56 protein-coding genes, 1 tRNA gene and 3 pseudogenes (1 of these 60 only partly in view) are annotated in these 54,333 nt (G+C 66.4%); 34 read left to right on the forward strand and 26 right to left on the reverse strand.

What is annotated here, in order from left to right:
• Positions 1 to 519: pseudogene (locus ACT6UX_RS19260) on the forward strand (type I restriction endonuclease subunit R); the annotation flags it as partial.
• Entirely contained in the window at positions 519 to 1,244 is a 726-nt protein-coding gene (locus tag ACT6UX_RS19265; RefSeq protein ID WP_444776768.1) for a M48 family metallopeptidase, read from the forward strand. The pseudogene ACT6UX_RS19260 and the gene ACT6UX_RS19265, both read left to right, overlap by 1 nt.
• A 417-nt stretch (positions 1,245 to 1,661) precedes the next feature.
• Here the strand turns inward: ACT6UX_RS19265 and ACT6UX_RS19270 are convergent, their stop codons facing one another.
• Positions 1,662 to 2,528 carry a TauD/TfdA dioxygenase family protein gene (locus ACT6UX_RS19270; RefSeq protein WP_444776769.1) on the reverse strand — a complete coding sequence of 289 codons (867 nt, stop codon included), beginning with the start codon at positions 2,526 to 2,528 and terminating at the stop codon, positions 1,662 to 1,664.
• 232 nt (positions 2,529 to 2,760) lie between these two features.
• Here ACT6UX_RS19270 and ACT6UX_RS19275 point away from each other — a divergent pair, with 232 nt between their 5' ends.
• From ACT6UX_RS19275 to ACT6UX_RS19290, 4 genes are read left to right on the forward strand one after another with little or no spacing between them, the layout of a single operon-like run.
• Positions 2,761 to 3,555: a hypothetical protein gene (locus tag ACT6UX_RS19275; RefSeq protein WP_444776770.1), complete on the forward strand. Its 795-nt coding sequence runs from the start codon at positions 2,761 to 2,763 to the stop codon at positions 3,553 to 3,555.
• A 28-nt stretch (positions 3,556 to 3,583) separates the two neighbouring features.
• Positions 3,584 to 4,729, forward strand: a complete 1,146-nt coding sequence (locus ACT6UX_RS19280; protein WP_444776771.1) for a GNAT family N-acetyltransferase — start codon at positions 3,584 to 3,586, stop codon at positions 4,727 to 4,729.
• Positions 4,726 to 5,781, forward strand: a complete 1,056-nt coding sequence (locus ACT6UX_RS19285; protein ID WP_444776772.1) for a glycosyltransferase — start codon at positions 4,726 to 4,728, stop codon at positions 5,779 to 5,781. Before ACT6UX_RS19280 ends, ACT6UX_RS19285 begins: the two co-directional genes overlap by 4 nt.
• Complete coding sequence (locus tag ACT6UX_RS19290) at positions 5,781 to 6,788, forward strand: hypothetical protein (RefSeq protein WP_444776773.1); 1,008 nt, start codon at positions 5,781 to 5,783, stop codon at positions 6,786 to 6,788. Before ACT6UX_RS19285 ends, ACT6UX_RS19290 begins: the two co-directional genes overlap by 1 nt.
• A 31-nt stretch (positions 6,789 to 6,819) precedes the next feature.
• On the opposite strand, the gene ACT6UX_RS19295 is transcribed toward ACT6UX_RS19290, so the two are convergent.
• A complete protein-coding gene (locus ACT6UX_RS19295; RefSeq protein ID WP_444776774.1) occupies positions 6,820 to 7,422 on the reverse strand; it encodes an NUDIX domain-containing protein in 603 nt (200 codons plus the stop codon).
• Between the two features lie 135 nt (positions 7,423 to 7,557).
• Here ACT6UX_RS19295 and ACT6UX_RS19300 point away from each other — a divergent pair, with 135 nt between their 5' ends.
• Together ACT6UX_RS19300 and ACT6UX_RS19305 are read left to right on the forward strand one after the other, a co-directional pair.
• Positions 7,558 to 8,055 carry a DUF2059 domain-containing protein gene (locus tag ACT6UX_RS19300; protein WP_444776775.1) on the forward strand — a complete coding sequence of 166 codons (498 nt, stop codon included), beginning with the start codon at positions 7,558 to 7,560 and terminating at the stop codon, positions 8,053 to 8,055.
• A 178-nt stretch (positions 8,056 to 8,233) separates the two neighbouring features.
• Positions 8,234 to 10,138 (forward strand): ABC transporter substrate-binding protein, encoded by a 1,905-nt coding sequence (locus tag ACT6UX_RS19305; RefSeq protein WP_444776776.1) that lies wholly within the window; start codon positions 8,234 to 8,236, stop codon positions 10,136 to 10,138.
• 67 nt (positions 10,139 to 10,205) lie between these two features.
• Here the strand turns inward: ACT6UX_RS19305 and ACT6UX_RS19310 are convergent, their stop codons facing one another.
• From ACT6UX_RS19310 to ACT6UX_RS19330, 5 genes are all read right to left on the reverse strand, one after another.
• Entirely contained in the window at positions 10,206 to 10,571 is a 366-nt protein-coding gene (locus tag ACT6UX_RS19310) for a hypothetical protein (protein WP_444776777.1), read from the reverse strand.
• 101 nt (positions 10,572 to 10,672) lie between these two features.
• Positions 10,673 to 10,894 (reverse strand): hypothetical protein, encoded by a 222-nt coding sequence (locus tag ACT6UX_RS19315; RefSeq protein WP_444776778.1) that lies wholly within the window; start codon positions 10,892 to 10,894, stop codon positions 10,673 to 10,675.
• A 23-nt stretch (positions 10,895 to 10,917) separates the two neighbouring features.
• Positions 10,918 to 11,190: a hypothetical protein gene (locus ACT6UX_RS19320; RefSeq protein WP_444776779.1), complete on the reverse strand. Its 273-nt coding sequence runs from the start codon at positions 11,188 to 11,190 to the stop codon at positions 10,918 to 10,920.
• Between the two features lie 39 nt (positions 11,191 to 11,229).
• On the reverse strand, positions 11,230 to 11,490 hold the full coding sequence (locus tag ACT6UX_RS19325) for a hypothetical protein (RefSeq protein ID WP_444776780.1): 261 nt from the start codon (positions 11,488 to 11,490) through the stop codon (positions 11,230 to 11,232).
• Between the two features lie 161 nt (positions 11,491 to 11,651).
• Positions 11,652 to 13,586 (reverse strand): TRAP transporter permease, encoded by a 1,935-nt coding sequence (locus ACT6UX_RS19330; RefSeq protein ID WP_444776781.1) that lies wholly within the window; start codon positions 13,584 to 13,586, stop codon positions 11,652 to 11,654.
• 129 nt (positions 13,587 to 13,715) lie between these two features.
• Between ACT6UX_RS19330 and ACT6UX_RS19335 the strand changes: the two genes are divergently transcribed.
• Together ACT6UX_RS19335 and ACT6UX_RS19340 are read left to right on the forward strand one after the other, a co-directional pair.
• Complete coding sequence (locus ACT6UX_RS19335) at positions 13,716 to 14,849, forward strand: TAXI family TRAP transporter solute-binding subunit (RefSeq protein WP_444776782.1); 1,134 nt, start codon at positions 13,716 to 13,718, stop codon at positions 14,847 to 14,849.
• Between the two features lie 147 nt (positions 14,850 to 14,996).
• Positions 14,997 to 15,701, forward strand: a complete 705-nt coding sequence (locus ACT6UX_RS19340) for a formylglycine-generating enzyme family protein (protein ID WP_444776783.1) — start codon at positions 14,997 to 14,999, stop codon at positions 15,699 to 15,701.
• A 173-nt stretch (positions 15,702 to 15,874) separates the two neighbouring features.
• On the opposite strand, the gene ACT6UX_RS19345 is transcribed toward ACT6UX_RS19340, so the two are convergent.
• On the reverse strand, positions 15,875 to 16,249 hold the full coding sequence (locus ACT6UX_RS19345) for a hypothetical protein (RefSeq protein ID WP_444776784.1): 375 nt from the start codon (positions 16,247 to 16,249) through the stop codon (positions 15,875 to 15,877).
• Between ACT6UX_RS19345 and ACT6UX_RS19350 the strand changes: the two genes are divergently transcribed.
• Positions 16,239 to 16,904: a hypothetical protein gene (locus ACT6UX_RS19350; protein WP_444776785.1), complete on the forward strand. Its 666-nt coding sequence runs from the start codon at positions 16,239 to 16,241 to the stop codon at positions 16,902 to 16,904. The genes ACT6UX_RS19345 and ACT6UX_RS19350 overlap by 11 nt on opposite strands.
• 5 nt (positions 16,905 to 16,909) lie before the next feature.
• Entirely contained in the window at positions 16,910 to 17,143 is a 234-nt protein-coding gene (locus ACT6UX_RS19355) for a helix-turn-helix domain-containing protein (protein ID WP_444776786.1), read from the forward strand.
• A gap of 244 nt (positions 17,144 to 17,387) precedes the next feature.
• Here ACT6UX_RS19355 and ACT6UX_RS19360 read toward each other — a convergent pair.
• Positions 17,388 to 18,178: pseudogene (locus ACT6UX_RS19360) on the reverse strand (NAD(P)H-dependent oxidoreductase).
• A gap of 95 nt (positions 18,179 to 18,273) precedes the next feature.
• Here ACT6UX_RS19360 and ACT6UX_RS19365 point away from each other — a divergent pair.
• Positions 18,274 to 19,257, forward strand: a complete 984-nt coding sequence (locus ACT6UX_RS19365) for a LysR family transcriptional regulator (RefSeq protein ID WP_444776787.1) — start codon at positions 18,274 to 18,276, stop codon at positions 19,255 to 19,257.
• Between the two features lie 13 nt (positions 19,258 to 19,270).
• Here ACT6UX_RS19365 and ACT6UX_RS19370 read toward each other — a convergent pair.
• Positions 19,271 to 19,360: transfer RNA gene (locus ACT6UX_RS19370), tRNA-Ser, on the reverse strand.
• Between the two features lie 330 nt (positions 19,361 to 19,690).
• On the opposite strand from ACT6UX_RS19370, the pseudogene rplU reads away from it, so the two are divergent.
• The 13 genes and pseudogenes from rplU to ACT6UX_RS19435 all read left to right on the forward strand — a co-directional run.
• Positions 19,691 to 19,984: pseudogene (gene rplU, locus ACT6UX_RS19375) on the forward strand (50S ribosomal protein L21); the annotation flags it as partial.
• A gap of 28 nt (positions 19,985 to 20,012) precedes the next feature.
• Positions 20,013 to 20,285 carry a 50S ribosomal protein L27 gene (gene rpmA, locus ACT6UX_RS19380; RefSeq protein WP_444776788.1) on the forward strand — a complete coding sequence of 91 codons (273 nt, stop codon included), beginning with the start codon at positions 20,013 to 20,015 and terminating at the stop codon, positions 20,283 to 20,285.
• A 74-nt stretch (positions 20,286 to 20,359) separates the two neighbouring features.
• Positions 20,360 to 21,385, forward strand: a complete 1,026-nt coding sequence (gene obgE / locus ACT6UX_RS19385) for a GTPase ObgE (protein ID WP_444776789.1) — start codon at positions 20,360 to 20,362, stop codon at positions 21,383 to 21,385.
• Entirely contained in the window at positions 21,382 to 22,497 is a 1,116-nt protein-coding gene (gene proB, locus ACT6UX_RS19390) for a glutamate 5-kinase (RefSeq protein WP_444776790.1), read from the forward strand. Before obgE ends, proB begins: the two co-directional genes overlap by 4 nt.
• 16 nt (positions 22,498 to 22,513) lie before the next feature.
• A complete protein-coding gene (locus ACT6UX_RS19395; RefSeq protein WP_444776791.1) occupies positions 22,514 to 23,797 on the forward strand; it encodes a glutamate-5-semialdehyde dehydrogenase in 1,284 nt (427 codons plus the stop codon).
• Positions 23,798 to 23,807: 10 nt separating this feature from the next.
• Positions 23,808 to 24,383, forward strand: a complete 576-nt coding sequence (locus ACT6UX_RS19400) for a nicotinate-nucleotide adenylyltransferase (RefSeq protein ID WP_444776792.1) — start codon at positions 23,808 to 23,810, stop codon at positions 24,381 to 24,383.
• Positions 24,384 to 24,631: 248 nt separating this feature from the next.
• Positions 24,632 to 25,027, forward strand: a complete 396-nt coding sequence (gene rsfS / locus ACT6UX_RS19405; protein ID WP_444776793.1) for a ribosome silencing factor — start codon at positions 24,632 to 24,634, stop codon at positions 25,025 to 25,027.
• Between the two features lie 197 nt (positions 25,028 to 25,224).
• Positions 25,225 to 25,683 carry a 23S rRNA (pseudouridine(1915)-N(3))-methyltransferase RlmH gene (gene rlmH / locus ACT6UX_RS19410; RefSeq protein WP_444776794.1) on the forward strand — a complete coding sequence of 153 codons (459 nt, stop codon included), beginning with the start codon at positions 25,225 to 25,227 and terminating at the stop codon, positions 25,681 to 25,683.
• 123 nt (positions 25,684 to 25,806) lie between these two features.
• The gene (locus ACT6UX_RS19415; RefSeq protein ID WP_444776795.1) at positions 25,807 to 26,334 is read left to right on the forward strand and encodes a hypothetical protein; all 528 of its coding nucleotides are present in this window, start codon (positions 25,807 to 25,809) and stop codon (positions 26,332 to 26,334) included.
• Positions 26,334 to 27,926 carry a 2,3-bisphosphoglycerate-independent phosphoglycerate mutase gene (gpmI, locus tag ACT6UX_RS19420; protein WP_444776796.1) on the forward strand — a complete coding sequence of 531 codons (1,593 nt, stop codon included), beginning with the start codon at positions 26,334 to 26,336 and terminating at the stop codon, positions 27,924 to 27,926. The genes ACT6UX_RS19415 and gpmI overlap by 1 nt, the downstream gene beginning before the upstream one ends.
• Positions 27,927 to 28,056: 130 nt before the next feature.
• Positions 28,057 to 29,457, forward strand: coding sequence for a S41 family peptidase (locus ACT6UX_RS19425; protein ID WP_444776797.1), 1,401 nt, complete (start codon positions 28,057 to 28,059; stop codon positions 29,455 to 29,457).
• Positions 29,458 to 29,484: 27 nt separating this feature from the next.
• On the forward strand, positions 29,485 to 30,639 hold the full coding sequence (locus tag ACT6UX_RS19430) for a divergent polysaccharide deacetylase family protein (RefSeq protein WP_444776900.1): 1,155 nt from the start codon (positions 29,485 to 29,487) through the stop codon (positions 30,637 to 30,639).
• A gap of 23 nt (positions 30,640 to 30,662) precedes the next feature.
• Positions 30,663 to 31,130 carry an RNA pyrophosphohydrolase gene (locus ACT6UX_RS19435; protein WP_444776798.1) on the forward strand — a complete coding sequence of 156 codons (468 nt, stop codon included), beginning with the start codon at positions 30,663 to 30,665 and terminating at the stop codon, positions 31,128 to 31,130.
• A 46-nt stretch (positions 31,131 to 31,176) separates the two neighbouring features.
• Here ACT6UX_RS19435 and ACT6UX_RS19440 read toward each other — a convergent pair whose 3' ends face one another.
• From ACT6UX_RS19440 to ACT6UX_RS19470, 7 genes are all read right to left on the reverse strand, one after another.
• Positions 31,177 to 31,995: a ferritin-like domain-containing protein gene (locus ACT6UX_RS19440; protein ID WP_444776799.1), complete on the reverse strand. Its 819-nt coding sequence runs from the start codon at positions 31,993 to 31,995 to the stop codon at positions 31,177 to 31,179.
• 113 nt (positions 31,996 to 32,108) lie between these two features.
• Positions 32,109 to 32,522: an ATP synthase F1 subunit epsilon gene (atpC, locus tag ACT6UX_RS19445; protein ID WP_444776800.1), complete on the reverse strand. Its 414-nt coding sequence runs from the start codon at positions 32,520 to 32,522 to the stop codon at positions 32,109 to 32,111.
• A 4-nt stretch (positions 32,523 to 32,526) separates the two neighbouring features.
• Complete coding sequence (gene atpD, locus ACT6UX_RS19450) at positions 32,527 to 33,951, reverse strand: F0F1 ATP synthase subunit beta (protein WP_324504425.1); 1,425 nt, start codon at positions 33,949 to 33,951, stop codon at positions 32,527 to 32,529.
• A 36-nt stretch (positions 33,952 to 33,987) separates the two neighbouring features.
• Positions 33,988 to 34,872, reverse strand: coding sequence for a F0F1 ATP synthase subunit gamma (locus ACT6UX_RS19455; protein WP_444776801.1), 885 nt, complete (start codon positions 34,870 to 34,872; stop codon positions 33,988 to 33,990).
• Between the two features lie 17 nt (positions 34,873 to 34,889).
• Complete coding sequence (gene atpA / locus ACT6UX_RS19460) at positions 34,890 to 36,416, reverse strand: F0F1 ATP synthase subunit alpha (RefSeq protein WP_444776802.1); 1,527 nt, start codon at positions 36,414 to 36,416, stop codon at positions 34,890 to 34,892.
• Positions 36,416 to 36,970 (reverse strand): F0F1 ATP synthase subunit delta, encoded by a 555-nt coding sequence (locus tag ACT6UX_RS19465; protein ID WP_444776803.1) that lies wholly within the window; start codon positions 36,968 to 36,970, stop codon positions 36,416 to 36,418. The genes atpA and ACT6UX_RS19465 overlap by 1 nt, the downstream gene beginning before the upstream one ends.
• 188 nt (positions 36,971 to 37,158) lie before the next feature.
• A complete protein-coding gene (locus ACT6UX_RS19470) occupies positions 37,159 to 39,330 on the reverse strand; it encodes a primosomal protein N' (protein ID WP_444776804.1) in 2,172 nt (723 codons plus the stop codon).
• A gap of 109 nt (positions 39,331 to 39,439) precedes the next feature.
• On the opposite strand from ACT6UX_RS19470, the gene fsa reads away from it, so the two are divergent.
• The 4 genes from fsa to ACT6UX_RS19490 are packed head-to-tail and all read left to right on the forward strand — an operon-like array spanning position 39,440 to position 42,490.
• On the forward strand, positions 39,440 to 40,096 hold the full coding sequence (gene fsa, locus ACT6UX_RS19475) for a fructose-6-phosphate aldolase (RefSeq protein WP_444776805.1): 657 nt from the start codon (positions 39,440 to 39,442) through the stop codon (positions 40,094 to 40,096).
• Between the two features lie 15 nt (positions 40,097 to 40,111).
• Positions 40,112 to 40,843 carry a DUF484 family protein gene (locus tag ACT6UX_RS19480; RefSeq protein WP_444776806.1) on the forward strand — a complete coding sequence of 244 codons (732 nt, stop codon included), beginning with the start codon at positions 40,112 to 40,114 and terminating at the stop codon, positions 40,841 to 40,843.
• A gap of 7 nt (positions 40,844 to 40,850) precedes the next feature.
• Positions 40,851 to 41,783: a tyrosine recombinase XerC gene (locus tag ACT6UX_RS19485; RefSeq protein WP_444776807.1), complete on the forward strand. Its 933-nt coding sequence runs from the start codon at positions 40,851 to 40,853 to the stop codon at positions 41,781 to 41,783.
• 2 nt (positions 41,784 to 41,785) lie between these two features.
• Positions 41,786 to 42,490: an aspartate/glutamate racemase family protein gene (locus tag ACT6UX_RS19490; protein ID WP_444776808.1), complete on the forward strand. Its 705-nt coding sequence runs from the start codon at positions 41,786 to 41,788 to the stop codon at positions 42,488 to 42,490.
• Here ACT6UX_RS19490 and ACT6UX_RS19495 read toward each other — a convergent pair.
• From ACT6UX_RS19495 to ACT6UX_RS19515, 5 genes are all read right to left on the reverse strand, one after another.
• The gene (locus ACT6UX_RS19495) at positions 42,468 to 42,884 is read right to left on the reverse strand and encodes a GNAT family N-acetyltransferase (protein WP_444776809.1); all 417 of its coding nucleotides are present in this window, start codon (positions 42,882 to 42,884) and stop codon (positions 42,468 to 42,470) included. The two genes, ACT6UX_RS19490 and ACT6UX_RS19495, sit on opposite strands and share 23 nt — an antisense overlap.
• Positions 42,885 to 42,914: 30 nt before the next feature.
• A complete protein-coding gene (locus tag ACT6UX_RS19500) occupies positions 42,915 to 44,498 on the reverse strand; it encodes a B12-binding domain-containing radical SAM protein (protein ID WP_444776901.1) in 1,584 nt (527 codons plus the stop codon).
• Between the two features lie 193 nt (positions 44,499 to 44,691).
• Positions 44,692 to 45,186, reverse strand: a complete 495-nt coding sequence (locus tag ACT6UX_RS19505) for a dihydrofolate reductase family protein (RefSeq protein ID WP_444776810.1) — start codon at positions 45,184 to 45,186, stop codon at positions 44,692 to 44,694.
• A 65-nt stretch (positions 45,187 to 45,251) separates the two neighbouring features.
• Positions 45,252 to 46,505: a carbohydrate porin gene (locus tag ACT6UX_RS19510; protein ID WP_444776811.1), complete on the reverse strand. Its 1,254-nt coding sequence runs from the start codon at positions 46,503 to 46,505 to the stop codon at positions 45,252 to 45,254.
• Between the two features lie 21 nt (positions 46,506 to 46,526).
• Positions 46,527 to 47,363, reverse strand: coding sequence for a dienelactone hydrolase family protein (locus ACT6UX_RS19515; RefSeq protein ID WP_444776812.1), 837 nt, complete (start codon positions 47,361 to 47,363; stop codon positions 46,527 to 46,529).
• Positions 47,364 to 47,410: 47 nt separating this feature from the next.
• Here ACT6UX_RS19515 and ACT6UX_RS19520 point away from each other — a divergent pair, with 47 nt between their 5' ends.
• Positions 47,411 to 48,091 carry a site-2 protease family protein gene (locus ACT6UX_RS19520; protein ID WP_444776813.1) on the forward strand — a complete coding sequence of 227 codons (681 nt, stop codon included), beginning with the start codon at positions 47,411 to 47,413 and terminating at the stop codon, positions 48,089 to 48,091.
• A gap of 10 nt (positions 48,092 to 48,101) precedes the next feature.
• On the opposite strand, the gene ACT6UX_RS19525 is transcribed toward ACT6UX_RS19520, so the two are convergent.
• Positions 48,102 to 49,859 carry a cation:proton antiporter domain-containing protein gene (locus ACT6UX_RS19525; protein WP_444776814.1) on the reverse strand — a complete coding sequence of 586 codons (1,758 nt, stop codon included), beginning with the start codon at positions 49,857 to 49,859 and terminating at the stop codon, positions 48,102 to 48,104.
• Between the two features lie 188 nt (positions 49,860 to 50,047).
• Between ACT6UX_RS19525 and ACT6UX_RS19530 the strand changes: the two genes are divergently transcribed.
• From ACT6UX_RS19530 to ACT6UX_RS19540, 3 genes are all read left to right on the forward strand, one after another.
• Positions 50,048 to 50,434, forward strand: a complete 387-nt coding sequence (locus tag ACT6UX_RS19530) for a COG4315 family predicted lipoprotein (protein ID WP_444776815.1) — start codon at positions 50,048 to 50,050, stop codon at positions 50,432 to 50,434.
• A gap of 62 nt (positions 50,435 to 50,496) precedes the next feature.
• A complete protein-coding gene (locus tag ACT6UX_RS19535; RefSeq protein ID WP_444776816.1) occupies positions 50,497 to 51,003 on the forward strand; it encodes a sigma-70 family RNA polymerase sigma factor in 507 nt (168 codons plus the stop codon).
• Positions 51,000 to 51,785: an anti-sigma factor family protein gene (locus tag ACT6UX_RS19540; protein WP_444776817.1), complete on the forward strand. Its 786-nt coding sequence runs from the start codon at positions 51,000 to 51,002 to the stop codon at positions 51,783 to 51,785. Before ACT6UX_RS19535 ends, ACT6UX_RS19540 begins: the two co-directional genes overlap by 4 nt.
• A gap of 3 nt (positions 51,786 to 51,788) precedes the next feature.
• Here the strand turns inward: ACT6UX_RS19540 and ACT6UX_RS19545 are convergent, their stop codons facing one another.
• The 3 genes from ACT6UX_RS19545 to odhB form a co-directional block, all read right to left on the reverse strand.
• Positions 51,789 to 52,055 carry a hypothetical protein gene (locus tag ACT6UX_RS19545; protein ID WP_425067908.1) on the reverse strand — a complete coding sequence of 89 codons (267 nt, stop codon included), beginning with the start codon at positions 52,053 to 52,055 and terminating at the stop codon, positions 51,789 to 51,791.
• 6 nt (positions 52,056 to 52,061) lie between these two features.
• Complete coding sequence (gene lpdA, locus ACT6UX_RS19550; RefSeq protein WP_444776818.1) at positions 52,062 to 53,474, reverse strand: dihydrolipoyl dehydrogenase; 1,413 nt, start codon at positions 53,472 to 53,474, stop codon at positions 52,062 to 52,064.
• A gap of 126 nt (positions 53,475 to 53,600) precedes the next feature.
• On the reverse strand, positions 53,601 to 54,333 hold the 3' portion of the coding sequence (gene odhB / locus ACT6UX_RS19555) for a 2-oxoglutarate dehydrogenase complex dihydrolipoyllysine-residue succinyltransferase (protein ID WP_444776819.1). 500 nt of this gene lie beyond the right edge of the window; the window shows 733 of its 1,233 coding nt (coding positions 501-1,233); the start codon falls outside the window, past its right edge; it ends in the stop codon at positions 53,601 to 53,603.

The raw sequence follows: 54,333 nt of genomic DNA on the forward strand, positions 1-54,333 counted from the left end.
GAGAAGACGCGCAACGTGACCGACATCATCCGCACGCGCCTGACCCGGACCATCGAACAGGAGCTGATCGACGACCCGTACGCCCAGCGGCATTTCTCCGAGCTGCTGAAGGCCGCCATTGCGGAGGCCTCGGCGCTGTTCGATCGCCCGTTGAAGCAGTACGCGATCTTCAAGGACATCGAGGAGCAGGTTGCCGGGCGGAAGGTCGACGGCACGCCCGCCGCGCTGAACGGCAAGCGCCACGCCACGGCCTATTTCGGCATCATCCGGCTGGCCGTCGGCGATGGCGCAGCCCTCGGCCCCGACGCCGACCGCTTCGCCGCCGCGGCGCTGGACATCGACCGCATGGTGCAGACGGCGGTGGCGGAGAACTCGCTCAACCCCGCCAACGTCGAGGCCGCGATCCGCAAGGCGATCCTGCCGCTTCTGTTCACGCTCACCGGTCTCGACCTCGCCCGTTCGATCACCGACCAGGTGGTCGAGGTTGCGCGGGTGGGACTGTCGCGGGACGCCGGCTGATGCGCCTGACGCTGCGCTACGGCGTTCGCACCGCCGAATACGACGTCCACGAAACCGCGCGCCTGACGGCCAAGCTCCGCATCCATGTGGAGCCTGGCGGGGCTCTCACGGTCGAGGCCCCGGTCGGCACGCCGGAGGCCAGGATCCGCGCCGGCGTCCAGAAGCGCGCCCGCTGGATCATGGACCATATCGACCGCTTCGAGGACTACCGCCGCCACGCCCGGGCGCGCGACTACCGCAGCGGCGAAACCCACTTCTATCTCGGACGTCGCTACAAGCTGAAGATCATCACGGACCCCGCCGCCGCGCGCTCCCTGCGGCTCGTTGCCGGCCGGCTGGAAGTGACCGCGCCCACGGGCGACGCCACCGACGTCCGCCTGGCCCTCCAGCGGTGGTATCGCAAGCGCGCGCTGGCTTATTTCGCTTCGCGCATGGCTCGGATGGCCGCCGACCTGCCCTGGGTCGACGCCGCGCCCCCGATCAAGCTGCTCACCATGAAGCGCTACTGGGGAAGCTGCTCGCCGAAGGGAGCCGTCACGTTGAACCCCGCTCTCATCAAGGCGCCGGCCCATTGCGTGGGATACGTGCTCCTCCACGAACTCTGCCATCTGGCGGAGCACAACCACAGCCCTCGCTTCTACGCACTTCTCGACCGCCACATGCCGGACTGGCGAGTGGCAAAGAACGAACTGGACGAGCTGTCCGAGATGCTGCTCGTCACGTGAGAAGGACTTTCCGCGGCTAGGGTAGCCGTACCGATGTCGATTTAGGATAATGGTGCCCCGCGGCGACCGTTCCGGCCGCCGCCGTGACCGCGAGGACGAGGAATCCCGCAGCCGGAGGACCGGCCGGCGGCGTGGTCCGGACCGCTCCATCGCGAGTAGGCCGATGTTCAGCACGACGTGCAGCACCGCGAGCGGCCACCAGGCGGCGCGGGCGTTCAGCAGAACGCCCAGCGCGATGACGGCGAGCAACAGGAGATCGGGTGGCGCTTGCAGGTAGACGAAGGTGAGCGCGGCGACCGACAGGGCCTTCAGCAGCAGCGCGTCACGCTTGAAGGCGTCGGACGAATCGACGCCCCAGGCGAAGGCGTACCAGTAGAGCCCGTAGTAGACGAAGCTCGCGAGGGGTAGATCGCGCCCTTAGGCGGCTTCTTCCAGCGACGAGCAGGCGCCGCTGACGCGGGTCTGGCGCATGTAGCGGCGATGACGGTCGGCGTCGTAGCCGCTGCCGGCATGCAGCAGGCAGCGATTGTCCCACAGGACGACGTCGCCCGGCTGCCAGCGGTGATGATAGACGTGCTCGGGCCGGATCGCTTCCTCGGTCAGCGCGTCGATCAGCGCACGGCCGGCGGCCGGATCCATGCCCTCGATCTCGCGCACGTGGCTGCCGAGGAACAGGTTCTTCGCGCCCGTCGCCGGGTTGGTGCGCACCAGCCGCTGACGCACCGGCGGCAGCGAGGCGGCGAGTTCCGGCGACACGGCATCGGGCGCGACCTTCGAGCGCGAATGGACGTAGTCGTGAATCGCGATCAGCGGCTCGAGTTCGGCCTTGCGCTGCGGCGACAGGCGGTCGTAGGCGGCGCGCAGCGAGACGAACATGGTGATCCCGCCCTCGCTCGGTGTCTCGTAGGCGCACATTACCGAAAGGAACGCCGGCACCGGTTTGAACGAGGCATCCGAGTGCCACATGTTGTTGCCGGTGAGGAAGACCGTCTTCTTGTGCGAATTGCCCAGCACCGTGCCGTCCGGCTGCACGTTGCCGATGGTGCCGAAATATTCGACCTTGCCGACGCTGGTGTGGCTGGGCTCCGGACTGCCGAGCTGCCGCGTCAGTACGAGCTGGCGGTCGTCATCCATCGTCTGATCGGGAAAGCAGACGAACGAATATCGATCGATCGCTGCGCGAATCTCCGCGAGCAGACCCGGTGCAAGTTGCTGGCCGACGTCGATGCCGCGAATGCGAGCGCCGAATTCGGGATGGAGCGTTTCGCATTGGAACTCGGACATGGCTCGAACCTCCAGACGATTGCAGCTTTGCGTGCCGCTCAGAGCGACGACATATGATTGCATTGTGAGAGCGATTTTAGCTATAGGGGATCGTACGGTGCATGACTGATCGCTTGGGCAGCAAAACGGACCTGGATTCCAGGCTCCAGAAGATCGCCCAGGCTGCTCTCCTGCATGGAGAGCCAATGAATCCTGGGAGGCAGAGGACATGCGGCTTGGGCAGCTACTTCGGATGCTCGTTCCGCCGATCATTCCGGCCGTCATGGGGCGCATGCGCCCCGTCGAGCGGGAGTATGTAGGCGCGGCTTGGCCTGCGGGGCCCTTGCCGAGCTGGGACGACAGCTCGTCCGAACAGGTGATGCGGCGCAACTGGCCGCTCGTCGAAGCCCGGATCGCGGGAAAGAAGGACCTCACGGTCCTCCCCTATCGCTCGGACGAGCGCGATCTCACCGCGCACAACATGCTGATGACCTTTCTGTATGTGATGGCACGGGCGAGCCACGGCAAGGACCAGCTCTCCGTGCTCGACTGGGGCGGCATGCTCGGCCACTACGCGCTGGTCGCACGGCGCATGCTGCCCGAAGTGACGTTCGACTATCTGGTGAAAGAACAGCCGACCAATTGCCGGCTCGGTCGCGAGTTGAATCCGACGGTCGCGTTCGTCGATTCCGACGACGAGTGCTTCACCCGCCGCTACGACGTCGTCTTTGCCAGCGGCGCGGTTCACTATGTCCAAGACTGGCGGGCAATGGTCGCACGTCTCGCCGGGTCGGCCGAAAGCTGGCTGATCATCAACGCCCTTCCGGTCGTCTATTCGGTACCCGGGTTCGTCGTCGTACAGCGACTGTGGAGCGCCGGATATCAGGGCGAATTCTATTCCAACATCGTCAATCACGACGATGTGCTGGCCGAGGTCGCCAGGCATGGCTTCGTGCTGGAACGTGAACTGATGTCCTGGGGGCCGGTGCACTATCGCGGCGCTCCGGAACACCCGGTCGGGGCCGGCTATCTTTTTCGCCGTCGCTGAAGCAGCCTTGCCCTCCGCAGTCTCCCCAATGGCCGACGTGACGGTGCTCGGAACGACCGCCGACCTCGCCGACCTGCGCGAGGAGTGGGAGGGACTGGTTTCACGCTGCCCCGGGCACCGCTTGTCGCAGGGCTACAGGTGGTCGTCCGTGGCATGGCAGACCGTCGCGGAACCGCGTGGCCGCGGACTGCACATTCTCACGCTCCGCAGCGCCGGCCGACTGGTCGGGATCTGGGCGCTGACGAGCCATCTCGACAAAGGGCTGCGGCTGGTTCGCCAGCTCGGTGCCGAGAGCAGCGAATATACCGAGCCGCTGGTCGAGCCCGGACCACTTCAAGGCAAGTGGATGGAACGTCTCTGGAAGGCGGCACGCCCGTTGGGCGACCTCCTGTTCATGCCGCATGTGCGCAGTGACAGCCCCTTCGCCCGGCTCCCCGAAGAGAACGGGTTCCGCTGCTTCGTGGACAACAAGCTCAATGCCCCGCAGATCCTGAGCGCCGCGTATCCCGACTGGCAAACCTATCTCGTCACCGTCAGCAATTCGCACCGGAGCAGTTTGCGGCGCAAACGCCGCCGCCTGTGCGACCTCGGCGAAGTCACGTTTCGGCGTGAAGTGACGCCGGTCGATCCGGCGACGATCGACGCTATCCTTGCGCTCAAACAAGGCTGGATCACCCGGCGCGGTTACGACAACGACTGGCTGACGCTCCGCGACTATCGCGACTTTCTTTGCGCGATGACGTCCGACCCGCACGATCCCGGTAGCCTGTCGCTCTTCGTCCTTCGGTTGGGCGACAAGCCGGTCGCCTTTCAGATCAATGCCGTCGGCGAGCGCCATGTCGAGTTTCTGATCGGCTGCCACGACCCGGCCTGGGACCGCTATTCGACCGGCGAACTCCTGATGCAGGATTGTCTGCATTGGACCCTCCAGCGCGGTCTTGATTACGATTTCCGGATTGGAGACGAACCCTATAAGGCGTCGTGGGCACGACATGACTGCCTCACTTTCAATTGTCTCGTCGGCCTGAATTGGCGAGGCATCGCGGTAGTGTGGATGCGCAAGATCGCGCAATCGCTGCGAAAGCTGCGCTTCCGCCTCGGAAAAATTCGCCGTTCCCTCGGTTTGGGTAGGGAGCACACTCCTTTGCGAGATCGAAAGCCGCTGGATCGATGAATACACATCCCGCCCCGTCGCGAGACGACGAGGCGTTGAACCTGTTCTATGAAGAGGACGACCCCGACCGCTGGCTGCCGTTCGATCGTTATCCGCGAAGACTCGTTCGGCGCATCGTGCGCGGCCCGAAGCAACCGGGCGGCCATATGCGCGTGTTTCTCAACCTGTGCGCCGGGCTGGATCGCCTGGGCATCCGATATCGCGTGAACGATTACAGGCGCCTGCGGCGTAACCCCGGCGAAGTCGCCTGCGTCATCGGCAAACCGCTGGTGCTCGCCAAGATTCCGCGCGCGACGCCGATCGTATTCGGCGCCGCCGGCTACGACCATCCGTTGAGCCATCCCACCCTGCTCACCGATCACGATATTCGCGGCGTGCTGGTGCCCTGCGAATGGGCGCGGAAGATGTTCGAACCCCATTGGGGCGACAAAGTCCACGTCTGGCCGGTCGGCATCGACACAGATGACTGGAAGCCCTCCCCTGACGTCGCCAAGGACGTCGACGTGCTGGTGTACGAGAAGATCCGCTTCCATCCCGCCCGCGACCGGACGGCTGTGCGCGACCCGATCCTTCTCGACCTCGAGGCCCGCGGCCTTCGCGTCGCCACCCTCGCCTACGGCCACTATCGCGAAGCGCAATTCCAGGCCATGCTCGCACGCTCGCGGTCGATGGTGTTTCTCTGCGAGCATGAGACCCAGGGCATTGCGCTGGAGCAGGCGCTGTCGTGCGACGTGCCGGTCTTCGCCTGGGATCTCGGCGGCCCCTGGCAGGACACCAACTACTACCCCCACCGCGTCCAGTTCGGCCCCGTCACGTCCGTCCCCTACTGGGACGAGCGCTGCGGGATGAAGTTCCGCGATGCCGCGGAGTTCACCGCCACCTTCCCGCGCTTCTGGTCGGGGATTCTGGGGCAGGCATATACGCCGCGCGCCTATGTGACCGAGAACCTGACCCTCGAAGCGTGTGCCCATCACTATCTCGAGCTCGTCCGGCGCCTGATCGGCGGCAAGGTGTCGGTTGGTCCGCAGAAACCCGGGCACGGTCCTGTCTGATGCACTGGCCGATTTTCACGCGCGCGCTCGTCGCCCTGCGCACGTGGGGTCATGGCAACGCCGCCTGGCGGCTGCGCGCCCTGCTGCCGCGCCCGGTCCGCTCGATGCTTCATCGGGCCAAGAAATCGCTCGAAAACGCCCCTCTGCGGGTCGTGCTGCCTCCCTCGCCGGCAGGGCAGGTGCCGGTGCGGGTCGTGATCTTCGGCAACTACGCCGACAACTGGCTGGCCCGCCTTTCCGACGCGCAGACCTGGGAGACCGTTCCCGGGGGGACGGAAGTGCGCGTGTGGCCGGACGATCCGGCCCGTCCCCTGCCGCCGCCCGCCGCCGGTGTGCGCAACGTCATCATCCCGCTGTCGGAAGACAACATCGTCCATTGTCCGCGCACGATGGACTCGCTGATTCCAAACCACCGCGCGGTCGAGGTGCTGCGCAACAAGGCTGCCTTTGCCGCCTATGTGGAGGAGGCTGGCCTGTCCGAACTCTGTCCGATCACCTACGCGACGCGCGAGCAGGTCCGCTATCCCTGCATCGTGAAGTATGTGAACGCCGCCTTTGCCTTCGGCAGCCGCATCCTGCGATCGGATCGTGAGCTCGACGCGTTCCTCAGCACCGAGCCGTGGGGAAGCGGCAAGTTCATCGTCCAGCAGTGTCTCCCCGCGCCGGTCGAATACGTGACCCACTGCGTCTGCAAGGGAGGGCGCATTCTATGGTCCTGCACCTTCAGCTTCGAAAAGGAGACGGGCCAGGAAATCCGGCAAGGTGTCGTCTTCAAGTCCATGACCGCCATCGACCCGCCGGCCGGCGCTCTGGTCTCGATCGAGCGTTTGCTCCTGCCGCTGGCCTATGACGGCCCCTGCAACATCGACTACACGCTGACACCCGAGGGACGGATCGCCGTGTTCGAGATCAACCCGCGCTTCGGCGGCACGCTCATGCTGCCGATCAATCGGGGCTACCTGCAGCAGACCCTTAGCTGCATCATCGCCAACGCCGCCGGCCCCTGACGGAAGGCACGACAGAGCCCGGAATGCCCCCTCAGTCCGGCAGATCGAGCTTTCCCTCGAGTTGCAGGAGCCGCACCGCCTGCAGCGACAGCACGCTCAGTGCATCGCGGATTTCACCGGCCTCGACCATGCGGAACGCCTCGGCGAGCGGGATCCGCCTGACCGCCAGTTCCTCGGTGGCTTCCGGCTCGGCCTCCCCCGCGGTGAGGCCCCAGGCGAGGTAGGCCACGGCGCGCTCGTCGGAGACGGAGTTCGACAGGTCCGCCTCCAGCAGCTTGCGCCAGCGGCGCGCCACGAGCCCCGTCTCCTCGCGCAGCTCGCGCGCCGCCGAGTCGAGTGGATCGACGCCGTGCGCCCCGCCGCCCTCGGGAATCTCCCAGCTGTAGGCGTCGAGCGGAAAGCGATACTGGCCCACCAGATAGGTATGCAGGTCGTCATCGACCGGCACTACGCCGATGGCCAGGTTCTTGTAGTGGACAAGCCCGTAGATGCCCGGAGTCTGCGCCGGCGTCAGGACCTCGTGATGGGTGAGCCGGATCCACGGATTCTCGTACACATCCTTGACGGACAGAACGGTCCAGGGGCCTTTCTTGTCGGCCTTGGGAGGCGGCTCCCTGTCCGGTTCAGATGCCATCATGCCCTCGGTTGGCGCACACTCGAATACCTTTGCGGGTGATGATAGCAGCCTCGCTGTGGGACGGAAAAACCACGGGAACCTCCGCAGGCCCGCCGACATTGAATGTGGCCCGTTCCAGAATTGAAGGAAACCATGCGTCTCCTCATCCTGTTGTGCACTCTCGCCTTCGCCGCGCCCGCACTGGCCCAGGCGCCGAAACCGATAGATCCCGCCGCCCTCGCCCAGGCCAAGGTCTTTCTCGAGAAGTCTGGTTCGGCTGCGGTCAGCCAACAGATGGTCAGCGGCATCCTCGCGGCGCAGAAGGCCAGCCTCGAGCGGGCCAATCCCGGCAAGACCGCAGAGATCAACGAAGTGATCGGACTCATGCAAGCGGAATTCGCCAAGGAGATCCCGGCCATGATCGACGCGATGGCGGCGGTCTATGCGGGGCACTTCACGAAGGACGAGCTGGCCGAGGTCACCGCCTTCTACGACTCGCCGGTCGGCCGCAAGATGGTCAAGGAGATGCCGCAGATCGTCGCCGAGACCCTGACGGTCGCCCAGACCTTCGGCCAGAAAATCGCGGTGGAAGTGCTCAGCAAGCTCAAGCCCGAATTCGAGAAGCGCAAGCTGAAGACCAGCAAGCCCTGAGATCCACAGGACGACCGTCCGATCGCCCCAGCCGTTCGAGGAGCGCACCCTCGAACGGCGCTTCGGCTGCGTCCATTATTCCCGGCCCGATTCTTCAGAAAATCGACGATTTTTGCCTTAGTTCTGCATCATAATTCCCGCAAGCTCGGGAACTGGGGCAATAACAGTGAGGCTGGCGATGAAGAGACGTATTCTGACGCAGGCACTGTTGCTGGGGCTGGTGGCGCGTAGCGTACCGGCCTTCGCTGCCAATCCGCTGCCGGCGCTGCAGGAGACTCCGGGCCTTCGCGACAAGGTGAAGTCGGGAGCGCTGCCGCCGATCGCCGAGCGGCTGCCCAAACAGCCGCGGGTCATCGAGAGCTTCTCCGGTGCCGACGGCATCGGCCGCCAGGGCGGCCAGCTCAACATGCTGGTGGCCGCCACGCGCGATACCCGACTGATGACGGTCTACAGCTACACCCGGCTGATCGTTTACGACGACAAGTTCAAGCTGCATCCCGACATCCTCGAGAGCTACGAGGTCAAGGAGGGCCGCGAGTTCACGTTGAAGCTGCGCGCCGGTCACAAATGGTCGGACGGCCATCCCTTCACCACCGAGGACTTCCGCTTCTTCTGGGAGGACATCGCCAACAACAAGGACCTGTCGCCCAACGGTCCGTCGGTCGAGCTGCTGGTCGAAGGCAAGCCGCCGAAGGTCGAGATCCTCGACGAGGTGACGATCCGCTACACTTGGCACAAGCCCAATCCCGACTTCATCGAGAGCCAGGCGCGCGCCGCCCCGCTCTTCCTCTTCCGTCCGGCGCACTATCTGAAGACGCTGCACGGCAAGTACGCGGAAGAGGAAGAGATACTCAAGCGCTACAAGGGCAGTCGCTGGTCCAACGTCTTCAAGCGCCAGGACGCGATGTACGGCAACAGCAACGTCGACCTGCCGACGCTCAACCCGTGGGTCCTCACGACGGTGCCGCCGGCCCAGCGCTTCGTCTTCGTGCGCAATCCCTACTTCCACCGCATCGACAGCAAGGGCCAGCAGTTGCCCTACATCAACGACGTGATCATGACGGTGGTGGCAGCCAACCTGATTCCCGCCAAGGCAGGATTGGGCGAATCGGACTTGCAGCCGCGCTATCTCGGCCTGCGCGATTACACCTTCCTGCGCGACGCCGCCAAGACCTCCGGCATCAAGGCGCTGTTGTGGGAGAAGGGCTCAGGCTCGGAAGTCGCCTTCTATCCCAACCTGAACGCCAATGACGACACCTGGCGCAAGCTCAACCGCGACGTCCGCTTCCGCCGCGCACTGTCGCTGGCGATCAACCGCGACGAGTTGAGCGACGTCGTCTACAACGGGCTGGCCAAGCCCTCCGCCAACACGATCATGCCGCGCTCGCCGCTGTTCAAGCCGGAATACGCGACCAAGTGGGCGATCCAGGACGTAAAGGCTGCCAACAAGCTGCTCGACGAGATCGGCCTCACCAAGAAGGGCAGCGACGGGATCCGCCTTCTGCCCAACGGCCAGCCGGCGATGTTCGTGATCGAGCATTCGAGCGAGAAGGCCGACGAGGTCGACACCATGACCCTGGTGGTCGACCAGTGGAAGAAGATCGGCCTCAAGGCGCTCTTGAAGCCGCAGACCACGGATAATTTCCGCCTGCGCACCACCTCCGGCGAGGCGGTCATGACCGCCTATGCCGGCGTGACCACGGCCGCGCCCACGCCCGACACCAGCCCGCGCGAGTTCACGCCGGTGATGCAGGGCGGACTGCAATGGCCGAAATGGGGCCTCTACGTCGAATCGAAGGGCAAGCAGGGCGAACCCTGCGACATGGAAGTCGGCAAGCATCTGCTGGCGCTGCTGCAGAAGTGGGAGCAGTCGGCCGACTCAGCCGAACGCCGCAAGGCCTGGGAGGAGATCCTCTCGGTCAATGCCGAGGAGGTGTTCTCGATCGGTACGGTGAACGAGGTGCGCCAGCCGGTGACCGTGGGCAAGAAGGTGCGCAACGTGCCGGAGAAGGGCTACTGGGCCTGGGACCCGGGCGGTTATATCGGCCTCTACGAGCCCGACACGTTCTGGATCGCCAGCTAGCGATCCAGACGCCGGTTAACGAGACCGATCGCGGGCCCGTCACCGGGGGCCTGGTCACTGGGCTTGGTCACTGGGGCTTGAGCGGGCCCTCGAACAGGCAGTAGCCGTCAAGCATGATGGTCGAGGCGCCGGGCTTCAGCGAGCCGACCACGTCCATCTTGTTGCCGCCACCCACGACGGCCGTCGACTTGAACTTCTGGTCGGCACCCAGCGTCGCCTTGAAGCCGCGCTCGGGGCGGCCTTCCTGCTGGAACCATCCATCCACCTCCGTGCCGACGACGGTGACCTTGATCGTCATCTTGTAGGTCGGGCACTTGCCGCTGCCCGGCACGTTCAGCCCGTAGCCCGTCCAGGTGAAGACGGCCGGCTCCGCCAGCGCGGGGGCGGCGGGAAGCAGGGCGACCAAGGCGGCCACGGCAATTTTTTTCAGCATCGACATTCCCTCACCGGAAGGTGGCACGAACACGCAATCTCTCGCCGAATTCTAGCCATTTTCGATGTCGAAATCGCGCCGTTTCCAAGGCAAGCCCGCCGTCATCGAGCACGCTTCTTCCTCACCTTGCCCGCCTTGCGCCCGGAGCCGCTCCGCACCGTGCCGGTCTTGGAGGCGAGCGCGGTCTGCAGCGCCTTCTCGGCCTCCCGGATCTTGGCCTCCCGTTTGGCGTCACCCTCCGGCAGGTTGCGGGCAAAGTTCAGCCGCGCCTCGGCACGCTGCAGGAAGATCGCCTTCTTGGCTTCGGAAATCGGCTGGCCCATGAACCCTCATAGCGGAAACGGCGTCATTTGCGAGCCGGTACCTTATCCACTTTCCGCTCCGCCGGGGGCACCTCCGTCTCGGAACTACCCTCGCCGGCGGGCCGCTCGACGGTGGGCTCCAACCCGTAGCGGCCGCCCTTCTCCTCATCCTCGCGCTCGTAGCCCGGTCCCTCCTCCGCGTCGGCGCCGTAGACGCCCGTCCGGCGCTTCTCTTCGCGGCGCGCGTCCTTTGCCTGTTCGGTGCCGCTGTAACTGGCCGAGGCCTCGTTGGGGTCGGGCTTTTTGGGGGTGGACACCATTAAATCCTCCAGTGCTCGAGTGGTCATGTCCGGTCTTCAGGATGCCGAGGGACGGCGGAAGGCAACGAGGGTGCCGTAGCCGGCGAGCGCGCAGCACCCCGCCAGGACGAGGAAGATCAGGGCAAAGGGATCTCGCTGCCCTACGCCCATCCACAGCGCGACGCCGCCGAAGCACAGGGTGAGCACGACCGCGCTCCACCACACCACCCGTACGCCCAGCCGCAGCTTCTGCACGCGCTCCTGGGGCTTGGGCTTGCCGGACTCGTCCTCGGATGGTGGCGCTTCCGCGGGCGGCACCTCACGGCCCGGCGGCTCCTGGACAGGCGCCTGCTTCCGCGGCGGATCGATCGGCGGGGTGTCTTTCGGAGGCGCTTCGTCGGCAGGCGGGCGGCGTTCGGACATGCAACACAACGCACGCCGTCGGTCGGGGCTGCATCCGCCCGCTCAATCAGCCCCGATCAGGCTGCAGCGCGTCTCCGCCAGAGCCCGTTACCGAGATAGACCGCGGCAAGCATGCCCAGGCCGAACAGGTCCGTGGCCATGCCCGGGACCAGCAGTCCGAGGGCGCCGGCGACCAGCAGCACCCGCGAGAGCCTGCCGATCGCCCCCAGTCTGTACAGCCAGCCCTCCAGACCGGCGGCCAACAGCCAGACCGCGAAGCAGGCCGTCGCCACGTCATGGACGATCTGCAACGGTGTGCCGATCAGCAGGAGCGTCGGATTGAGCACGAACAGGAACGGCAGCACGAAGTTGATGAGCCCGAGCCGCATCGCCCAGAGTCCGGTACGCCACGGGTCGGCCCGTGCGATGCTGGCGGCGGCGATCGCCGCAAGCGCCACCGGCGGCGTGATGAAGCTGATGAGGCCCCAGTAGAGGATGAACAGGTGGGCGCCGATCGGGTTCAGTCCGCCGCCGATAAGGGCCGGCCCCAGCGTGATGGCGAGGAAGATGTAACAGGCGCTCGCCGTCATTCCCATGCCGAGAATGAAGCTGGTGAGCGCGCCCAGGATGAGCAGCAGATAGATATTGCCGTCGGCGAACTGCAGCAGTTCGCGCGAGAACGCTCCGCCGACGCCGGTGTAGGAAAGCGACCCGACGATGAAGCCGACGCCGGCCAGGATGGCGACGATGTTGACGATGTTGCGGGTGGCGTCCATCGCCAGGTCGCGCAGGCCGACGAGACCGAAGCGCTTGTCGCCGAACACGATCGTCGTGCCGATCAGCACGGCGGTCGCAATATAGGGGGCCAGGGCCTCCTGCTTCATGACCAGCAGCAGGTAGGTCAGCAGGCCGAGGCTGAACAGGAAGTGCCATCCGCGCTTCAACACCGGCAGCAGCGGTGGGATTTCCGCGGCCGGCTGCCCCTTCAGTCCGTTTCTCGCCGCGTAGTGATCGGCCTGCAGCAACAGCGCGCCGTAATACAGCAGCGCCGGCACAACGGCGGCGAGCATGACCGTGCTGTAGGGCACGTTCAGGAACTCGGCCATGATGAAGGCGACGGCTCCCATGACCGGTGGCATGAGCGCGCCGCCGGTCGAGGCGCAGGCTTCGACCGCGCCGGCATAGTGTGCCGGATAGCCTACGCGCTTCATCGTCGGAATCGTCATCTGGCCCGTCGTGACCACGTTGGAGATGACGCTGCCGGACAGCGAGCCGAAGAAGCCGCTCGACAGCACCGCGACCTTGGCCGGGCCGCCGCGCGTGCGGCCCATCAGGGCAATGGCCAGCGCCATGAAGAATTCGCCGCCGCCGGTGACCACGAGAGCCGAGCCGAACACCAGGAAGCCGACCAGCAGCGACGCCACGGTGCGCATCGGCACGCCGATGATGCTCTCCACGCCCATGCCGTGAGCGCTCAGGGTCTCGGCCAGTCCGCTGCTGGGTCCCCACAGGAATCCCGGCATGTCGCCCGCGAACATCGGATAGACGGCGAAGACGGCGCAGAGAACGAAGAGCACCGCCCCGCCAGCGCGGCGCACGCCTTCGAGCGCCAGCAGACAGATGATGCCGGCGACCACGACGGCCTCGGTCGGCGCAGCGAGATCCCAGCCCTCGGCGACGATGCGGCCGCCATGCCAGGCCAGATAGGACGTCGCGGCGATGCAGGCGGCGAACAACGCCCAGTCGTACCAGGGGATCCGATCGCGGTCGGCATCGCGCGCCGGATAGGCGAGGAAGGCGAGCGACAGGAACAGGCCGAGCAGCAGATAGTAGAACGACGTGTCGATGATCGCCTGGCCGAACAGATGGAGATTGAACGTCTGGTTGATGGTCAGCACGACCCCTGCGCTGCCCATGGCGATCGCCAGCCAGTACGACGGGCCTCTCAGTCTGTCGCGGCCACCGTCTTCAGGCGCGAGGTTGATCTCTGACGCGTCCTTGCGGTCGGTCATGTTCTGGTTCCTCCCTGGCCGAGCCGCCGTGCAGCTCCGACTCATTTTGTTGGCGCCAGTTTGACCCTCGATGCCGTTCTTGCCAATCTCCCACTCAAAAACACAACACAACACAGGAGAGGAAACGCCATGTTCAAGCGACGGGAAGTGTTACTCGGATCGACGGCGATGATGCTCACGGGCGGCGCTGCCCAGGCGAAGCTGCCCGATGTTTCCGTGTGGACGGCCTACGATCTGGGATCGTCGGGCTACGCCGAGGCATCGGGCATCGCCGATGCGATCATGAAGAAACAGCCGATGAAGGTGCGGATCGTGCCGTCCGGCACCTCGATCGGGCGCCTCCTGCCGATGAAGCAGGGCAAGGCCAATTACGGCTTCCTGGCCAACGAACTCTATTTCTCTGCGGAAGGCACCTTCGACTTTGCGGCGCCTTCGTGGGGCCCGCAGGACGTGCGTGTCGTCCTGGCCCGGCCCGCCAGCAATGCGATGGCGACGGCCGGTGACATCGGCGTCAAGGAAGTGAAGGATCTCAAGGGCAAGCGCGTCGGCTACGTCAAAGGCAACCCGTCGGTAAACGTCAAGACCGATGCCTATCTCGCCTTTGCCGGCCTGACCCGTGCCGATGTCCAGGTCGTCTGGTTCGGCAGCTACAACGCCATGAAGACGGCGGTGATCAACAACCAGCTCGACTCCTTCTCGAGCGTCACCACCTCGGCCAACATGCGCGAGATCGAGGCCAGTCCGCGCGGCCTCACCTATCCGCCGTTCCCGCCCTCCGACAAGGCCGGCTGGGACCGCATCCGCGCCGTCGCCGATTTTTTCGAGCCCTATCACGAGACGGCCGGAGCAGGCATCTCCAAGGAAAAGCCGATCGATCTCGTCGGCTACCGCTATCCGATCATCGCGACCTATGCCAACACCAGTGCCGACGAGGTCTATTCGATCGTCAAGGCGGTCGACGAGTCGATGGACCTGATCAAGGCGATCACCGCCAGCGCCGGCAACTGGGCGCCGAACGTTTCCGGCAAGCCGCCGGCCGATGCGCCGTGGCACGAAGGCTCGATCCGCTACCTGAAGGAGAAGGGCATCTGGAAGCCCGAGCATCAGGCCTGGCAGGACCAACGCATGGCCCGGCTGAAGAAAGTCCAGGCCGGCTGGGCCGACGCCCAGAAGAAGTTCAAGGGCCAGGGCGACGAGGCCTGGACGAAGTTCTGGGAAGAGTACCGCGTGAAGACGCTCGGCCTCGCGCCCAGCGACGCCTGACCGGAGTCCGGTTCGGCGCATCATCATCTTCCAAACGCCGCGCGGGCTCGGCCCGGCGGCGTTTGGCTCGGGTGGCCGGACTCTCGCCACCGACTGATAACAGCAGCGGCAGGCTGAGCAGCACACCAAACGCGGATCACGATGCCAATGATCCATTCGCGACTTACGATCGTGACCGCGTCCCTCGCGGCCATTGTCGCCAATGCCGCCCCCTGCCTCGCACAACGGCCTGAGCCCGTGCGCATCGGTGGAATTGGCATCGATGCGACCGAAGTGACGATCGGCCAGTTCCGGGCCTTCGCCCGCGCTACGTCTCTGCGAACGGCAGCCGAGCGCGAGGGCGGTGGCTTCGAATACACTGGCGGATGGACGCGGCGGCAAGGCTGGACCTACGAGCGTCCGCAAGGCCAGCCCGGCCAGGAGTCCGAGCCTGCCGTGCACGTGACCTGGGCGGAGGCCGCTGCCTTCTGCCGACATGTCGGCGGCCGGCTGCCGACCCTCGCCGAATGGCGAAGCGCCGCCTACACCGAGCAGCGCGACCGGCCGACCGACGGTTACGTGCGGGGGCAGACCTACCAATATCCGGTGGGCGACGACCCCGACGGCATGAACAACAACCGTCGGGAACATGTCCCCGTCGCGACCACCAAACGCGGCGTCAACGGGCTGTACGACATGGGCGCCAATGTCTGGGAGTGGATGGCGGACCGGCGTGGCGAGGACGCCCTCACCGCCGGCGGGTCCTGGTGGTACGGCCCGGCCCAGGCCCGCGCCGACGGCGCACAATGGAAGGCTGCCGGCTTCTACGCCCTCTATATAGGGTTTCGCTGCGCTTACGACGCTAAGGGTTGACGCCAACTCCGAAATCGCGCGGGGGCCCTTTTCATTTCGATTGTTTCGGATATTTCGTTTATTTCGATTGCGGCCACCTGACGATACCGTCGGGGCGTCGGGCTATGGGCACAGTGGCGGAAGCGTTGATCGCCGCCGCGGGACGCCGGTCTCGGCGCGGCGGGAAAGCGCGGCTAGCGGCAGCCCGCCCGACTCAGCATGTCGTCGACGAGAATGGGGGTGGCCGCGGTTTTGTCCCAATCCCCCTTATCCACGCGCGAAAGCGCGGCAAGAACCGCAGCGCTGGAAATGGCGAGTGGCCCGGCGCAGGTGATGCTGGCGAGCGCACGCCGTCCGGCCTCGGCCACGAACAGGCCGGTGGTTTCCCCTACGCCCGCCAGATAGGCCATCGCCGCGTTGCGGGCGTCATTGTCCTTGGGTGAGCGCTGGATCAGGTCGATCACCTGAGCGACGGAGATTTTACCGACGGGGGTCGACGGGGCAGCTTGTGCAGGCACGGCGAGGCCGAGCGAGAGAGCAAGGAGAGTGGCGGCGCGCATGGTACTCATTCAAAGTTCCCTTATTGTTAAACAACAATTCTATCTATCAGATCACGATAAATTATTGTCAAACAATAATAATCAGCGCATCATTCGAGGAACACCTCGAGAAAGAAAACGCATGAAGAACCAAAACAGCCTCACCTATCCAGGCGATATGCGTTCGCAGGCTGCCTTGGTGGTGTCACCGCGGGCGCGCCGGGTGTTCAGCGCGTTGGCCCTGGCGGCCGTCGGACTGGCCGCGCTCCTGCCGGCGCTGGCAATCGGCTACTGGCTGATCGATCCGCCCCCCGTGGCGCGCGATGTCGGCATACGCATGGTTGCGATCACCACGGCCCTGCTTCATCTCCTGCCCATGAGCTGGGGCTTGTGGCGGTTGCGCGTCTGTCTCACCCAGTTTGCGACGGGGCGGCCGTTCGGCGCCGAGGGCATTGCCGGGCTGCGCGATTTTGCTCTGGGCGCGGGGTTGAGCGCATTGACGAAGCCCTTGTCGGGCATGCTCTTCGTGCTGGCGCTCAGTTGGAACGGCGGTCCGAAGCAGATCGCAATCGAGATCAGCTCCGACGTGATGATCCTGGCGCTGTTTGCAGGAGTGATGGCGGCGTTGGCCTGGGCCATGGAAAAAGCGGCCGCGCTCGCCGAAGAAAACAGCCAGTTCGTCTGACAGCCATGCCCATCAAGGTGAGCCTCGCGGCCGTGCTGGCGCGGCGCAATGTGAAGTCAAAGGAACTGGCCGAATATATCGGCATTACCGAGGCGAATCTCAGCTTGCTCAGGCAAGGCAAGGTCAAGGGCATACGCTTCAACACATTGGACGCAATCTGCCGCCACCTCGATTGTCAGCCGGGGGACATTCTCGCGTTCGAGCCCGACAGCGAAACGACGGTACCTCCGACGTCCTAGGGGCGCCTAAGGATCGGGCCGATCCCAGGAGGCCGCTTTGGGGAAGCCGCAGCACTGCCAAGAGGCCAGGATGACGTCGACATCGGGCGCGATAGCGGGAGATGGAGCGCAATCGGCGATATCTGACAGGCAGCGCGAGATGAGGATCAGAACTATGTCTACGCTATAGCCTCTAACCCCATCCCACATTGCACATAACCAAGGTCCACCGACCAATTGTCGCGATTGAGTCCATTGTGCTCAGTCAATCGGCAGCCCGGCGCAGATGCAGCGCGAAACCAGATACACCCGGTGTTTCGAGACCTTCGCCCAACTCCATCGTTGGAACGTGATAGTCGCCGCCGTTCTGACGCCAATAGGGGATGGGCACCGTCGTTTCCAGCGTTCGCATCCGCTCGCGCAGGTGCTGTGCCGCAGCTTCGAAGCGTTCTTCATTGTAGCGGTCAGTGCCGTCGGCGACGAAGGGTGGCAGCACGTCGTAGCCGGGATAATAGAGAATCCCGTGGTTGATCGGGAACAAAAGCTCGTCGATCGGGCCGTTCACGCCGCGCGGCCCGTAATGCTCCTGCCAACCGCCTGCCGTGACGATCAGCATGGCGCGCTTGCCAGCGAGCGTGCCCTCGCCGTAGCGGTCGCCCCACCGCGTGTCGCTATGTTCGCCGACGCCATAGGCGAAACCATAGGCGTAAACACGGTCCACCCACCCTTTGAGGATGGCCGGCATCGTGAACCACCAGAGCGGGAATTGCAGGATCAGCGTGTCTGCCCAGAGCAGTTTATCCATCTCCGCTTTCACGTCCTGGGTCAGCGTGTCGGTCGTGAAGGCGTTCTTCGAGGCTGCGGCAGGCTGCAGACGTTCGCCGGAGGCGAGCGCCGGGAATCGGCCCAATCGACCTCGGACTTCCAGTTCATCGTGTAAAGATCCGACACACGGACCTCATGGCCGGCAGCTTCGAGCTCGTGAACCGCAACATCGCGCAGCGAGGCGGACAGCGATTTTGGTTCGGGGTGGGCGAAGACAAGGAGGACTTTCATGGTGGACCTTCCGGCTGCAGTGACATCAGCCGGCAAGGTAGCCCTCCCTCGACTATTCCGATGTATATCGGAAATACATATGATAATGCCGAAATATGGATCAATCCAATGTCACGCTCGAACGAATGCGGACCTTCATCCGCGTCGCGGAGCGCGGGAACCTGTCGGCTGTGGCGCGGGAATTGGGAACAGGCCAATCGACTGTCACGCGACACCTGCGCGAACTGGAAGAGGCCGTGGGTGCATCTCTACTGAACCGCACGACCCGCCGTGTCGCGCTAACCGAGGAAGGCACCCGCTATTACGCCCAATGTGTCCAAATCCTCCGGCTGGTCGAACAGGCGGGCGAGGAAATCCGCGATGTCAGCAGCGCACCGTCGGGGACGATCCGCGTCTCCTGCACCGCCGCGCTCGGTGTGCTGCACATCACACGGCTAATCTTCGCGTTTCAGGCGCGCTATCCCAATATCCGCATTGACCTCAGCCTGACCGACGAACGGATCGACCTCGTGAAGGAGGGCGTGGACGTCGCGCTGCGCCTCGGACCTCTTACCGACAGCTCGATGAAACTGCATCATCTCGGGCAAAGCGCGCGGCTGCTGGTGGCGGCTCCCGCCTATCTCGCCGCACATGGTCGGCCCGAGACACCGGCGAAGCTGATGGCCCATAACGTCATCTGCATGTCGAATATCGCCGGCAGCGAAACGCTGGTGCTCACAGGGCCGGACGGCACGCCTCACGTCATTCCCACGAAGGGCGACCTTCGTGTCGATCACGGTCTCGCCGCGCGTGAAGCGTTCAGGGCTGGACGGGGTATCGGCCCGGCCCATCGCTGGCTCGTCGATGATTTGCTGGCGAGCGGCGAACTTGAGCCGTTGCTCTCCGAGCATTCGCTGCCGACGACACCACTCAACATGCTGATCGTACCGGCCCGGGCCAAGGTGGCGCGCGTCCGATTGCTGATCGACTATCTGGTCGAACAAGCTGCTCGCCTGCCGGGGATCGGGAGCCACCAAGACGGCTCCCAAATTCGATGGCAAACGGTGGCGTCTGCCAAGCTGCCTCGCACCATAGCGTAGAATCGGTGGCAGATGGCGGAGGGGGTGGGATTCGAACCCACGGTACGCTTGCACGCACAACAGTTTTCGAGACTGTCCTAATCGACCACTCTAGCACCCCTCCGGGCGCGCGGGTTTATAGGCGGGCGTCTTTGGGGGAGCAACAGCTTCCCGCCAGGAACAGCGGGGCAGCGGGAAAAAAGAGTCCAAATCGCCTATTCTGCGATGCTGGAGGGGGCCGCCACGGGCCGGTTCGGGCCCAGCGCCTTGAAACGACTGGCTTTTCGGCCTCCCCAGCGTGGTCCGGGCGGCGGACCGGCCCTGCCGTGTCCGACATTGACTCAAGAGCCGGCGTGCGTATATTCCGCGCTTCTTCGGCGGGCCCTGTGGGTCCGCCGCGTTCTTTCGTGTTTTTCGGCCAGTCGGGCCGGGGAACCTCAAGCCAGGTGTCATCATGATCGCCGTTATCCGCACGGGTGGAAAGCAATACACGGTCGCCGCCGACGACCAGCTCACGGTCGAGAAGATCGAGGGCGAGGCCGGCGCCAAGGTCGAATTCACCGACGTGCTGATGGTCGGCGAGAAGGTCGGCGCGCCGACCGTCGCCGGTGCCAAGGTCGTCGGCTCGATCGTCAAGCAGGCCCGCGGCGAGCACGTGATCATCTTCAAGAAGCGCCGTCGCCAGAACTCGCGGCGCAAGAACGGTCATCGTCAGGACCTGACGGTGGTCAAGATCGAACAGATCGTCGCCTGAGCAGAGCGACCGGAGTAGGACGATGGCACATAAAAAGGCAGGCGGCTCCTCGCGTAACGGCCGCGATTCCGACGGCAAGCGCCTGGGCGTGAAGCGCTTCGGCGGCCAGAAGGTCATCTCGGGCAACATCCTGGTCCGCCAGCGCGGCACCAAGATGAGCGCGGGCGAGAATGTCGGCGTCGGTCGCGACCACACCCTGTTCGCCACCAGCGACGGCGTCGTGTCCTTCCGCACCCGCTCGGGCGGCAAGGTCGAAGTGAACGTGCTCCCGGCGCCGGCCCTGGCTGCCGAATAGAGCCGTTCATCCCATTGGATTTGTGAAGGGGGAGCGGCTCGCCGTTCCCCCTTTTCGTTTGTGGACCCCATCTCATGAAGTTTCTCGACCAGGCCAAGATCTACGTCCGCTCCGGCAACGGCGGCGCGGGATGCGCGGGCTTTCGCCGTGAGAAGTTCATCGAGTTCGGCGGTCCGGACGGCGGCGACGGCGGCCGCGGCGGCGACGTCGTGCTGGAATGCGTCGACGGGCTGAACACGCTGATCGACTACCGCTACGCCCAGCACTTCAAGGCCGAGACCGGCCATCACGGCATGGGCAGCCAGCGCACCGGCGGCAAGGGCAAGGATATCGTGCTGCGCCTGCCGCGCGGCACCCAGGTCTTCGCCGAGGACAATGAGACGCTGCTGGCCGACATGACCGAGATCGGCCAGAAGGTCATCATCGCCAAGGGCGGCGACGGCGGCTACGGCAACCTGCACTACAAGACCTCGACCAACCGCGCGCCGCGCCGCGCCGATGCGGGCTGGCCCGGCGAGGAGTTCGCTTTGTGGCTGCGGCTCAAGCTGATTGCCGACATCGGCCTGGTCGGCCTGCCGAATGCCGGCAAGTCGACGTTCCTGTCGATCAACACCAACGCGAAGCCCAAGATCGCCGACTATCCGTTCACGACGCTGCATCCCGGACTCGGCGTGGTGAAGGTGGGCGACGGCTCCGACGCACGCGAGTTCGTGATGGCTGACATTCCCGGCCTGATCGAGGGCGCGCATGAGGGTGCCGGCCTCGGCACGCGCTTCCTCGGCCATGTCGAGCGCTGCCGCGCCCTGCTGCACCTCGTCGATGGCACCCAGGACGACATCGTGGACGCCTATCGCACGGTGCGGCGCGAGCTCAAGGCCTATGGCGGCAATCTCGCGCGCAAGAAGGAGATCGTGGCGCTGAACAAGACCGACGCCATGACGCCCGAAGACATCGAGGCCAAGCGCGCCCAGCTCGCCAAGGCCAGCCGCAAGGCGGTGCACGTGATCTCCGGGGTCTCCCGCCAGGGTGTCCAGCCGCTGCTGCACGAGCTGATGAAGCTGGTCGACAAGCAGCGCTCGCCCGCCCGGGACGCCGCATGACACCGCTCGCCGGCGCGCGGCGGCTGGTCGTCAAGATCGGCTCCTCGATCCTGGTCGACGAGACGAAGGGCGAGGTCCGGCGCGACTGGCTCGAGGCCCTGACCAGCGACGTCGCGCGCCTGCACAAAGGCGGCTGCGAGGTCGTGCTGGTCTCGTCCGGCGCCATTCGTCTCGGTCGCACGCACCTGAAGCTCGCATCCGGGCCGCTGCGTCTCGAGGAGAGCCAGGCCGCCGCCGCCACGGGACAGATCCGCCTCGCCCAGGCCTACCAGGAAGCGCTGGCGCGACACGGCATCACGGTCGCGCAGATCCTGCTGACCCTGAACGATTCCGAGGAACGCCGCCGCTACCTCAACGCGCGCCAGACCATGGCGACCTTGCTGGGGCTGGGCGCCATTCCGGTGATCAACGAGAACGACACGGTCGCGACCGACGAGATCCGCTTCGGCGACAACGATCGCCTCGGCGCGCGCGTCGCCGAGATGATCTCGGCCGACACGCTGGTGCTGCTGTCCGACATCGACGGGCTCTATACCGGCGACCCGCGCAGCGACGCCTCGGCGACGTTCATCCCCGAGATCCGCGAGATCACGCCGGAGATCGAGGCGATGGCCGGAGTCGCCGCGTCCGAGATGTCCAACGGCGGCATGGTGACCAAGCTGATGGCCGGCCGCATCGCCATGGCCGCGGGCTGCCGCATGGCCATCGCCGACGGCCGCAAGGTAGGCGCGCTGGGCGCGCTGATCGACGGCACCGCGCGCTGCAGCTGGTTCCTGCCGGAGGGCTCGCCGCTGTCGGCGCGCAAGAAGTGGATCAAGGGCTCGCTCAAGCCCGCCGGCACGCTGATCGTGGACGATGGCGCGGTGCGCGCGCTGTCGACCGGCAAGAGCCTGCTGCCGGCCGGCGTGACGTCGGTGGCCGGCGAGTTCCGGCGCGGCGACGTGGTCGACGTGAAGGATCGCGGCGGTCGTGTACTGGCGCGTGGGCTTGTCGCCTATGCCGCCGACGATGCGCGCCGCATCGCCGGCCGCAAGAGCGTCGAGATCGAACACTTGCTGGGTTTCCGCGGCCGCGACGAGATCGTCCATCGCGACGACCTCGTGGTCGAGTGAACAGACGGAGCGTCCGATGAACGTCCAGACCAAGCCCGCCGCCGAAGACGCCGTGGCCATCGTCGCCGAGCTCGGGCGCCGCGCCAAGGCGGCGGCCGCCGCGCTGCGCAACGCCTCGACCACCGCCAAGAACGCGGCACTGCTCGAGGCGGCGCGTCTCATCCGCGCCGAGAAGGACGCGATCCTGGCCGCCAACGCGCGCGACATCGAAGCCGCCAAGGCCGCCGGCATGACCAGCGCGCTGCAGGACCGCCTGCTGCTCAACGAGGCGCGCATCGAGGCGATGGCCAAGGGCCTCGACGACATCGCCACCCTGCCCGATCCGGTCGGCGCCGTCATCGAGCAATGGCAGCGGCCCAACGGGCTGGCGCTCAGCCGCGTGCGCGTGCCGATCGGCATCATCGGCGTGATCTACGAAGCCCGACCCAACGTCACCGCCGATGCCGGGGCGCTGTGCATCAAGTCGGGCAACGTGGTGGTGCTGCGCGGCGGCTCCGACAGTTTCCATTCCTCGCGCACCATCGTTGAGCTGCTGCGCCGCGCGCTGGCCGGCGCCGGCCTGCCCGAGGATTGCGTGGCTCTGGTGCCGACGACGGATCGCGCCGCCGTGGGCGAGATGCTGCGCGCCATGGACTGGCTCGACCTGATCGTGCCGCGCGGCGGACGCTCTCTCATCGATCGCGTGACGCAGGAGAGCCGCGTGCCGGTGCTGCGCCACTATGACGGGATCTGCCACGTCTATGTCGACCGCGACGCCGACGTGGCGATGGCGCGCGATCTCGTGGCCAATGCCAAGATGCGCCGGGTCAGCGTCTGCGGCGCCGCCGAGACGCTGCTGATCGACCGCGCCGCGCTCGACACGCATCTGAAGCCGGTGCTCGAGAAGCTGCACGAGCTGGGCTGCGAGGTGCGCGGCGACGACGAGGTGCAGAAGCGCGATCCGAAGGCGGTGGCCGCCACCGAAAAGGATTGGCGCACCGAGTATCTCGAACCCATCATCTCGGTCGCCACGGTCGACGGAGTCGACGGCGCCATCCAGCACATCGCGCGCTACGGCAGCCAGCACACCGAATCGATCGTCACCGACAACGAGGCCACGGCACAGCGTTTCCTGGGCGAGGTCGACAGTGCCATCGTGATGCACAATGCCAGCACCCAGTTCGCCGACGGCGGCGAATTCGGCCTGGGCGCTGAGATCGGCATCTCGACCAACCGCATGCACGCACGCGGCCCGGTCGGCCTGGTCGAACTCACGACCTACAAGAACATCGTCCGCGGCAAGGGCACGCTCCGCCCGTGAGCGTCACGCCATGAGCCTGCACCCGATGCCGGGCGTACCGCGTGCCACGACGCGGCGCATCGGCCTGCTGGGCGGCTCGTTCAATCCGGCGCATGACGGCCACCGGCATATCAGCCTGGAAGCCCTGAAACGTCTCGGCCTGGATGAGGTCTGGTGGCTGGTCTCGCCGCAGAACCCGCTGAAGAGCGGCGACGGCATGGAGCCGCTGGCCACCCGCGTGGCCCGCGCCCGCCAGGTCGCCCGCCATCCGCACATCCGCGTCGGCGCGCCGGAGCTGCTGCTGGGCACGCGCTATACGCTGGACACGGTGCAAGCGCTGAAGCGCGTCTACCGCGGCGCGAAGTTCGTCTGGCTGATGGGCGCCGACATCCTGCCCCAGCTGGTCGACTGGGCGAACTGGCGCAACCTGTTCGCCGCCGTGCCGATCGCTGCCTTCGCCCGCCCCGGCTGGGGCTATGCGGCGCTGGCCGCCCCGGCGCCGCGCACCTTCGAGCGTTTCCGCCTGCAAGCCACCGAGGCCCGGGGGCGCGCCCCGTGCGGGGCGCCCGCCGGGGGGGGTATGCCCAGCAGGGTTGGTGTAAAATAAGCGGCGGCCCAACCCCCCGGGCGCCGCCCAATTTCGCGGTTTCCCGCCTCCCCCCCCCGGCGGCCGGGGGGCCCCCCAGTGGGCCGCCCCCGGCCTGGTGCTTTATCCCGAGCAGGTTGGATGAACATTCCGCGACGGCCATCCGCGCCGGGCGGCCACCACGGACCAGATCGAAAGGAAAGACCATCCCCGCCCAGACCCGCACGCTTCCCGATCGAAGCAAAGACTCCGACGCGCTCCTCGAGCTGGTGCGCCAGTCGCTCGACGACAACAAGGCCGAGGACGTCGTCGTCATCGACCTCAAGGGCAAATCGGCCTTCGCCGACTACATGGTGATCGCCTCCGGCCGCTCGACCCGCCAGGTCGTGGCCATCGCCGAGAACCTCGCCGACAAGCTCAAGCAGGGCGGGCGCGGCTACATTCCCGTCGAAGGCAAGCAGACCGGCGATTGGGTGCTGGTCGATGCCGGTGACGTGATCGTCCACGTCTTCCGCCCCGAAGCACGCACCTTCTACGCGCTCGAAAAGATGTGGGCCCTCGAGGACGAGGCCGCCGCCAAGCCGGTCAAGAAAGCCGCCGTCAAGAAGGCTGTCGTCAAGAAGGCGGCCGCCAAGCCCGCGGCCCGACGCAAGCGCGCCTCGTGAGCCCTGGGCTGCCGCGTATGCGAGGAAAGCGAAAGGTCCCTCGCTTCGCTCCAGGGCGGGGGTTGCCCCGCCCGCGATGACATCTTTTCCGGGATCGGCGCACGGCGCGCAGTTCTCCAGCATTGTCATCCCGAACGCAGTGAGGGACCCTTGCGCGATTGGCGAGCCCTTCGGCAACACAGCCCCATGAGCATGGCTTGAAGATCACGATCGCCGCCATCGGCCGCGCCGCGCGCGGGCCGGAGCGGGACCTCTACGACCATTATGCCGGCCGCATCCGCTGGCCGCTCGTCCTGCGCGAACTCGAGGAGAAGCGGAAGCTGCCGGCTGCACAACTCATGCAGCGCGAAGGCGAGTTGCTGCTCGGCGCAGCGCCGGCCGGCGCGACCCTGGTGATGCTCGACCGTCGCGGCAGAATGCTCGACAGCGAGGGTTTCGCGGCTCGCCTCGGAACCTGGCGCGACACCTCGGTGTCGGACGTGGCCTTCCTGATCGGCGGGGCCGACGGACATACCGAGGCGATGCTGAAGAAAGCCGCCCTCGTCCTGTCATTTGGGGCGATGACCTGGCCCCACCTGCTGGCCCGCGGGATGCTGGCCGAGCAGATCTACCGCGCCCAGCAACTTCTCGCCGGCCATCCGTATCATCGCGCCTGAAAAGGCGATTTTGCCTCTGTTCTGACGAAAAACCGGGGCTACATTGGCCCCATGCACCAATTCTCCCGGTGGCTCCTGGCCACTTCGTCCGCCCTCCTCCTGGCAGCCGCTTCGAGCGCCGCGATGGCCCAGTCGGCGGCCCCCGCCACGCCCCTCGAAAAGCCGGCCGCGAAGCCCGTCCGCAGCATCCCCTACGTGTCGATCACCGGCGAGGACGGCAAACAGCGCCACTACGAGACCAACGCCATCCCTCTGCTGTTCCACCGCGCCTGCTTCGGCTGGCGGATGTATCTCGGCGGCCCCAATCGGGTGGTGTCGCTGAAGGAGGTGTTGACCACCTCGCAGCCGGCTGAACAGGTGATCGCCGGCCCCGAGACCGAGGTCAGCGCCGACAAGACCAAGGCCACGACCCGCATGCTCGAGACCGTCCAGGACGGTGTGCTGCAGCGTTCCTGGTGCATCATCCCGGGCGATCCGGCCGGCACCTACACCTACGATGTCAGCATCGACGGCGAGCCGCGCGGCGAGTTCGTGTTCTGCGCCATCGAGGTGCCCGACCAGAATCCCAACACCGATCCACGCGAGTTGAGCTGCCCCAACAAGTTCAACGCTGTCGAGCGCGCCCAGCCCCAGATCCGGAAGGCTTCGTAATGGCGTCCAAAGCTCCGCGTCCCGTCCTGCTCTGCATCCTCGACGGCTGGGGACATCGGACCGATCCGCTGAACAACGCGATCCTCGACGCCCGCACGCCCAACTACGACCGGCTGGTCGCGACCTGCCCGCAGGGCTTGGTCGACGCTTCCGAAAGCTTCGTCGGCCTGCCCAAGGGCCAGATGGGCAATTCCGAAGTCGGCCACATGAATCTCGGCGCCGGCCGTGTCGCCGTGCCCGACCTGCCGCGCATCGACAACGCCATCGAGGACGGCACGCTCGCGCAGAACCCGATCCTTGGCGAGACGATCGCCCGGCTGAAGCAGAGCGGCGCGGCGCTGCATCTGATGGGCCTCGCCTCGCCGGGCGGCGTGCACGCGCATCAGGATCATCTGGTCTTCCTCGCCAACCTCATCGCCGGCCAGGGCGTGCCGGTGTGGATCCATGCGTTCCTCGACGGGCGGGACATGCCGCCGCGCAGTGCGCTTGAATGCCTCGATCATATCCAGGCGGGCCTGAAGCCTGGCCTGCCGATCCGCTTCGCCACGGTGACCGGCCGTTTCTATGCCATGGACCGCGACAAGCGCTGGGAGCGCGTGACCCTGGCCTACGAGGCGATGGTCGATGCCAAGGGCGAAGCTGCAACGGCGCCAAAGGAGGCCGTCGAGAAGGCCTATGCCGCCAAGCTCGATGACGAGTTCGTCCTGCCGACGGTGATCGACGGCTATGCCGGCATGAAGGACGGCGACGGCCTGCTGATGTTCAACTACCGCTCCGACCGCGCGCGCGAGATCCTGACGGCGCTGCTCGATCCGCGGTTCGACGGCTTCAACCGCAACCGGGTCGTCGCCTTCGCGGAGACGGTCGGCATGGTCGAGTATTCGGCCGCGCTCAACCCGTTCCTGAAGACGCTGTTCCCGCCCGAGATCATCAAGATGGGCCTGGGCGAGACGGTGTCGCGTGCGGGGCTGAAGCAACTGCGCATCGCCGAGACCGAGAAATACGCGCACGTCACCTTCTTCTTCAACGGCGGCGAGGAACGCGTGTTCGAGGGTGAGGAGCGCATCCTCGTGCCGTCGCCCAAGGTGAAGACCTACGACATGAAGCCGGAGATGAGCGCGCCGGAAGTGACCGACAAGCTCGTCGAGGCCATCGGCTCAAGCACGTTCGACCTGATCGTCGTCAACTACGCCAACACCGACATGGTGGGCCATACCGGCGACCTCGGTGCGGCGACCCGGGCCGTCGAAGCGGTCGATGGCTGCCTCGGCCGCCTCATGCAGGCCATCCAGGCGGCCGGCGGCGTGATGTTCGTCACCGCCGACCATGGCAATGCCGAACAGATGTACGACGAGCACTCGCATCAGAAACACACCCAGCACACGTTGAATCGCGTGCCGGCGCTGCTGTTCAACGGCCCGGCCTCGGTGCATTCGCTGTCGGACGGGAAACTGGCTGACGTGGCGCCGACGATGCTGGCGCTGATGGGCGTTCCGCAGCCTGCGGAAATGACCGGCACGTCGCTCCTGTCGACCGCCTCGCGGCCGGCGATCCTCACCGCCCCGCACCCGGCGGCCGCGGCCTCTGCCTGATTTGTGAAGCGGCGCCGGACCCCGGCGCCTTGATCCTGCCAAAGACGCCCCTGTATCCTCCCACCCACGCTGAAACACCGGATTGCCGGGCCCTCAAAGCCCCTGGCGACTCCCTCCTGAAGGCACCCAAATGACCTTTCTGCGCTTCGCATCACTCGCCACGGCCGTGGCTTTCCTGGCCACACCCGCCCTCGCGCAGACCAAGGCCGATCCGAAGGCCTCGGGCGGCGACAAGAGCGAGCTCTATCAGCAGCTCAACCTGTTCGGGGACGTGCTCGAGCGCATCCGTCGCGACTATGTCGAGCCGGTCGAGGAGAAGCAGCTCATCGAGAACGCCATCAACGGCATGCTGAGCGCGCTCGACCCGCATTCCAGCTACATGAACCCGAAGTCGTACAAGGACATGCAGGTCCAGACGAAGGGTGAGTTCGGCGGCCTCGGCATCGAGGTCACGATGGAGAATGGCGTCATCAAGGTCGTGTCGCCGATCGACGATACGCCGGCCTCCAAGGCCGGCATCCTGCCGGGTGACCTGATCTTCGCGCTGGACGGCGAGCCGGTGCAGGGCCTCACCCTGCAGGAAGCCGTCGAGAAGATGCGCGGCAAGGTCGGCGCGCCGATCAAGGTCTCGATCCGCCGCGGCACCAAGGATCCGTTCGACGTCACCCTGACCCGCGAGACCATCAAGGTGAAGCCGGTCAAGTTCCGCCTCGAAGGCGGCGACATCGGCTACATCCGCGTCACCTCCTTCACCGAGCAGACCACGCCCGGCGTGCTCGACGCCGTCGAGAAGCTCAAGAAGGAAGCCGGCAACAAGCTCAAGGGCTACATCATCGACCTGCGCAACAATCCGGGCGGCCTGCTCGACCAGGCGATCGCGATGTCGGACGCCTTCCTCGACAAGGGCGAGATCGTCTCGGTCAAGGCGCGCAAGAACGACGAGGTCCAGCGCTGGAACGCCAAGCCGGGCGACGTCGCGGGCGGCCTGCCCATCGTCGTCCTGATGAACGGCGGTTCGGCCTCGGCGTCGGAAATCGTGGCCGGCGCGCTGCAGGACCACCGCCGCGCGATCGTTCTCGGCACCCGCTCCTTCGGCAAGGGGTCGGTCCAGACCATCATGCAGGTGACGGGCGGCGGCGCGATCCGTCTGACCACGGCGCTCTACTTCACGCCGTCGGGTCGCTCGATCCAGAAGGAAGGTATCAAGCCGGACATCGAGGTCGAGCCCGCGAAGATCGAGAACATCCAGCAGCGCTCCAGCTTCCGCGAGGAGAACCTGCGCCGCTCGATCACCAACCCGAACGAGAAGCCCGTGGCCCCGCCGCCGCCGGTGAAGCCCGCCGACGGCAAGCCGGAAGCCGGCAAGCCCGGCGACAAGACCGACGACAAGGCGGCCGGCCAGACCACGCCCCAGGCTGCCCCGCCGGTCGATCCGGACGAGCCGCCGAAGGAGCAGGCGGCCGACTACCAGCTGCTGCGGGCGGCCGACCTGATCCGCGGCATCTCGCTCTACAGCAACAAGGCCAACTGAGCGGCCTGCGAGGATGACGGCGTGGCAATGCCCGGCGAACCATCCAGCCGGCGCGTCGCTCTGGTCGCGAAGCCGCGGCCAGACCGGCGCGGCCTCGTTGCCGCCTACCTGCTGGTCCTCGGCCTGATCGCCGGCACCGCCGGAGCAGCCTTCGGCGATCTCCGCGGGGCCGCCCCTCAGATCGTCGACAGCGCCGTGGCAGCCTCACCGCCGCCGCCCGCCGTCGATACGATCCCCACGACCGAACCGGAACCGGCCGCAGCGACGATCCAGTCGCTGCCCCTGCCCCGCCGCCCCGGACCGACGGGCTTCCGGACGCCGCCGCCCGACGACCTCGCGGGGCTGATCGAGACGACTGACGACGGCCTGCGCCTGCCGAGCATCTCGCCGTCCGGCTGGATGCCCTGGATAGCCCACGCCCGGCGCTTCGACCCGGCGGGCGCCCCGGCGCGCCTCGGACTGCTCGTCATCAATGTCGGGGTCAACGAGGCCATGATGCGCCGGGCGATCGAGGACCTGCCGCCCGAGGTCAGCCTCGCCTTCCTGCCCAGCACGCCCGACCTGCCGCGCTGGCTGGCGCTGGCGCGCGCCTCGGGGCACGAAACCTATCTGATGATGCCGACCGACGATCCCGCCCTTGCCGAGCGCGGCATCCGGCCGATCGAGGCCACCGTCGATGCCGCGGAGAACGTTCGCCGCCTGCGCGCCACCCTGGCGCGCGGCGAGGGCTATGTCGGCCTCGTCATCCCGGCCGCCGACCGTGCGGCCCAGTCGGAGACGGCGATGCGGCCCGTGATCGCGGAAATCGCCGCGCGCGGGCTCGCGCTGATCGAGATCAATCCTGCGCCGGGCGTGACGACAATACAGCGCCTGACCGCGCAGCTGGGCGTCGGCTACGCGCGCAGCTCCGACGTGCTCGACTACAAGCTGGCGGGCGACGGGGTCGGCGGCAACATCGACCGCTTGGCCGGCTGGGTTGCCGAAACCGCCCCCGACCGGCCGCCGCGCCATGCCTTCGGCGTCATGCAGCCGGAGGACGACGCGATCACTGCCATCGCCGCCTGGTTCAAAGGCCAGCAAGGCAATACCGAACTCTCCTTCGTGCCCATCATCGGACATTTCGAATGCCGCGACGCCTGCATGACCCGCCTGCGCGCCCAGCCCGCCCAGCTTCGCCCCTGACGATGGTCCCGACGATCCCCACCATGACGGGCCGCCCCGACGAGTATCGCCGCAACGTCGGGATGATGCTGATCGCGCCCGACCGCCGCGTCTTCGTCGGCTGTCGCGCCAACCAGCCCGACGCCTGGCAGATGCCCCAGGGTGGCATCGACAAGGGCGAGACGCCGGTCGAAGCCGCGTGCCGCGAACTGCATGAGGAGGTCGGCACGACCAAGGCGCTGCTGCTGCGCGAGAGTGCCGGCTGGATTTCCTACGAAGTGCCGGCGGACCGGCGGCCGGCCTACTGGAAGGGCCGGTGGCGCGGTCAGGCGCAGAAATGGTTCGCCCTGGCTTTCACCGGCACGGATGGCGACATCGACATCCACGCCCACGACCAGGAATTCGTAGCCTGGCGCTGGATCGCGCCGGCTGAGCTCACCGCGCTGATCGTGCCCTTCAAGCGTGCCGTCTACGACGCGGTGTTCACCGAATTCGCCGACCTGATTTCATAGGTAAGCCCGCTGCGGGCTCTGGTCGAGACGACGGAGGTTCCTTGTACTAAGCGCCCTGCGCCGCCAGCTTGGCGGCGTTGCGACGGAGGAACCAGAGGCCGGCGCGGGTCATCAGATTGTTGAGCCGGCCCTGAGGCTCGAGCCCGACCGCCTTCAGCACCATCGCCATGGCGCGCTGGACATGCGTCTGGCGATAGAGGGGATAGGCGCGCCTGGCATAGGCCTGCATGTTGCGCTTGCGGTCGTAGACCGCGTCCACCGGCTCGTTGGCCGCGAAGTACGCGTAGGCCAACTCGTCATCCTCGCTCTCGGCGAGGCGGCCCCAGCCGATGCGCAGACGGGACCAGCGGTTCAGCCGGTCACGCTTCAGGCAGCGATTGAGATGCTCGTAGAAAAGCTTGTAGTGGCGGAATTCGTCGGCCGCGATCTTCTGGCAGACCTGCTTCAACACCGGCTCCTCGGTCGCGTCCTTGAGAGCGCTGTAATAGGAGCTGGTGCCGGTCTCGACGATGCAGCGGGCGATCATCTCGCCGGCCTGGCTGCCGCGCACCGATTCACTGACATGGAGTGGCAGCGTGTAGCCGGTGCGGAATCGCTCGAACGCCGCGTCGAAATCCCATGACGGGTCGGCCAGCTGGGCCCAGCGGCCCAGCGCCATGCCGTGCTGGACCTCCTCGACCACCCAGTTCTGCACGTCGTCCATGAACGCGGCATCGTCGGCGAAGACCCGGCCGAGATAGATGCCGTAGTCGCCACCGTTCCGCTCCACCAGGGCCGCGGCCTTGATGTTGCGAAGGATCTCCGGATCCACCTTCGACGCGTCGAAGCGATCCCATGCGATCGTCTCGAGTGTCCAGCTAGCCATGAACGAGCACCCTCGGCGCGTTGTCTTACCAGCGTAATAAAGCGACCTCCGGCCCGCCTTTCAATGGCGAACCGGAGCACTTTTCGACTGAAAATTGTGCAGTAGCGCTGAAATCAGCGGCTGGCGTAGAAGGCCTGCGCGCGCTTCAGATCCTGGGTGATCGCCAGGTTCTTCTCGGCGGCGGCCTTCTCGGCGGGCGTGTCGGCGTCGGCAATGTCGCTGCGGGCCGCGCGCTCGCGTTCGTCGAGTTGCGCGACGGTCATCTGTTCGAACGGCACGGCCTCGTCGGCCAGCACCGTGCAGCGCTCCGGCGTGACCTCGGCGAAGCCGCCGGCCACCAGGAAGCGCTGCTGGACCTTGCTGCCCTGATAGACCTCGAGGACGCCGGGGCGGACCGTCGAGACCAGCGGGGCGTGGCCCGGCAGGACACCGAAGTCGCCTTCGCTGCCCGGGACGACCACCATGTCGGCCTCGGTCGCGAGCAGCTCGCGCTCGGGCATCACCAGACGGAAGGAGACCTTGGCCATGTGCTTAGGCCGCCTCGGCCGCGAGCTTCTTGGCCTTGGCGACGGCTTCCTCGATCGTGCCGACCATGTAGAAGGCCGGTTCCGGCAGCTCGTCGTACTCGCCGGCGAGGATGCCCTTGAACGCCTTGATCGTGTCCTCGAGCTTCACGAACACGCCCGGCGTGCCGGTGAACACTTCGGCCACGTGGAACGGCTGGCTGAGGAAGCGCTGCATCTTGCGGGCGCGGCTCACGACCAGCTTGTCCTCTTCCGACAGCTCGTCCATGCCCAGGATGGCGATGATGTCCTGCAGCGACTTGTACTGCTGCAGCACGCGCTGCACCGAACGGGCGATGTCGTAATGCTCCTGGCCGACGACACGCGGATCGAGCATGCGCGAGGTCGAGTCCAACGGATCGACGGCCGGGAAGATCGCCTGCTCGGCGATCGAGCGGCTGAGCACGGTCGTCGCGTCCAAGTGGGCGAACGAGGCGGCCGGCGCCGGGTCGGTCAAGTCGTCGGCGGGCACGTAGATGGCCTGCACCGAGGTGATTGAACCCTTCTTGGTCGAGGTGATGCGCTCCTGCAGGCCGCCCATGTCGGTGGCCAGGGTCGGCTGATAACCCACCGCCGACGGGATGCGGCCCAGCAGCGCCGACACTTCCGAGCCGGCCTGCGTGAAGCGGAAGATGTTGTCGACGAAGAACAGCACGTCCTGGCCTTCGGCGTCGCGGAAGTACTCGGCGACCGTGAGCCCCGACAGCGCGACGCGGGCGCGGGCACCCGGCGGCTCGTTCATCTGGCCGTACACAAGCGCAACCTTCGAGCCCGGACCGTCGAGCTTGATGACGCCGCCTTCGATCATCTCGTGATAGAGATCGTTGCCCTCGCGGGTACGCTCGCCGACGCCGGCGAACACCGACACGCCGCCGTGGGCCTTCGCGACGTTGTTGATCAGCTCCATGATCGTCACGGTCTTGCCGACGCCGGCGCCGCCGAACAGACCGATCTTGCCGCCCTTGGCGTAGGGCGCGAGCAGGTCGATGACCTTGATGCCCGTGACCAGGATCTGCGCTTCCGTCGACTGCTCGACGAACTCGGGCGCGCTGCGATGGATCGGCAGGGTGGTCTTGTTGCCGACCGGCCCGCGCTCGTCGATCGGCTCTCCGATGACGTTCAGGATGCGGCCGAGCGTTTCCGGACCGACGCGCATCTGGATGGGAGCGCCGGTGTCGACCGCCTTCTCGCCGCGGACCAGGCCGTCGGTCGTGTCCATCGCGATGGTGCGAACCTCGGACTCGCCGAGATGCTGGGCGACTTCCAGCACGATCAGGCGTCCGTCGGCATTCACGTGCAGCGCGTTCAGGATGTTCGGCAAATCGGCGTCGAAACGCACGTCCACGACCGCGCCCGTGATCTGGGTGATCGTGCCGATGTTGTTGGTAGCCATTACGGAGCCCTTTCCTTCGATTGCGTGGCAGCCGGCCTAGACGGCCTCGGCGCCCGAGATGATCTCGATGAGTTCCTTGGTGATCGAGGCCTGGCGCGAGCGGTTCATCTGCAGCGTCAGCTTCTTGATCACGTCGCCTGCGTTGCGCGAGGCGTTGTCCATGGCCGTCATCTGCGAGCCGTAGAAGCTCGCGGCGTTCTCCAGCAGGATGCGGAACATCTGGACGGTGAGATTGCGCGGCAGCAGGTCGGCGAGGATCTCGCCCTCGTCCGGCTCGAACTCGTAGATCGCGCCGCCGGCGGCGGCCGGCGCGGCCGAGGCTTCCGGCATCGGCGGCGGGATGAGCTGCTGCACGGTGACGACCTGGGTCATCGCCGACTTGAAGTGATTGAAGATCACCTTGGCGACGTCGAATTCGCCGGCGTCGTACATTTCCATGACGCGCGCCGCGACCTTCTGAGCATCGCCGAAGGACAGGCGCGGGCGGCCGAGATCGGTGATCGTCTCGACGATCAGCGAACCGAAGTCGCGGCGCAGCTGATCGCGGCCCTTGCGGCCGACGCAGAAGATCTTGACCGTCTTGCCTTCGGCCAGCAGGGCGCGGATCTGACGGCGCGCCTCGCGCACGATCGTGCTGTTGAAACCGCCGCACAGGCCACGGTCGCCGGTGGCGACGATGACGAGGTGCACCTGGTCGGAACCGGTGCCCACCAGCAGGCGCGGACCGCCGGAAGCGCCCTGGAAGCTCGCACCGAGCGACGCCAGGATCTTATCCATGGACTCCGCATAGGGGCGGGCCGCGGCGGCCTGCTCCTGCGCGCGCCGCAGCTTGGCGGCGGCCACCATCTTCATGGCCTTCGTGATCTTCTGCGTCGACTGGACGCTTCGGATCCGGAGCCGGTAGGTCTTGAGACTGGGCATCTAAACCTGCGAGCGCCTTAGGCGAACTTCTTGACGAAATCGCCGAGGAACGCCTTCAGCTTGTCGTCGGTCTCCTTGACGATCTCGCGCTTCTCGCGGATCGACGCGAGGATCGAGCCTTCGGCGCGGATGGCATCGAGCAGCTGGTGCTCGAAGTCGTTGACCTTGTTCACCGGCAGCGTGTCGAGGAAGCCGCGGGTGCCGGCATAGAGCGAGATGACCTGCTCTTCGACCGGCATCGGCGAGAACTGGCCCTGCTTCAGCAGCTCGGTCAGGCGCTGGCCGCGCGCCAGCAGGCGCTGGGTCGACGCGTCGAGGTCCGAGGCGAACTGGGCGAAGGCCGCCATTTCGCGATACTGCGCCAGCTCCAGCTTGATGGTGCCGGCGACCTGCTTCATCGCCTTGATCTGCGCCGCCGAGCCGACGCGGCTGACCGACAGACCGACGTTAATGGCCGGACGGATGCCCTGATAGAACAGCTCGGTCTCGAGGAAGATCTGGCCGTCGGTGATCGAGATCACGTTGGTCGGGATGTAGGCCGACACGTCGCCGGCCTGCGTCTCGATGATCGGCAGCGCCGTCAGCGAACCCGCGCCGTTCTTCTCGTTCAGCTTGGCGGCGCGCTCGAGCAGGCGCGAATGGAGATAGAACACGTCGCCGGGATAGGCTTCGCGGCCCGGCGGGCGGCGCAGCAGCAGCGACATCTGGCGGTAGGCGACGGCCTGCTTGGAAAGATCGTCATAAACGATCACGGCGTGCATGCCGTTGTCGCGGAAGTACTCGCCCATGGCGCAGCCGGTGTAGGGCGCGAGGAACTGCATGGGCGCCGGGTCGGACGCGGTGGCGGCCACGACGATGGAGTATTCCAGCGCGCCGTTGTCCTCGAGCGTCTTCACGATCTGGGCGACGGTCGAGCGCTTCTGGCCGATGGCGACATAGACACAGTAGAGCTTGCGGCTCTCGTCGGTGCCCTTGTTGATGCCCTTCTGGTTCAGGAAGGTGTCGATCGCGACGGCGGTCTTGCCGGTCTGGCGGTCGCCGATGATCAGCTCGCGCTGGCCGCGGCCGACCGGGACCAGCGAGTCGACGGCCTTGAGGCCGGTCTGCATCGGCTCGTTCACCGACTTGCGCGGAATGATGCCGGGCGCCTTGACCTCGACGAGGCGGCGCTCGGTCGACTGGATCGGGCCCTTGCCGTCGATCGGGTTGCCGAGACCGTCGACCACGCGGCCGAGCAGGCCCTTGCCGACCGGAACGTCGACGATGGTGCCGGTACGCTTGACCGTGTCGCCCTCGCGGATCGTGCGATCTTCGCCGAAGATGACGACGCCGACATTGTCGCTCTCGAGGTTCAGCGCCATGCCCTTGATGCCGCCGGGGAACTCGACCATCTCGCCGGCCTTGACGCTGTCGAGGCCGTAGACGCGCGCGATGCCGTCACCGACGGAGAGGACCTGGCCGACCTCGGCCACCTCGGCCTCGTTGCCGAAATTGGCGATCTGCTGCTTCAGAATGGCCGAGATTTCGGCGGCACGGATATCCATTAGGCAACTCCCTTCATGGCAAGCTGCAAGCGCTGCAGCTTGCTGCGGACAGACGAATCGAACAGGCGCGAGCCGACCTTCACGACGAGACCGCCGAGAATGTCGGGTTCGACGCGAGCGTCGATGGAAACTTTGTTACTGCCCAGCACCGAGCGCAGCGCATCGCTGAGCTGCTGCAGCTGGGCGGGCGACAGCGGAACGGCCGAGGTGACCGTGGCGGTCGTCTCGCCGCGGCGGGCGGCCAGCTCGGCGAGGAACGCCGCAGCCATGGCCGGCAGGTCGCGGGCGCGGCCGTTGGCGGCCACAGTACCGACGAAATTGCGGGTCAGACCGGAAATGCCGGCGGCGTCGAGCACGGCGAGCAGGGCCTTGCCCTGCAGGGCGCGCGGAATGACCGGGCTGGCGATGAGCCGGGCGAGGTCCGAGCTCTCGTCGACCATCTTGCGGAAGGTGGTGAGGTCCTGCGCGACCTGATCGAGGGACTTCGAGCCGTCCGCGAGCTCAAAAAGGGCGCTGGCGTAGCGTCCGGCAACGCCGGTGGTTGCGGTGGTCACGTCGAGAGCCTCTCCCCTGCCGCGGAACGCAGCCGGCAAGCCATTGAAATTACACGCTTTTCTTCAGCAGAACGCCCTGCGTTGCTTGCCGCCCCACCCCGGAAAAGCGCGCGTTGCTACCATGCTGCATTTCCCGGCGCAACGTCGGCAAAGCACTGTTCTACAGCGGTTTTTCGGCGCGGGGGGTCTCAGAGGAAGGAATAGGGGTCGACATCGACCTGCAGACGGACCGAACCGGGCAGGCCGATCCGCTCGAGCCAGGCATGCAGCAAGGGCTGTACGGCCGTGTCGCGGCCGGCCTTGAGCAGGAAGCGCCGCCTGTGCCGGCCGCGCAGCAGCGCCATCGGTGCGACCGACGGCCCCAGGATGATGACACCTTCCTGATGCGGCGCGTGGCGGGCCAGCGCCGCACAGACATTGTCCACCGCGGCGGGATCCGGCCCGGAAACGATCAGCGAGGCCAGCCGCCCATAGGGCGGCATGCCGGCCAGAGCCCGGTCCTGGAGCTCGACGTCGACGAATTGGTCGCGATCGCCCGACACCAGCGCCTGCATGACGGGATGCTCGGGATTGTGCGTCTGGATCAGCGCCCGGCCCGGCCGGCCGTCGCGACCGGCACGACCGGCGACCTGGTAGAGGAGTTGGAAGGTTCGCTCGGCCGCGCGCAGGTCGCCGCCGTTCAGGCCGAGATCGGCATCGATCACCGCCACGAGGGTCAGATTGGGAAAATGATGGCCTTTCGCCGCCATCTGCGTGCCGATCAGGATGTCGATCTCGCCCTTCTCCATGCGATCGACCGCCGCCGACGCCTCGTCGCGGCTCATCAGGCTGTCCGAGGTGAAGAGTTCCAGCCGCGCCTCGGGAAAGAGCTCCAGCGCCTCCTCCGCCAGCCGTTCGACGCCGGGACCGCAGGCGACGAACTGGTCGACCGCCCCGCAGTGCCGGCAGGTGTGGGCAGGCGGCTCGGAATAGCCGCAATGATGGCAGACCAGGGTGCGGCGAAACCGGTGCTCGACCAGCCAGGCCGAGCATTGTGGACATTCGAGCCCCGAGCCGCAGGCCCGGCAGAGCGTGATCGGCGCATAGCCGCGGCGATTGAGGAACAGCAGCGTCTGCTCGCCGGCCGCCAGCGTCTCCTTCATGGCCTCGACGACCGGTGGCGAAAGCCAGCGCCCGCGCGGCGGCGCATCGCGCCGCAGATCGATGGCCTTCAGGGCCGCCAGCCGATGCCCGCCATGCCGCCCCGGCAGATGGACCTCGCCATAGCGGCCAGTCTTCACGTTGACGACGCTTTCGAGCGATGGCGTCGCCGATGCCAGCACGATGGGCGCGGACGCGAGTCGCGCGCGCACCACCGCCATGTCGCGCGCATTGTAGACGACGCCTTCGTCCTGTTTGAACGAACTGTCGTGTTCCTCGTCGACCACGATCAGGCCGAGACTGGCGAAGGGCAGGAACAGCGCGGAGCGTGCACCGACGACGACGCCCACCCTCCCTTCGGCGATGGCGCGCCAAGTCTCGCGGCGTTCGAGACTGGTGAGGCCCGAATGCCAGGGCGAGGGCAGCGCGCCGAAGCGATCCTCGAAGCGCTTCAGCCACTGCGCCGTAAGCGCGATCTCCGGCAGCAGCACCAGCACCTGGCGGCCCGCGGCCAGGCAGGCGGCAATCGCCTCGAAATAGACCTCCGTCTTGCCGGCGCCCGGCACGCCGTCGAGCAGCGTCGCCGAGAAGGCATGGGCCTTCACCTTGGAAACGAGTCCGTCGGCGGCGATCTTCTGCGCCGGCGACAGGGTCGGCCCGGCGTGCAGCCCGTCCGGCTGCGGGAAGGATCGGCGCACGGTGCGTTCCTGCGCCTCCAGGAGACCGAGCAGCGCCATGCTCTTGACGACCGAGGTACCGACTCCGGCAAGATGCGCCAGTTCCGACGCGGTCATCGCCGGCCCGTCTTTCAATTGCTCGAGCACGCGACGGCGCGCCGCCGTGAGTTTGAGCGCGGTATCGTCGGTCGGCGCGGCCGGTCGATAGACGAGTTCGGTCTTGGGAGCCTCCAGGGCGGAGGGCACGCTCATCGCCATGCGCAGCACGGCACCTGCAGGCATCAGCGTATAGGCCGACACCCAGTCGACGAAGCGGCGCATCGCATCGGCCATGGGTAGTGCGGGAAGGACGGCGATCACATCGCGCAACTTCTCCGGCGCGACATCGCCCGTACCGGCGCCCCACGCGACACCGATGGTCTCGCGCTTGCCGAGCGGCACCACGACGAAATGTCCCGGCAGCACGAGCATGCCTTCGGGAACGCGATAATCATAGGCATCGCCGAGCGGCAACGGCAGCAGGACCTTGATCGTGTTTTCCACCGGGTCTAGACGCGACGACGCGATCCCCTTGGCTTGTGGCTCCGAAGGGGAATCGCTAGAAATTGTGGTAACGGGCGAGTCCGAATCACCGGCCATTGGGGTAGTTTATATGAAGTTCTTCGTCGATACCGCCGATGTCGCCGATATCACGGATCTCGCGGCCTCAGGACTTCTCGACGGCGTGACGACCAACCCCTCGCTGATCGCCAAGTCCGGCCGGCAGATGCTCGACGTCATCAAGGAGATCTGCGCCATCGTCCCGGGCCCGGTCAGCGCCGAAACGGTCGCGACCGACCACAAGACGATGCTGGAGGAAGGCCGCAAGCTCGCCAAGCTCGCGAACAACGTCACGGTGAAGGTGCCGCTGACGCCGGACGGACTCAAGACCTGCAAGGTGCTGACCTCCGAAGGCACCATGGTGAACGTCACCCTGTGCTTCTCGGCGGCGCAGGCATTGCTGGCGGCCAAGGCGGGCGCCACCTTCGTCTCGCCGTTCGTCGGCCGCCTCGACGATATCGGCCAGGACGGCATGCATCTGATCGGCGAGATCATGACGATCTACCGCCAGTATCCGCACTTCAAGACCGAGGTCCTGGTGGCCTCGATCCGTCACACCCAGCATGTGATCGCCGCCGCCAAGCTCGGCGCCCATGTCGGCACCCTGCCGCCCAACGTGCTCCGCCAGCTCTTCAAGCACACCCTGACGGACAACGGTCTCAAGGCCTTCCTCGACGACTGGGCCAAGACCGGCCAGTCGATCCTCTGACCCGGAGACGGGCACATGGCCAATGACGGTACGATTCCGGCGCCCGACGGCTCCGGCCGGCAGGTGAAGCTGATCACCGCCGACGACGTCGTGGCCTATCTCAAGGCCCATCTCGATTTCTTCGACAAGCACGGCGAGCTGGCCACCGAGATGGGCATCACGCCGCGCGTCCAGGGGCCTGGCGTCATCGACATGCAGCAGGCGATCCTGAAGCGCCTGCGTGGCGAGATCGAGAAGCTCAAGGTCGAGCGCACCGAGATCATCGCCAACTCCAAGCAGAACCAGATCGTCCAGAACCGCATCCAGGCGGCGGTCATCAGCATCATCCAGGCGACGACCTTCGAGAAGATGATCCATGTCGTCACGCACGAGCTGCCCGAGCTGCTCGACGTCGACTTCATCACGCTCGCGATCGAGGCCAATGCCGACGCCCCCAAGCGCGTGCCGGTGCGCGGCGTCTACGTGCTGGCGCCGGGGGCGATCGATGCCGCCATCGGCCCGGACAAGCATGCCCGCCTGCGCTCCAGCATCGTGGGCGAGGAGGCGTTCTTCGGCGACGTGGCGCGCTTCGTGAAGTCCGACGTGCTGATGCGCCTGCAGGTCTCGTCGGGTTCGCCCGACGGCGTCATGTGCTTCGGCGCCCGTGACCCCGAGGCCTTCGGGCCGGAGATGTCGACCGAACTCCTGTTCTTCCTGTCCAAGGTGCTGGAGAACACCATTCGCGCCTGGCTCGACCTGCCCGAGTAGGCACGGCATGAGTGTCGCTGACGCACGGGCGGCGTGGCGCGACTGGCTGAAGAGCGAGCGCCGGCTCGCCGACCACACGCTGATCGCCTACGAACACGACGTCGCGACGTTCCTCGGTTTCATGGCGACCTATCTCGGCGACACGCCGACGCTCGAAGCGCTCGCCCGGCTGAAACCCGCCGAGTTTCGCGCCTGGTTGGCCGAGCGCTCGCGTCAGGGCATGGCACGCTCCTCGACGGCGCGCGCCTTCTCCTCGGTGCGCTCCTTCTTCCGCTTCCTCGACAAGAACAAGCTCGCCCACAATGCGAGCATCGCCACCATCCAGACGCCCAAGCTGCCACGCTCCGTGCCGAAGGCGCTGAGCGAGCGCGACATGGAGGATCTGCTCGCGGCCGAGCCCGACCGCGAGCGCGCGCCGTGGATCGACCTGCGCGACGCCGCCGTGCTGATCCTGCTCTACGGCGCGGGCCTGCGCATCGGCGAGGCGCTGGCGCTCACCAAGGCCGAGGTCGAAGACCTGCTGAAGAGCGGCCGCGACACGCTCGCCGTCACCGGCAAGGGCAACAAGACGCGGCTGGTGCCCTTGCTGCCGCAGGCGCTGCAGGCGCTCCGGAAATACCGCGACGCCTGCCCATGGCTCGCGGCGGCGAAACCCTCCGACCGCGTCTTCATGGGCGCGCGCGGCGGCGCGCTCGATCCCGCCATCGTGCAGAAGCGGGTGCGCGAGATCCGCCGCGACCTCGGCCTAGCCGAAAGCGTGACGCCGCACGCGCTGCGCCACTCCTTCGCCACCCACCTGCTGGGTGCCGGCGGCGACCTGCGCACCATCCAGGAACTGCTGGGGCACGCGTCGCTGTCGACGACCCAGCGCTACACCGACGTCGACGCGGCACGGCTCGCCGCGGTCTATCGCGCGGCCCATCCGCGCGCGAAAGGATGACCATGGCCCAGCATATCGGCATCGTCGCCTGCTCCGCCGAGGGCGCGGCGCTCTGCTACAGGACGATCTGCGTCGGCGGCGCCGGCCTCATGGGCCCGCACGCCCATCCCGAAGTCTCGCTGCACACCCATTCCCTGGCCGACTACGTCACGTGCCTCGACCGTGGCGACCGCGCCGGCGTGGCCGAGCTGATGCTGTCGTCGGCGCACAAGCTCGCGCGAGCGGGCGCGGATTTCCTGATCTGTCCCGACAACACCATCCACCAGGCGATGGAGTTGGTGCTGCCGCGCTCGCCCCTGCCCTGGCTGCACATCGCCGAAGTCGTCGCTGCCGAAGCGGCGGCGCGCGGCTACAGGAAGCTCGGCATCACCGGCACGCGCTGGCTGGTCGACAGCGACGTCTATCCGCAGAAGATCGAAGCCGAAGGGCTCGCGTGGCTGCGGCCGACCGACGCCGAACGCGACGAGACCAGCCGCCTCATCATGGACGAGCTGGTGCAGAGCCGCTTCACGCCGCAAGGCATCGCGACCTTCCAGCGCGTGATGGACCGCATGAAAAGCGAGGGCTGCGACGCCGTCGTGCTGGGCTGTACCGAGATTCCGCTGATCATGAACGACGGCAACTCGCCCCTGCCGACGCTCGATTCGACGCGGCTGCTCGCGCGCGCAGCCCTGAAGCGTGCCGTTACAGGGGCTTCTGGAAAATGATCTCACCGTCGTCCTGGCGACCGATCTCTTCCCAGCCATTCTCCCGATAGAAGCGTTCGGCCCGCGTGCCGGCGCCGGTCGTCAGTCTCGCCACGGCAAAACCCGCCGCCCGCAGATCCTCGCAGGCGAGCGGCAGCAGCGCGCGGCCAAGCCCGCGACCTTCCCAATCCGGATGGATGAACAGGCCGAAGATCGTGCCGTCGCGTGGATCGGCAACGGAGAAGCCCTGCACCGCGCCGTCCTCCTCCCAGACCCAGAAGGTCGCGTTTTCGAAGATCCAGTTGGCCGTCGCCTCGACCTTGCCTACGGACCTCGCGCTGAGTTGATTCTCGCGGACGGCGAGACGCACCTCGGAAATGCGGGGACGGTCGGCGCTGGTCGCTTTACGGATCATTCGGGGCCCATGACGGTGAAAGGCGCGACCCTACACGGCCCGTTGCAGAACGCCAGCCTCCTGTACCGCCGGTTGCGATCGCGACTCGCGTTCGAGGCTCGCGATCTGCCGGTCGATCTCCGCGACGACCGACTTCGCGAACGGCCCGAGATGCAGGTAGAGCGTGACCTGGATGACCACCACCTCCAGCGCAGACGGATTGTGCCGGGCGATGTCGACAAACGTCCGCCAGAAATACCGGGCCAGGAACGGATGCGTGACGGTCATTCTCCACATCAGGCGCAGCAGCGTGTTCCGGTCGCGCGGCGACACGACCGGCCGTGCCGTGACGGGATGGCTCGGCCGCCGCAGGTTGAGCCCCGACCGCCGCACGCGCTCGAAGTAGGCGGCCGGCCGGTAGGTCGCTTCGAGGATCGCCTTGTAGTCCCGCAGGATGTCGATGCGCGGACGGCGGGTCACGAAGTTGAGGCCCGCCGTGCACTGATCGCCCCGTCCCAGGTCGGCGAAGGGCAGCAGGCGGCCCTCCTTCTCCAGGCGGCGGGTCAGTTGCGTGGTCGGCAATGCGGTCAGCAGGCCGACCATGCAGACCGGGATGCAGGTGGCTTCGATGCACTCGATCATCGCCTCGGCCACGCCAAGCTCTTCGGTGTCGAAGCCGACGATGAAGCCGGCGATCACCATCATTCCCGCCGCATGGATCCGGTGCACACTCTCGGCCAGGCTGCGGCGCGTGTTCTGCTTCTTGCGCGTCGAGACGAGCGTTGCGGTATCGGGACTCTCGATGCCGACGAAGATGGCGAAGAAGTTGGCGCGCCTCATCATGTCGAGCAACTCGGCATCGTCGGCCAGGTTGATGGACGCCTCGGTCGAGAACATGAAGGGATAGCCCGTGCTCTTCTGCCAGGCCTCGAGGGCGGGAAGGAACTGCTTCAACGCCTTCTTGTTGCCGATGAGATTGTCGTCGACGAAGTCGACATGGCCACGATAGCCGGCATCGTGCAGCGCCTGCAGCTCGGCCAGCATCTGCGGCACGGTCTTGGACCGCGGCACGCGCCCGAACAGCTCGATGATGTCGCAGAATTCGCAATTGAACGGACAGCCGCGCGAGAACTGCACGCCGACGAAGAGGTAGTGATCGAAATTGAGCAGGTCGAAGCGCGGGATCGGGCTCGCCGTGATGTCGGTCTTGAATTTCTCGGCTTCGAAACGCCCGCGCTTCGCACCGGCGGTCCAGGCGTCGACGAATTGTCCGATGACGCCCTCGGCCTCGCCGATCACCAGGAAGTCCGCATGCTCGAAGAGTTCGGGGCTGGACATGGCGTCCGGCCCGCCGACGACCACCGGCTTGCCCTGCGCCTGCGCCAGCCGGATGATCTCGAGCGAGTCCACGCGCTGCGGCAGCATTCCGCCGGTCATCACCATGTCGGCCCAGGCGAGGTCGGCGGGATCCAGCGCCTCGGCATTGCGGTTCACCAGCCTGATGTTCCAATCGCGCGGCAGGAGCGCTGCCAGCGTGATGAGGCCGAGCGGCGGCGCCGGACAGCGCACGCCGTGGATGTCGCAAGCCGCCTGCAGGCTCCAGAAGGAGTTCGGATTGAAGCGCGGGAAGATCATGAGAACATTCGGTGTCGTCACGGCCGCTCCTTCGCCTGGTATCAGGGAAAAGCATCAGCATCGGTCGATCGAATGGCGGTTCGTTCGCGACGTTACGCACAGTCGACGCGGCGAACTTCCGCAGGAATTTGAACACACGGAGACATCCCGCACAATCGCCGGGTACCCTTCCGCCGAGCCATTGCGGTCAGGCCTATCGGGCCGCTTCGTAGACGACGTGCAGAGCACCGCCGCTGCGCGGCTCGCAGGACTTCAAGGTCAGTTTCAGTTCCGGCGTGCCTGGCGCGATGAGCGGGATGCCGTCGCCCAGAAGGATCGGCACGATGGCCATCTCCAGCACGTCGAGCTTGCCGGCCGCGATCATGCCGCGGATCACGTTCGCACCGCCCTCGACCCAGACACGCGCATAGCCACGTGCTTCCAGTTCGGCGGCGACGAGCCCGAGATCGCCCGACCGTACCTCGACTCCCCGAGGCGGATCGGCCAGCGGACGGCTGGTCATGACGATCGTAGCCTTGTCGCCATAAGGCCAGTCGCCCAGCCCTCGTATGACCTCGTAGGTGTCGCGCCCCATCAGGATCGCATCGACGCTCGCCAGAAAGGCCTCGAGGCCGAACTCCTCGGCGGGATGGCCTTCCAGCCAGTCGAACGCGCCGTCGGGGCGCGCGATCTTGCCATCGAGCGACATGGCGATGTGGCGATGTGGCGATGTGGCAATGCCAGATCGTCCTCGTCATCAATACCCCGCTGAAACTAGAACAACACCGTCAGGCGCAGCGAGAAGACTGCCGCCATCTGATGCGTCGGTGCCAGCGCCGGCTGGAAATAAAGCTGAACATCGGGTGTGATCAATAGGTGTCGAACCGACCACGACCAGTAGAGTTCGACCATCGTCTCGCTGGGATTCACGAAGGTGTCGGCATAGAGGGCCTGGTTGACCCTGTTCCAGGCGAAGCCCAGGCCGATCTGGTCGAGCGGCGCGCGGCCCAGCGGGTTGTTGTAGACCGCGCCGCCGGCGATCGACGACTGTATGTACTGGCTGGAATTCCAGGCGGTGTTGGCGCGCAGGAACAGGCCCCATTTGTCGCCGAGCGGCTGGGAGGCGCTGAAGGACAGGCCCGAACTCGCCTGCGGCTGCATCTGGACGCTGGGCAGGTTGTAATAGAGCAGCGAATAGCTGCCCTGGCCGAGCTTACCCCAAGTCGGGGACCAGGCACCGTAGACGAACCAGGAGTACTGGCCCTGCGCCACCGTACTGAATTGGATGTAGTTGCTGGCCGCGACGTTGTTGGCATCCTGGAAGCCCGCGGCAAAGGTCAGCTCGTCACTCAAGCTCAGCTGGACATAGGCGCCGAGACTGCCCTGGGAGTAATTCTGGCTGCCGTTCTGGGCCAGCGAATAGCCGATGAAGTTGACCTGCTCATTGTTGGAATAGGCGTTGCCGTCGAAGTTCGAGAAAGGATACTGACCCACCGTCAGCGACACGACATTGCCTGGAAAATCCTGTGTGTAGCTCACCTGCGCAAAGGTGAGCTGGTTGTCCGCATAGTCGTTGACCGGACTGTTGAGGTTCAGGCGGTTCTGCAGGGTGGTGCCCGTCTGGCCCGACCAGTATTGCGTCGCGAGGTAGGCGAACTGGAAGGACCCCGCACCGAATCGGGGATTGTCGAACACCTCCCAGTTCACTGCCGGCGAGAACTGGGCCTGCACCGCCCCATAGTCGCTGCCCGGCGTTCCCCACTGGCTCAGCACCGACGAGGTCATCGAGTAGAAGATGCCGGTGGTGTCCTGGATCTTCTGCTTCGCCTTGGCATAGCGCCGCGAGGCGTCGTCGAAGGGCTGTTCCAGGAAATACTTCTCGCGCGCCTCGGCCGCCCGCAACCGGTTGTGGATCTTGCCGACATGACGCACATCGTCGTCATCGGCGGCGGCCACATCCTGAGCGTAGGCTGCCGCACCCGGCAGGAACAGGGCGAGCAGACCGCCAATCCAGATCGTCGAACGCATGCCGCTCCTGCCGGCCCGCGTCTATGGCTTCAGCGCCTTCTCCAGGAACGCCTTCACGTCGACCACGAACTGCCTCCAGGCCGGTTCGTGCGCGCCGTAATGCGCCCCGCAGCAACCGCCGGGCTTGCTGCGGTTGCCAACCCCGTCGAGATAGCGCACCGGCAAGCCCAGCGCATCGAAGCTATGATGAGCGTTTTCGTAAACTTTCGTTTCAACCAGCTCGCGGCCGCGCACGACACGCTCCAACATCGCCCGGCATTGTGAGACCGGCGTCCAGTCGTCGAGCGCGCCCATGGCGAAGAAGGTGGGCTGGCGCACTGCGAGGCGCGGCCCCAGGGCATCGGCCAGCGCACAGTCCGGATAGACCAGCACGACGGCGCGGGCCACGGCCGGCGTGCGGTCTTCGGGTTTGCCCGACAGGGCGCGCAGCGTCGCCACCCCGCCGCCGTAGGAATAGCCCATGTAGGCGAGCCGACGCGGATCGACGCCCGGCTGCTTCGCGAGCCAAGCGAGCGACGCATCGATGTCGCCGGCTCGCACCTCGGCAGCGGCCTCGGTCGGCCAGTTACGGCCGCAGACATCCTTGAGGCCGCGCGCCGAGAAACTGTCGACCACCAGCGCCGCATAGCCCCAGGAGGCGAGCAGGCCGGCCATGCGCGCCGTGTTCTGCCCCGGCCCGCCGCAGCCGTGGAACAGCGCCACCGCAGGCACCGCCGCAGTGGCCTTGGCCGGACGGAAGAGCTGCGCCGACAGCTGGACCGTGCGCCCCCCTTGCTCTACGGGAACGCGGACGTTCTGCTGGGCCAAGGCGGGCGTGGCGCACAGCAGAGCGAGCAGGACTGTCAGTCTGGCGAGCATGCCGGACCGTAAACCAAGCAATAGCGGACACAACAGGCGGATTGCACGTGAGCGACACGATCTACACCATCTCCACCTGGGTAATCCCGGCCCTTCTCGCCATCACGCTGCATGAGGCGGCGCACGGCTTCGTCGCGCTGCGCTTCGGCGACAAAACGGCCTGGCAGCTCGGGCGCGTCACCCTCAATCCGTTCAAGCACATCGACCCGGTGGGCACGATCCTGCTGCCGGGTCTGCTGATCTTCCTGCGTGCGCCGTTCCTGTTCGGCTACGCCAAGCCGGTGCCGGTGAACTTCCGGGCACTGAACAATCCCAAGCGCGACATGGTGTGGGTCGCCGCCGCCGGACCGGCGACGAACGTCGCCATGGCGCTGGCAGCGGGCCTGCTGGCGCATGTCGCCATCCTGCTGCCACCGGCTGCCGCGGCCTGGGCGATCCGCAACATCGAGAATGCGATCCTGATCAACGTGCTGCTCGCCGTGTTCAACATGGTGCCGCTGCCGCCGCTGGATGGCGGGCGCGTCGCCGTCGGGCTGCTGCCCGAGAGTCTCGCCCGACCGCTCGCTCGGCTGGAGCGCTTCGGCATGCCGATCCTGCTCGGCCTGATCTTCATCCTGCCACTGATCGGCAATCAACTCGGCGTCGACCTGAACGTCATCGGCTGGCTGCTGAGCGCACCCGTCGCCTGGCTGGTCGAACTGGTCATCCGCGTCACCGGCAACGGCTGATCCCTCGGTCTCAGGTTCGGACGTCGCTCGCCTCCGCGGGCTCATCCGCGCCGTTGCCCTGCGGTGGTGCGAGGTTCATCGCCTGGCGTTCCTCGGCGATACTGGCGACGGCGGCGCGGACGCCGGGATGGCGCGCCATGAACTGGTTGAAGTCGCGCCGGTCGAGCACGAGGAATTGGCAGAAGTCGACGGCGATCACGTCGGCGGTGCGACGCTCGCCGGTCAGCAGCGCCATCTCACCGAAATAGGCGCCGGCTTCGAGGCGGATCACCCGGTCGGCAACGTGCACTTCGACCGCCCCCGACGAGATGAAGTACATGCCGTCGGCGCGATCGCCGGCGCGAATGACACGGTCGCCCGGAGAGGCCGATTTCGGACGGAACATCAGCAGAAGCGATTCCTGATCCTGCCGCTCGACGAGCTGCAGCATCGGAAACAATTCGAGGAGACTGTTCAGTTTGAGGTCCTGAGCCTTCGAGCGCTCTTCCTGCCGGGCCTTGATGATCGCGAGCTGGCGACCCAGCGCTTCGTAGTGGCGCTGGCCGTAGAAGGCGGCGCCGGCCGGGCGGCCGATCCGTTTCTGGAGCAGCCCGACGGCATGGAAGACCAGCGGGTTCAGCATGATCGAGAAGAGCGCGCCACCGACCACGAGATCCCGGCCTTCGTTGGGCACGAGCCCGGCCGAGATGCCGAGCGCGATCAGGATGAAGGAGAACTCGCCGATCTGCGCCAGGCTCGCCGACACGACGAGGCCGGTGCCGATCGGATAGCGCAGCAGCATGATGATGGCGAAGGCGATCAGCGACTTGCCGAAGATGATCAGGGCCAGCACCGAGAGCACGGCGCCAGGCGAACGGTAGAGGATCGTCGGATCGAACAGCATGCCGACCGAGACGAAGAACAGGACCGAGAAAGCGTCCTGAAGAGGCAGCGAGTCGGCGGCCGCCTTGTGGCTGAACGAGGATTCGCTCAGCACCACGCCCGCGAAGAAGGCGCCGAGCGCGAACGAAACACCGAAGATGTGCGCCGAGCCGTAGGCAATGCCCAGCGCCACCGCGAGAACCGAGAGGGTGAACAGTTCGCGCGAGCCGGTGCGGGCGACGCGGGCCAGCATCCAAGGCACCACCTTCGGCCCGATCAGGATGGCGATGACGGCGAAGGCCGCGACCTTGGACAGGGTGATGGCCAGCTCCAGCGCGATCGGCATGTCCGACGGGGCATGGCCCTGGATCGGCTTGCCGCCCAGCACCTCGGCGAAGGCCGGCAGCAGCACCAGCGCCAGCACCATCGCGAGATCCTCGACGATCAGCCAGCCGACCGCGACCCTTCCATTGGGACTGTCGACCATGTTGCGCTCCTCCAGCGCCTTCAGAAGCACGACCGTGCTCGCGACCGACAGGCTGAGCCCGATCACGAGGCCGGTGCCGAAGCTCCAGCCCCACAGCGAACACAGGCCGATGCCGAGCAGGGTCGCCAGCACGATCTGGCCGATGGCACCCGGTATGGCGATGCCTTTCACGGCGAGGAGATCGGAAGCGGAGAAATGCAGGCCAACGCCGAACATCAGCAGGATCACGCCCACTTCGGCGAGCTGCGACGAGAGCCCGGCATCCGCCACGAAGCCCGGCGTGTAGGGACCGATCAGGATCCCGGCGACGAGATAGCCGACGAGCGGTGGCAGCCGCAGCCGGTCGGCGACATAGCCGAAGCCGAAGGCGAGCACGAAGCCAATGGCGATGGTGGCAATCAACGTCGCTTCGTGATGCACGTTCGAAGTCCGTCGGCTGTTTCGGGAAGGAGATCATTCTAGAGAGCCTGAGCCGGATTTGCACCTCTTGTGCATCCGAGCTCGCCGCCGCTCCGCATGCCGCGAAGATTTTCGGACTCCGCCGGGGAATAAACGAACCGCGTCGGGCGTCTCTCCTCTGCAGACCACAACTGCATGGGAGTCAGAAAATGTTGAAGTCGATCCTCGCCGCCACCGCCGCCCTGGCTATTCTTGCCGCCGGCACCGCTTTCGCCGCCGAGCCCGCCTCGGCCACACCGCCCGCGATGAAGAGCGGCATGTTCGTCACGGCGAGCGGCATGACGCTCTACACGTTCGACAAGGACGCGACGCCGGGCAAGTCGGTTTGCAACGGTCCGTGCGCCACCAACTGGCCGCCGGCCCTCGCGGCCGACGGCGCCAAGGCCACCGGCGACTGGACGATCATCACCCGCGACGACGGGCTGAAGCAGTGGGCCTACAAGGGCAAGCCGGTCTATGCCTTCGCCAAGGACACCAAAGCCGGCGACAAGACGGGCGACGGCTTCCTGAACGGCGCCTGGCACATCGCCAAGTAACGATGGTGGGAATTGGCGCCGGTCCCGGTCCGGCTGGCGCCATCTTCCTGTAGAGTAATCCGATGGCCGATGCGGAAGCCCTGCTCGAACCGCTGATCCCGGCGTTGCGCCGCTACGCCTATGCGCTGGTGCGCGACCACGATGCCGCCGACGATCTGGTGCAGGACACTCTGGAGCGCGCGCTGTCTCGCTGGACGCTGCGGCGGAGCGACGGCGACCTCAGGGCCTGGCTCTTCACCATCCAGCGCAACCTGTACGTCTCGGCATTGCGTCAGGGCCGCCGACGCGGCGCCCATGTCGAATTCGAAGAGGCGACGATGCCGTCGAGTGCCGCGCAGCAGGAGAGCGGCATCGAGGTCCAGGACATCCTGGCGGCGCTCGACCAGCTGCCGGAAGAACAGAAGTCGCTGCTTCTGCTGGTGGGTGTCGAGGATCTTTCCTACGACGACGCGGCCCGGGTCATGGGCGTGCCTGCGGGCACGGTGATGTCGCGCCTGTCGCGCGGCCGCCAGCGACTGCGCGCGCTGCTGGAGACCGGGCGGACGACGTTCCTGCGGAGAGTGAAATGACGGGGAAGGAGTTTTCGATCGGCGAGGACGAGCTGCAGGCCTTCGTCGACGAACGGCTGGGCGGCGAGCGCCGCGCGGCCGTCGAGGCGCATCTGGCCGCCTCTCCCGAACTCGCCGAGCGCGTCGCCCTGGAACGCCGGCAGCGCGCCATGTTGCGCAGCCGCCTCGACGCCAAGTTCGCCGAGCCCATTCCCGCCCGGCTGCGGATCGCCTCCTTGCGGGCCGCGCGACGCACTTTCTGGCTACGGAGCGGAGCCGGCGCCGCTGCCGCGGTCGCGCTCTTCGTGGCCGGCGCGACGGCAGGCTGGTTTGCCAACACCATTGGACCCGCACCGCTGGCGCCTCCACCGACCGCCAGCGTGGCTCAGGGCGCCCATGCCGCCTATCGCACGTTCGTGGTCGAGGTCGCCCATCCGGTCGAAGTCGGCGTGCAGCAGGAGGCGCACCTGCTGCAGTGGCTCTCCAAGCGGCTCGGGCGGAAGCTCGCCGCGCCCGACCTCTCGCCCTTCGGCTACAGGCTGATGGGGGGTCGCCTGCTGCCGGGCGGCACTGGTGCCGCCGCTCAGCTCATGTACGACGATGCGAGCGGCAAGCGGCTCACCATCTACGTGCGCGCGGCCGATGGATCGGAGACCGCCTTCCGTTTCCAGAAGGAAGGCGAGGCCTCGACCTTCGCCTGGATCGACCAGGGCTTCGGCTTTGCCGTCACCGCAACGGCCACCCGCGAGGAGCTGCTGCCGATTGCCGAGGCCGTCTATCGCGGCTTCGAGGGCAAAAGCTGACGGCTACTTCGTCGGATCGGTGTGATCTTCGAACTTCTTGAGATGGCTCGGCGCCCATTTGTGGTCGCGAGCCTTGACGATCCATTCGTCGAGCTTGGGCCAGCGGCGGCGCGCCGACGTCACCCATCGGCGGCCGGTTTCGAATTCGGTCGCCAGCAGATAAAGGGCGAGCACGAAGAAAATCCAGCCCTGCAGAAGCGGGATGAAGCCGCCCACCACCGACATGATCAGGCAGGCGACGATCGCAAGCGCCATCAGGGGCTTGCGCATGCGGTCCTACAGATGGATCGGCTTGTCCCAGGCGGCGAGGGCGGCTTCCTTGAGCGCCTCGTTTACCGTGGGATGGGCGTGGCAGACGCGGCCGATATCTTCAGCCGAGGCGGAGAACTCCATCGCCATCGCAGCTTCCGCGATCATCGTCCCGGCCTCGGCGCCGAAGATGTGGACGCCCAGCACCTTGTCGCTCGCCTTGTCGGCCAGAACCTTCACGAACCCCTCCGTGGCGCCGTTCGCACGGCTGCGCGGGTCGGCGGTGAACGGATACTTGCCGACCTTGTAGGCAACGCCGGCCGCTTTCAGTTGTTCCTCGGTCTTGCCGACCCAGGCCACTTCCGGCTGGGTGTAGATGATCGAGGGCACGAGATCCCAGTTCACGTGTCCCTTCTGACCCGCGAGCGTCTCGACGCAGGCCACGCCGTCCTCGCTCGCCTTGTGCGCGAGCATCGGCCCGTCGATCACGTCGCCGATCGCATAGATGCCCGGCACCGAGGTCTGGAAATGACCATCGACGGCGATGCGGCCGCGCTCGGTCATCTTGACGCCGACCTTGTCGAGGCCGAGGCCCGCGACATAGGGCCGACGACCGATCGAGACCAGCACCACATCGGCTTCGAGCGTCTCCGATTCGCCGCCCTTCGCGGGTTCGACCGTGAGCGTCACGCCAGCATCCGTCGTCTCGGCCTTGGTGACCTTGGCGCCGAGCTTGAACTTCAGGCCCTGCTTGGCGAGCGTGCGCTGCAGGAACTTGGTGACCTCGTCGTCGACGCCGGGCGTGATGCGGTCGAGGAACTCGACCACTGTCACCTCGGCGCCGAGGCGACGCCACACCGAGCCGAGTTCCAGCCCGATGATGCCGGCGCCGACCACGACCAGGCGCTTCGGCACCTCGTTGAGTTCCAGCGCGCCGGTCGAGGAGACGATCTTCTTCTCGTCGATCGTGACGCCGGGCAGCGGTGTCACTTCCGAGCCGGTGGCGATCAGGATGTTCTTCGCCGACAGCGTGTCCTTCACCGCGCCGTCGTCGCCCAGCACCGCGACGGAGCCCGCCGCCTCGATGCGGCCCGCGCCGGTATAGGAGGCGATCTTGTTCTTCTTGAACAGGAAGGCGACGCCCTTGGTGGTCGCCTCGACGACCTCGCCCTTGCGCTTCATGAGCTGGGCGAAGTCGAGCTTCGGCGCCGCCACGACGACGCCGTGCGTGGCGAGATCGTGGCCGGCTTCCTCGAACAGATGCGAGGACTGCAGCAGCGCCTTGGAGGGAATGCAGCCGACGTTGAGGCAGGTGCCGCCGAGCGTCGCACGCTTCTCGACCACGGCGACCTTCAGGCCGAGCTGCGAAGCGCGGATGGCGGCGACATAGCCGCCCGGGCCGGCGCCGATCACGACGAGATCAAAGGATTCGTTGGCCATGGCACTACACCGGCTGGTCCACTTTCAGTGTCATCCCGAGCGCAGCGAGGGACCTTTCGCGGCGCCCGATTAAGGGTCCTCGCTGCGCTCGGGATGACACCGAGAGCGAGGCAATCGTCGTCCGTCCTAGACGCCGAGCAGCAGGCGCTCGGGGTCCTCGATGCCTTCCTTGACCTTGACCAGGAACAGCACGGCCTCGCGGCCGTCGATGATGCGATGGTCGTAGGACAAAGCGAGATACATCATCGGCCGCGCCTTGATCTCGCCGCCGACCACCATGGGCCGCTGCTGGATCTTGTGCATGCCGAGGATGGCCGACTGCGGCGGGTTCAGGATCGGCGTCGACATCAGCGACCCATAGACGCCACCGTTGGAGATGGTGAACGTGCCACCCGTCAGGTCGGCGATCGACAGCTTGCCGTCGCGCGCCTTGCGGCCGAGATCGCCGATGCCCTTCTCGATACCGGCAAAGTCCAGCACGTCGGCGTCACGCAGCACCGGGACGACCAGGCCCTGCGGCGAGCCGACGGCGACACCGATGTCGTAATAGTTCTTGTAGACGATCTCCTCGCCTTCGATCTCGGCGTTGACCGCGGGCAGCTCCTTGAGCCCCGCGATGCAGGCCTTCACGAAGAACGACATGAAGCCGAGGCGAGCGCCGTGCTTCTTCTCGAAATCGTCCTTCAGCCGCTCGCGCATCGCCATCACCGCAGTCATGTCCACCTCGTTGAAGGTGGTGAGCATGGCGGCGGTGTTCTGCGCCTCCTTGAGGCGGTTGGCGATGGTGCGGCGCAGCCGCGTCATCTTCACCCGCTCCTCACGGTCCGCCTTCTGGCGCGGACCGGCGGGTGCAGCCGGC

The sequence above is a fragment of the Reyranella sp. genome (assembly GCF_052439685.1).
In the GTDB taxonomy this organism is placed as follows: Bacteria; Pseudomonadota; Alphaproteobacteria; order Reyranellales; family Reyranellaceae; genus Reyranella.

Excerpts from the sequence above, each read along its gene's own strand:
- fsa (WP_444776805.1), top strand. The coding sequence starts at position 39,440 with ATGAAGTTCTTCGTCGATACCGCCGATGTCGCCGATATCACGGATCTC.
- ACT6UX_RS19400 (WP_444776792.1), top strand. The coding sequence starts at position 23,808 with ATGAGCCTGCACCCGATGCCGGGCGTACCGCGTGCCACGACGCGGCGC.
- ACT6UX_RS19495 (WP_444776809.1), bottom strand. The coding sequence starts at position 42,884 with ATGATCCGTAAAGCGACCAGCGCCGACCGTCCCCGCATTTCCGAGGTG.
- ACT6UX_RS19335 (WP_444776782.1), top strand. The coding sequence starts at position 13,716 with ATGTTCAAGCGACGGGAAGTGTTACTCGGATCGACGGCGATGATGCTC.
- ACT6UX_RS19280 (WP_444776771.1), top strand. The coding sequence starts at position 3,584 with ATGGCCGACGTGACGGTGCTCGGAACGACCGCCGACCTCGCCGACCTG.
- ACT6UX_RS19530 (WP_444776815.1), top strand. The coding sequence starts at position 50,048 with ATGTTGAAGTCGATCCTCGCCGCCACCGCCGCCCTGGCTATTCTTGCC.
- atpA (WP_444776802.1), bottom strand. The coding sequence starts at position 36,416 with ATGGATATCCGTGCCGCCGAAATCTCGGCCATTCTGAAGCAGCAGATC.
- ACT6UX_RS19330 (WP_444776781.1), bottom strand. The coding sequence starts at position 13,586 with ATGACCGACCGCAAGGACGCGTCAGAGATCAACCTCGCGCCTGAAGAC.
- ACT6UX_RS19540 (WP_444776817.1), top strand. The coding sequence starts at position 51,000 with ATGACGGGGAAGGAGTTTTCGATCGGCGAGGACGAGCTGCAGGCCTTC.
- ACT6UX_RS19300 (WP_444776775.1), top strand. The coding sequence starts at position 7,558 with ATGCGTCTCCTCATCCTGTTGTGCACTCTCGCCTTCGCCGCGCCCGCA.
- gpmI (WP_444776796.1), top strand. The coding sequence starts at position 26,334 with ATGGCGTCCAAAGCTCCGCGTCCCGTCCTGCTCTGCATCCTCGACGGC.
- ACT6UX_RS19425 (WP_444776797.1), top strand. The coding sequence starts at position 28,057 with ATGACCTTTCTGCGCTTCGCATCACTCGCCACGGCCGTGGCTTTCCTG.
- ACT6UX_RS19340 (WP_444776783.1), top strand. The coding sequence starts at position 14,997 with ATGATCCATTCGCGACTTACGATCGTGACCGCGTCCCTCGCGGCCATT.
- ACT6UX_RS19275 (WP_444776770.1), top strand. The coding sequence starts at position 2,761 with ATGCTCGTTCCGCCGATCATTCCGGCCGTCATGGGGCGCATGCGCCCC.
- ACT6UX_RS19270 (WP_444776769.1), bottom strand. The coding sequence starts at position 2,528 with ATGTCCGAGTTCCAATGCGAAACGCTCCATCCCGAATTCGGCGCTCGC.
- ACT6UX_RS19535 (WP_444776816.1), top strand. The coding sequence starts at position 50,497 with ATGGCCGATGCGGAAGCCCTGCTCGAACCGCTGATCCCGGCGTTGCGC.
- proB (WP_444776790.1), top strand. The coding sequence starts at position 21,382 with ATGACACCGCTCGCCGGCGCGCGGCGGCTGGTCGTCAAGATCGGCTCC.
- ACT6UX_RS19515 (WP_444776812.1), bottom strand. The coding sequence starts at position 47,363 with ATGCTCGCCAGACTGACAGTCCTGCTCGCTCTGCTGTGCGCCACGCCC.
- ACT6UX_RS19305 (WP_444776776.1), top strand. The coding sequence starts at position 8,234 with ATGAAGAGACGTATTCTGACGCAGGCACTGTTGCTGGGGCTGGTGGCG.
- ACT6UX_RS19365 (WP_444776787.1), top strand. The coding sequence starts at position 18,274 with ATGGATCAATCCAATGTCACGCTCGAACGAATGCGGACCTTCATCCGC.
- ACT6UX_RS19285 (WP_444776772.1), top strand. The coding sequence starts at position 4,726 with ATGAATACACATCCCGCCCCGTCGCGAGACGACGAGGCGTTGAACCTG.
- atpD (WP_324504425.1), bottom strand. The coding sequence starts at position 33,951 with ATGGCTACCAACAACATCGGCACGATCACCCAGATCACGGGCGCGGTC.
- ACT6UX_RS19440 (WP_444776799.1), bottom strand. The coding sequence starts at position 31,995 with ATGGCTAGCTGGACACTCGAGACGATCGCATGGGATCGCTTCGACGCG.
- ACT6UX_RS19490 (WP_444776808.1), top strand. The coding sequence starts at position 41,786 with ATGGCCCAGCATATCGGCATCGTCGCCTGCTCCGCCGAGGGCGCGGCG.
- ACT6UX_RS19315 (WP_444776778.1), bottom strand. The coding sequence starts at position 10,894 with ATGGGCCAGCCGATTTCCGAAGCCAAGAAGGCGATCTTCCTGCAGCGT.
- ACT6UX_RS19455 (WP_444776801.1), bottom strand. The coding sequence starts at position 34,872 with ATGCCCAGTCTCAAGACCTACCGGCTCCGGATCCGAAGCGTCCAGTCG.
- ACT6UX_RS19430 (WP_444776900.1), top strand. The coding sequence starts at position 29,485 with ATGCCCGGCGAACCATCCAGCCGGCGCGTCGCTCTGGTCGCGAAGCCG.
- ACT6UX_RS19395 (WP_444776791.1), top strand. The coding sequence starts at position 22,514 with ATGAACGTCCAGACCAAGCCCGCCGCCGAAGACGCCGTGGCCATCGTC.
- ACT6UX_RS19295 (WP_444776774.1), bottom strand. The coding sequence starts at position 7,422 with ATGGCATCTGAACCGGACAGGGAGCCGCCTCCCAAGGCCGACAAGAAA.
- ACT6UX_RS19290 (WP_444776773.1), top strand. The coding sequence starts at position 5,781 with ATGCACTGGCCGATTTTCACGCGCGCGCTCGTCGCCCTGCGCACGTGG.
- ACT6UX_RS19350 (WP_444776785.1), top strand. The coding sequence starts at position 16,239 with ATGGTACTCATTCAAAGTTCCCTTATTGTTAAACAACAATTCTATCTA.
- ACT6UX_RS19505 (WP_444776810.1), bottom strand. The coding sequence starts at position 45,186 with ATGTCGCTCGATGGCAAGATCGCGCGCCCCGACGGCGCGTTCGACTGG.
- ACT6UX_RS19510 (WP_444776811.1), bottom strand. The coding sequence starts at position 46,505 with ATGCGTTCGACGATCTGGATTGGCGGTCTGCTCGCCCTGTTCCTGCCG.
- ACT6UX_RS19345 (WP_444776784.1), bottom strand. The coding sequence starts at position 16,249 with ATGAGTACCATGCGCGCCGCCACTCTCCTTGCTCTCTCGCTCGGCCTC.
- ACT6UX_RS19500 (WP_444776901.1), bottom strand. The coding sequence starts at position 44,498 with ATGATCTTCCCGCGCTTCAATCCGAACTCCTTCTGGAGCCTGCAGGCG.
- ACT6UX_RS19480 (WP_444776806.1), top strand. The coding sequence starts at position 40,112 with ATGGCCAATGACGGTACGATTCCGGCGCCCGACGGCTCCGGCCGGCAG.
- ACT6UX_RS19310 (WP_444776777.1), bottom strand. The coding sequence starts at position 10,571 with ATGCTGAAAAAAATTGCCGTGGCCGCCTTGGTCGCCCTGCTTCCCGCC.
- lpdA (WP_444776818.1), bottom strand. The coding sequence starts at position 53,474 with ATGGCCAACGAATCCTTTGATCTCGTCGTGATCGGCGCCGGCCCGGGC.
- obgE (WP_444776789.1), top strand. The coding sequence starts at position 20,360 with ATGAAGTTTCTCGACCAGGCCAAGATCTACGTCCGCTCCGGCAACGGC.
- atpC (WP_444776800.1), bottom strand. The coding sequence starts at position 32,522 with ATGGCCAAGGTCTCCTTCCGTCTGGTGATGCCCGAGCGCGAGCTGCTC.
- ACT6UX_RS19435 (WP_444776798.1), top strand. The coding sequence starts at position 30,663 with ATGACGGGCCGCCCCGACGAGTATCGCCGCAACGTCGGGATGATGCTG.
- ACT6UX_RS19415 (WP_444776795.1), top strand. The coding sequence starts at position 25,807 with ATGGCCCAGTCGGCGGCCCCCGCCACGCCCCTCGAAAAGCCGGCCGCG.
- ACT6UX_RS19485 (WP_444776807.1), top strand. The coding sequence starts at position 40,851 with ATGAGTGTCGCTGACGCACGGGCGGCGTGGCGCGACTGGCTGAAGAGC.
- ACT6UX_RS19545 (WP_425067908.1), bottom strand. The coding sequence starts at position 52,055 with ATGCGCAAGCCCCTGATGGCGCTTGCGATCGTCGCCTGCCTGATCATG.
- ACT6UX_RS19265 (WP_444776768.1), top strand. The coding sequence starts at position 519 with ATGCGCCTGACGCTGCGCTACGGCGTTCGCACCGCCGAATACGACGTC.
- rpmA (WP_444776788.1), top strand. The coding sequence starts at position 20,013 with ATGGCACATAAAAAGGCAGGCGGCTCCTCGCGTAACGGCCGCGATTCC.
- ACT6UX_RS19355 (WP_444776786.1), top strand. The coding sequence starts at position 16,910 with ATGCCCATCAAGGTGAGCCTCGCGGCCGTGCTGGCGCGGCGCAATGTG.